Raw genomic sequence first — 57,671 nt, 5'->3', positions numbered from 1 at the left:
GTGTTTATTGTTTTTTGGTGTGGTATAATAAAGGTGGAAGGAGTTAAGCACTTATGCTTTTAAAGTTTGCCAACGAAGGAGAAGTAAAGAAATGAGTAGCAATTTACCACCGCAGGAACATGATTCAACCTTTAAGTTTTTGTTTGAACACCCAAAAGATATTCTCTTCCTCGTGAAAGATGTAATAGGCTACAGTTGGGCAAAAGAGATTCAAGAAGACTCGATAGAACTTGCCGATAAAGAGTTTGTAGATGAAACTTTTCACCAGAAAAGAGCCGATGTCATAGCAAAGGCAAGGCTAAAAGACAGGGAAGTATATTTCTACATTATCATTGAAAACCAATCAACAGTAGCTGAAGACATGCCAGAAAGACTACTGAGATACATGATATTGCTCTGGGCAAAGAAGATTAGAGAAGGTGTAAAGAAACTTCCAGCAATAATCCCGATAGTCACATACAACGGTCTTGAGAAGGACTGGGATGTTCCACAGGAGATAATCAGCGAATTTGATATTTTCAAGGATGATATTTTCAAGTATGCTCTTGTGAACATTTCAAAATTAGATGCCAAAACTTTACTTCAAGAGGAAGAGGATATCTTGAGTCCAGCAGTGTTTTACTTAGAACAGGTAAGGGATGACACAGAAGAGCTTGTAAAAAGACTGAAAGAGATTGAACCGAAGCTTGAGAAATTAAGCCAAAACAACGCAGAGAGATTCTTAATATGGGCAGGAAATGTAATTCGACCAAGGCTCGCAAAGGAAGACAAAGAAAAATACGACGAACTTGCACAAAGAGTTAAACAAGGGGGGAGTAGGCAAATGGGAGAGTTTGTATCTAATGTTGCAAAACTACTGGACGAAGTACAGATGAGAAAATTCAATGAGGGAAAAATTGAAGGAAAAATTGAAGGGAAAATTGAAGGGAAAATCGAGGTAGCAAAGAAGATGATAAGAAGAGGTTTTAGCGATGAAGACATTGCAGAGCTTACAGAATTAGACATAGAAAAGGTAAAAGAACTGAGAAAAGAGTTGATTAACTGAGGTTCTTTATTTAATACCTACAAATGTTCGCTATTTATAACAAACTCAAGGTAATTTAAACTTTTTCAAAACCATGGCAGGATGCAGAACAGCTCGAAAGCCCATAGCAGACTCCGGTATATAGTGCAGAGCAAGAATGAAGCTTGGTTTGCAGGAAGCAGGCAAGTCTGGGAAGTTGCACAAAAAGGCAGTCATCTCAAACTCAAAAAAAGAAAATCCAACAAGAATCGTAATTGTTCCAGTGCATTAAGAAGTCGCAAGAGGAACATTAAAAAATATCTTGGAACAAGCACGAATAAGTTTAGAAGAGGTTTTAGAACTCCTTTAAGCTTTTTGTCAATTTCCTGAAAAAGAGAAGATTCTTATTAGATACATTTAGATTGTCTTCTGCTGTAACTTTCCTTTAATCATCTCCGATATAGAACTGGAGGTTTGGTAAGTGCTAAAACAGATGATTGCAAAATTGGAGAAATTCCCACCTATAATAAGGGCATCGTTGATTTTTATTGGTTTTGGATTATTATCTCTTTTAGCCTTTAAAATTGGAGAATTTGTTGGCAGATTAATTTACGATATTTTACATTAAAATATTACCACAAGAAAAAACTTTATTTTACACCTTCGAAAGTACATTTTTGGATAACATCTTTACTCTGGCAAACACAAAAAAGTAGGCAAAAACAAAAACTATGGTTATATCGCCAATGAGTTGTTTCAATTTGTTTTTTATGACCACTTATTCACGCATACTTTTAATTAATTAACAAATGCCTATGTCTTACACTTTTGAGATTAAGAAAATTTAGTAAGATAGTATACTGCAATTTGGGTTCTATTTTTAAGATTTAACTTTTGAAGAATGGATGTTATGTAGTTTCTTACTGTACCTTCAGAGATGAATAGCATCCTTGCAATTTCCTTATTTGAGTATCCTTGTGATATGAGCTTTGCAATTTCAAGCTCTCTTTCAGTAAGGTTTTGTGTTTTTTCAAGCAGCTGCTTACTGGTCCTTTTCAATACATCTGAAATGTATAAAGCAATTTCTTTGTCCATAACAACCTTACCGTCAAGCACAGACAAAATAGAATTCACAATATGCTTTGCATCAGAGCTTTTAAGGATGTACCCATCTGCGCCAAAGCTCAGGCTCTTTTTTATGTAATCTTCTTCACAAAATGTTGTTAATATTATCACTTTGACATTTGGAAATTTGGTTTTTATATTAAAAGTTCCCTCAATACCATCCATAACAGGCATTCTAATATCCATAAGAACAACGTCAGCATGCTTCTTTTCGAGAAACTCTATTGCTTCTTTTGCATTGGTGCAAAGACTTACAACCTCAAAATTTTCAAGCTCAAGGATGATTTTAAGACCGTCCAAAACGGCAGGGTTATCATCCACAATTAAGACCTTAGGTTTTTTCAAAGTAATCTTCCCTCCTGCTTTTTAATGGGACAAATACCACTATTGAAAATCCAGCATGGTTGTCAATGTTGACTGTTGCGCCCATAGACTTTGCTCGAAGTTTTATGCTCATGAGCCCAACGCCCTCTTTTATTTCTCCTTTTTTCTTGCCATTGTCATGCACAGCAAGACGTACATATGCTGGTTTTGATTCCAAAGATACAGCTACTTGAGTAGCATTTGAGTGTTTTGCCACGTTTAAAAGAGCTTCTTTGAGGATTGCCATTAGATTTTCAAATACGTGTGATGGAATGTTTTCAATGTCTCCGCTGCGGTTTAATGTTATGTTGCAGAAGTTAAAATTTTCTATCAATTGAGATAAGTACTTTTCTTTGGTTTCAAAAGAGTTTTTCATTGAATAGACAAACTTTCTCAAACTTTCGTAAGATGTTTGAGTCTGCTGCAAGCATGAAGATATGATTTGGCTTATTTGAGCATCTTCAAGTACTCCTTTTTTCTCCAGCAAGCTCTTTATGGCATTGAGCTGGATATTCAGCGCTGCCAAGTTGTGCCCAACTGTGTCGTGCAAAGAAGTTGCTATTTCCATCTTTTGGTTTTGTGCCGCAAGACCTTCTATTGTCTGTTGGGACTCTAAAAGCTGTGTTTTTAGCTTGCTTAGTTGCAGGTTTAAAAGTCTTAAGTGGTCAATTTTTTCTAAGTATTTGTGTTTGCTATCCTTCAGCATCTGTGTGACTAATTTTAGAGAAAAAACAAAAACGCAGACAAAAGCATATTCCCTTACCATCTTTGAAGGGATAAGAAAAAGGCTAATAAAGAGTATAGAGGCAATTGAGTAAATTGATAACTTGTTTCTATGGTGCAAAAATGTACACACAGCAATTGAAATTAAAAAAGAGAATTCCCATCCGCAGAGAAAAATAGCAAGAAATATTATTATCAGCTCTGCAAAGGCTGCCACTGCTGTATGGTATATGGATTTTAGATATTCAGTTTTTAAGAATTCTAATGACAAAAAGAGAAGTAAAAACAAAATGGCTATTTTGGAAAGCTTGCCATCCTCATATAAACTCCAAAGAGCATAGGCGCTTACAATGAATGAAAGCATTTTCTTTTCCCGCAAAGTTGTTATTGCTAAAATTTATTTTATCATATTGTACAGTAAAGCCCAAAATTATTACTGAGATTGATTTGTCAACTTTTGTCTTTCCGGAAGAGTTTGAACTCAGGTGTGGGGAGTACATAATATTCAAAAAAAGTAAAAGCACCTGAAAAAGGTGCCTTTTTACAAATTCACAGCTTTGACATTACATTTTTAGAAAGCTGCTTTATGCCCACAAGTGTAAAAAACAGACAAAATGCTGCTACTTGCGCAATGTCAACCATCATACTTTCTATGGATTTGCCAGTTAGCACATTCTTTGTTAGATTTACTGCGTATGTTGTTGGGAAAAACAATGCAATCTTTTGAAGAAACTTTGGCATAATGCTGAGCGGCCAATAACAACCTCCAAGCATGCACATTATTGTTATTGTTACGACCATTGAATTCAAACTTGCAAGTTTTCTCATGTCATTAACTATGCTTATAAACATTACAGCAAAAGCAACAAACATAAAGCTACAAATGGAGAGAACTGAAATAACAATAAGTATGTTAGTTCCAAAAGTAAGTCTAAATGCATACGAACATAGCAGCACAAAAAAGATTAGCTGTAAAAATGTAATGGAAAATATGCTCAAGATAGATTGCAGAATATAGCTTTGCTTTGAAATTGGTGAGCATAAAATTCGCAGAATAACTCTTTCTTGATAATCTTTTAATATTATATTAGAAGCATTAAGTGCAAGCCAAAACAGAGACATTACAAAAAATCCTGAGGCAAAAGCAATTGAAAGAGATTTTGACTGCTGATGCAAAATTTTATTTAATACAATTGGAGAATGCTCAAAAATATACTTTGAAGGTTCTAAAAAATAAGAGTTGTGTATTCGCTTTTGAGAAATAAATATTTTGAGTACACTGTTTAGATATTCCTTTAAAATAACATGAGTTTCAGACTTTCCAAATGTATATATTTTTATATTTTTCTGTTTTTCATTAATAATATCATCAACTGACTTGTTCTTTAAAACAACAACACAGTCAATACCGCTTTGAACCATCTGGCTTACAATTGATTTGGTAGGGTCAAAGGTTTTAACATCAAAACATTTTTTGAGCTCTTTTTCAATTAGTTTTACAACCTTGCTTTTTTCTTTGTCTGTAATAATTCCAATTTTATAAGAAGATTCAACGCTTAATGTAAAAAAGGTTGAAAGAGCAACTGCAATTGAAGGAAGTATAATCATCAAAAATAGATTGAATTTGTCTTTCAAAAGGCGTTTTATATTTATCTTGAAAACTGCCATAGTTTCACCTTCCTCATTAAAAGTATGCTAGTAAGAACAATAATCAAACAAAGAAGAAAAAGATATACAAAAACATTTTTGACATGTGTTATTTCACTTGGATTGTAGATTATGGTAAAAAATGCAGACTGTACAGCACAGTTTGGTAGAATGTCTCTAAGGAAACTTAAAAATTTTGTGCTGATATCAATTCTTACATATCCTCCTGCCAAAAAGGTAGATATTACAGCAAATGAGCTAACTATAACATTTGAGAGTATATAGTTTTTAGAGATAAGAGCAATAAAAATTCCAAAAAGTATAGCAAAGATGCTGTAGATAAAAAGAAGTAAGAATATAATCCAAAGATTTTCACCCCAGTTTGCTTGGTATATGTATTTTGAAAAAAGCACTATTAAGCAAAGCTGAATATACAAAAATACCATCTGGGCAAAAGCTTTTGAAACAAATATAATTTGCGGATTTTTAGGTGATGCAAAAAGCCTTATGAGAGTATTTTGTTTTCTTTCTTCTTCAATTACTGCAATACCACCAAAACTGCCGTACAGTGCCATCATAACAACCATTGCAACAGCATAGTAATCAAGAGCTCTTGGGAAGCGACCCGAAAATGCAGATTCAAAATTTATTGATTTTGGTATGTCAGAAGGTGAATAAATACTTCTTGCAAATTTGTAGTAGTTTGCAAAAATATTAAAATACACTTTGACAAATCCAGCTTCTTGTGAACCTCCTTTTGAGGTAATTTCAATGTCAAAATTCCCAAAAGGACTATAATTTGAATGGTTATTCCTTTGATGCTCTTTGAATGTCACAACAGCAACGTATTTATTAGAGGATGAAAACTTTTTCAGTGCAGCCGACTTGGAAGCAAAAACTTCTGCATTGAATAACTTAGTAAAAGTTTTATCGTATTTTAAAATAGTATCATAAATGCTTGGCTTGAGATTTACTTCAACAATGATTATATTCATCTTCGGAATATCAACTTGTTTAAAATATCCAGACAGTGCAGTTCCAAGTATGAAAATCAAGATGATTGGGAAGATTAGCATTATAGAAAGCAGGGGAATGCTCATAGCATTTTCTTTTAAAGTATATAAAAAGGCTTTAACTGCTGCTCTCATGGACAATCTCTCCTTTTTCATCTATGGTATAGCCCATCACTGCAAAGTAGAGCTTTTCCATTGTGGGCTTTTCATAAGATATGGAAAGTATTTCACATCCATCCTGAGACAAAGTTTCGACAATCTCTTTTATAAGATTTTTTGACTTTTCAACAGAAACTGTAAGTTCATCTCCAGTAAAAGCTACACTTTCAACTCCGTCTAAGTTTTTGATTTTTGTCAGAACCTCATCTAAAATCTTGCTCAATTTTATCCTGATAATATTTGTATCTGACAGTTTTTTTAATAAAAATTCTTTTGAGCCATATTCGATGATTGTTCCTTTATTTATGAACGCAACAGATGTACAAATTCTATCAACCTCTTCGATGTAGTGAGTTGTATAGATTATTGTAATGCCGCTTTGCGCAAGTTTTTGGACAGATTCTAAAATTAGTTTTCTTGAGTATATGTCAATTCCAACAGTTGGCTCATCCATAATAAGAAGTTTGGGGCTGTTAAGAAGAGCTGCTGCAATGTTTATTCTTCTTTTCATCCCGCCAGATAGGTTTTTGACCTGTTTTTTGATGCTATCCTGCATCTGAACAAACTCTAAAGCAAACTCTATTCTCTCTTTCAAAAGCTTCCCTGAGAGGTTATAAAGCGAACCAAAAAAGCTTAAGTTTTCATACACAGTTAGGTTGCTGTAGAGCGAAATTTCCTGTGGTACAATTCCAATTTGTGATTTTAACTCTTTTAAAGCTTTGTTTAAAGGTTTTTCGAATATATAAATTTCGCCTCTGTCGATGTTAGTAAGTCCCAGTATGCAATTTATAAATGTAGTTTTGCCTGCACCATTTGGTCCCAAAAGTCCGAAAACTTCACCTTCTTTGATTGTCAGTGACAGGTTGTCAAGTGCTAAAACATTTCCATATCTTTTTACAAGGTTTTTGATTTCAAGCACAGTCATAATTTCCCATCACCTTCTTAAGTATTTAAATATATTTTCTTTCAATAATTAGAATATACTATTGAAGAAATTTTTGTAGTGACATATGTCATGTTTTTATTAAAAGATTGTTTACAAATTTTTAAACATTTCTTTATACTTTTTTAAAAAATTTTGGGTTAAATATTAAGTAGAAAGGCAAACGAGAAAAGAACAAAAGATGCAAACATGAGACTCCTCCTTTTTGAATAGATTTTGGAAGGGGCTGGATTGGTCAAAGGCTTTGTCCTTTACCTCAGCCCCTTTCTTTGTTGAGGAGTTTCTGTTTTAATGCTTTTTCAATCTCTAAAACATTTGGCTGAGTTTTCAAAAGCTTTTTCCCTTGTCTCAGTAGTGCCAATGCTTTTTTAGCTCTTTTTTCAATTTCTTTTATTTGAGAAGTATCGAGAAGTTTTAAAGGAATATTTTTAATGGTGAATTCACGAACTATGTATTCTTCAGTTACAGGAAACATATCTTGAATTAGAAGAGCTATTTCTCTTCCTGCAATCTCAATAATAAATACCTTTATACATTTGCGACCGTGAGATTCATAATGTTCAACAATCTTTTTGTATTTTTCTATTTTTGAACTGACTGGTATCATCCAATATATTTCATCATTTTCACTTTCAAAACAATAGTAATTTGGTCTATTTTCTTCTTTATTTTCTTTCAAATATGGGTCTGGAAAATCTTCGAAAAACTTATCGCTTATAATATAAAAAAAGTGGAGTTGAGGTTTCACGCATTATTTCCCCTTTTTTAGAATATATAGAATAAGAGCCCTCTACAATGAGGGCTCTTTTTTGAGAACTTACGAGCCGGCATTTTATTAGTCGGATGCCGGTTACCGACAAAACTTACGAGCCGGCATTTTATTAGTCGGATGCCGGTTACCGACAAAACTTACTTGAGAAAAAACACTTTTCTATTAACAATTATACCCCTTTTCTCGTTTTATATCAAGAATATGTTTTTTTAATTGGTCAAGATGATAACTTTTTTAATTTTCTAAGTAAATTCTTCAAGTTTAAAAATAAAGATTTAGTACTTATGAATCTTTCAATCTTACCAGCCTTATCTTAAAAATTTCTAAAAGAGTTTCTCTAAAGTCTTCAGCTTCCTGAGAAATTTCTAAAAAATAATCAGTAAAGACATGCCAGTTTCAAAAAGTTTAAAAAATTCAAATTAGCAAATTAACCACATACCAGACAGCAGGCACAAATATTGCAGGGAGAAGATTGCCTACTTTAATTTTAGATACTCCAAGCATATTAAGACCTATTGCAAATATCAAAACAGAGCCTACCATTGACATTTGAAGCACCACAGTGTCTGTCAAAAGAGGTTTCAAAAGCCCGGCAAGAAGTGTGATTGAACCCTGGTATAAAAGCACAACAACGCTTGAAAACATAACGCCTATTCCCAGTGTTGCAGAAAATATCACAGAGGTCACGCCATCTAATATTGACTTTGCAAAGAGAATGCTAAAATTGCGATTAAGCCCATCTTCCAAAGATCCTACAATTGCCATTGCACCAACACAGAACACAAGGCTTGCTGTGACAAACCCTTCTGTAAATGTAGAATTTTCTGATTTTATCACCTTCGATACAATCTTTTTTATTCTTTCGCCCAGCCTGTCCAAAAAATCTTCAATTTTCAATATCTCGCCCACAAGTCCGCCAATTACAAGCGAGAATATCATAAGCATTATGTACTGCCTGTCAATTCTGCCGCTATTTAAAACTTTGAATATGCCCTGAAGCACACCTGATGTCCCAATGAAGATGACAGATAGCGATATTGCCTGCATAATTGTAGATTTGAACCTTTCTGGGATTCCAAACTTTAACACAAGCCCCAAAATTGACCCTACAATCACGGCAGCAGCGTTTACAATAGTCCCAAGACCTATCATTGATGTTCTCTCCTTCTTGATAAAATTTATTGACTGGCAGATAGTTATGTTAGTATAATAATTATGAAAGTATAAATCATAGTTTCTTAAATTTCAATAAATCCCCCACTGCAAAAGACAAAAAATTATGTTTTCATAAGTTAATAAACTCTTTAGGAATTTGTTCAAACCTGCATTTTTGATTATTATATTACTTTCCAGAATTTTTTTCAAACAAAAGTTTAAGGAGTGATAACAAAGTGCAAATAACTCAAGAGTTAATTAACCAGATTGCAGATAATATGCTTTCCATATTTCCGATGCTCACAAAAAATGTGCTCAAAAAAGATGAATTTACCGAAAAATATGGACTTTCACCGCGCTTTATACACATCCTGCACATTTTAGACGATTTTGGACCAATGTCCATAAGCGAGATATCAAAAAGGCTTTCTATTCTTGCTCCGAACATGACGCCACTTATTGACAAGCTGATTTTGCAAGGGTATGTCAAAAGAAGCCAGGATGAGTCAGACAGAAGAGTATCTATTATTGAGATAACTCAAAAGGGAAAAGAGCTTACCTATCTTCACACCCAGTGGGTCAACCACAACTTGAAAAAGCATCTACAGAAGCTATCTGATGATGAGATTGAAGAGCTGTGGTATGTACTAAAGAGACTTAAAAAACTTGTCATGAAGATGATAGGCTCAAGCCCGCAAAAGGAGGAAGATGCAAAGGATGATAAAGCTTTTTAGGTATCTAAAACCGTATACATGGGCAGTGGTATTAGCTCCGCTTTTTATGCTTTTAGAGGTTGTGATGGACCTCATGCAGCCAAGGTTTTTGGAGAGAATAATAGATGTTGGACTTAAAAACGGGGATATGGCATACATTTTCAAAACCGGTCTTTTGATGATTTTGGCAGCGTTAATTGGGATGGTTGGTGGTGGCGGATGTGTTGTTTTTTCGAGCATTGCAAGCCAGAATTTTGCCTATGATTTGAGATGCGACCTTTTCAGAAAGGTGATGGCGTTTTCGTTTAAAAATGTCGACAGATTCAGACCTGAGACTCTCATCACAAGGCTTACGAACGATGTTATGCAGATACAGAATGTTGTCATGATGATGCTAAGGATTGTGGTGCGAGCACCTCTTCTTTTCATTGGCGGGCTTGTGATGGCTCTTACAATAAACGTTAAACTTTCCTTGGTATTGTTTACTGCAATACCATTTGTCATCTTGATTTTCTACTTTATGATAAAAAAGAGCTTTCCCATGTTTTCAGAGCTCCAGAAAAAGATTGACAGGGTAAACGCTGTTATGCGCGAAAACCTTTTAGGTAGCCGTGTTGTCAAGGCATTTGTAAGACATGAGCATGAAAAAAACAGATTTTTTGATGCAAACCAGCAACTTTTGCAAACGTCGCTCAAAGCATTTGGGTTTGTGGTGATCTCAATGCCTCTTTTTGGACTTGTGATGAACATGGCGATGGTAGGCGTTGTATGGCTTGGTGGATTTCAAGTAAAATATGGTTATATGGAAGTTGGTCAGCTGATGGCATTTATAAACTACACGATGCAGATTTTATTTTCCCTCATGATGATAGGAAATATATTCTTGTTCATCACAAGGGCAAGTGCATCTGCAGAAAGAATCAATGAAGTTTTGGAGTGTGAAATTGATATAAAGAGTAAAGGGAATGCAATCAAAAAGCCGGTAGAACTTGGCAAGGTAGAGTTTAGAAATGTCACGTTTTATTACAATGAAAATGAAGAAAGTCCTGCTCTTGAGAACATCTCATTTGTTGCAAACCCGGGCGAGGTCATTGGAATCATTGGCACAACGGGTGCTGGAAAGTCCACCTTGGTAAGTCTTATCCCGAGGCTTTACGATGCGACATATGGAGAGGTTTTAATAGACGATATAAATGTGAAAGACTACGACGTTGATGTTTTAAGAAAGAGCATCAGCATGGTTTTGCAGGAAACAATACTTTTCACAGGAAGCTTAAAAGAAAACATTGCATGGGGCAATGAAGAAGCCTCAATGGAGCAGATAATTGAAGCGGCAAAAGCTGCGCAGGCACACGATTTTATAATGAGCTTTGAAAAAGGGTATGACACAGACGTTTCTGAGCGGGGTGTGAACCTTTCTGGCGGACAGAAACAGAGAATATCAATTGCAAGAGCTATTTTGAAAAAGCCAAAGATTTTGATTTTGGACGACTGCACATCTGCTGTTGACATGGCAACAGAAAAGAAAATACAAGCAGCTTTGAAAGAGTATATTGATGGCACAACCACTTTCATAATCGCCCAGAGGATATCTTCTATAAAACATGCAGATAAGATTTTGGTCATGGACGCTGGAAAAGTTGTCGCAATGGGAACACATGAAGAGCTGTTGAAAACATGTCCTATTTACCAGGAAATCTATTATACTCAGATGGGAGAGGGGGATGAAAAAAGTGCCTGAAGAAAGAAAAGGATCTACATCTTCTTTTCAGCCACCTGCGTTTGGACCAGGACCTGCACCGGGAAGAGGGCCTGGTCATAGATTTTCTGCCAAAAGTGCCAAGCCAAAGGATTTGAAAAATACACTCAGAAGGCTTTGGAAGTACTTTGGAGAATTTAAACTTCTGCTTTTTGGAATATTTTTGGTGATACTGATTAGCTCTTTCATCCAAATAGTATCACCTCTTTTGATACAAAAAGCAATAGACCAGTACATCATCCCAAGAAAACTTGATGGGCTTTTTAAAATCGTTTTGGCAATGATTATTCTATATATCTTAAATTCAATCTTTGCTTATATCCAGGGCTATGGGATGATGATAGTCTCGCAAAGAGCAGTTTTCAAGATGCGAAACGACCTGTTCTCAAAGCTCCAACGAATTCCCATAAAGATTTTTGACACCAGGGCACATGGAGATTTAATGTCACGACTTACAAACGACATAGATGTTGTCAGCAACACTTTGAGTGCAAGCCTAACTTCAATATTTTCAAGCATTATCACCCTTGCAGGGTCTATAGCTGTTATGCTGAGTTTAAGTCCAGTTCTTACAATCCTTACCCTGCTTGTTGTTCCTTTGATGTTCGGTCTTACAAACCTGATTGCAAACACGACAAGAAAGCTTTTTTCACAAAACCAGAAACTTCTGGGAAGTTTGAACAGCGTGATTGAGGAAGACATTACAGGGCAGAAGGTCATCAAAGTGTTCACAAGAGAGAAAAATGAGATTGAAAAATTCGAAAGGGTAAACAGAGAGCTTACACAGGTTGGGATAAGAGCCCAGATCTTTTCAGGAATCATCCCACCACTTATGAACCTTTTGAACAACCTTGCGTTTATCATTGTTGCAGCATCGGGTGGTTTTTTGGCACTCAAAGGCTTTATCACGGTTGGTACAATTGCAAGTTTTATTCAGTATGCAAGGCAGTTCACAAGACCTTTAAACGAGCTTGCAAACCAATTCAATCAAATTCAGTCTGCTTTTGCTTCAGCAGAAAGAGTGTTTGAGATAATGGATGAGGAAGAAGAAAAGCATGCAGAGGATGAGATTGAGATAGATAGCTTAAAAGGTGAGGTGGAATTTAAAAACGTTTGGTTTTCATACAACAAAGGTCAGCCTGTTTTGAAAGATATTAGCTTTCATGTAAAGCCGGGGCAGATGGTAGCACTGGTAGGTCCCACAGGCAGTGGCAAGACAACAATTGTAAATTTGCTTAGCCGATTTTATGATATCGACAGTGGCCAGATACTGATTGATGGTATCGACATTCGAAAAATCAGTAGAGAATCTTTGAGGAAAAACCTTGGTATTGTGCTTCAGGACACATATCTTTTTTCTGAACCTGTAAAAGAGAATATCCGGTATGGAAGACTTTCTGCGACAGATGACGAGGTTGTAATGGCTGCCAAGACTGCCAATGCTCATGAGTTTATAAGACATCTTCCACACGGGTATGACACAGTACTCACAGATGGAGGAGCAGACCTTAGCCAAGGACAGAGACAGCTTTTGGCTTTAGCCCGGGCAATCTTATCTGACCCGGCAATACTCATCTTAGATGAGGCAACAAGCAATATCGATACGAGAACAGAAAAGCTTGTCCAAAGCGCAATGCTAAAGCTCATGCAGGGAAGAACAAGCTTTGTGATAGCCCACAGACTCTCTACTATCAGAAATGCTGATTTGATTTTGGTTATAAACAATGGTCAAGTTGTTGAACAGGGAACGCATGAAGAGCTTTTGCAAAAGAGAGGATTTTATTATAACCTTTATATGAGCCAGTTTGCAGTGGTGTAGAGTTTTTAGTTTGAAAATAAAGCTTGAAGCCAAAAACTTTTAAAGATTACTGAACAAGTTGACTTATGGCTTTTTCTTTCTAAACGCAGAAACCATATATTTTAACTGTTTGCAGTTTTGGCTTTTTAAACTCAAGAAAATTAGAGAAAGTTTAAGCTATTTAAAGAAAAATGTATCTTCAGCTCAAAATTTGGCTGAAAATAGACAAAAAAAAAAAAAACGGCATTGACAGAGTGAAAGTGCATAAGATAAAATTTGCATGGGAGTTCCAAGAAAAAGTTTACAGAAAAAATAGTTTGAGAATAAAATGCTCTAAATAAGAGAATAAAGAAACTGAGGTACTAAAATATCAAGTGGATGGAGAAATGAGGAGAAAATAATTAAGAAAAACGTACTCTTTTATTATAAACTTAAAAAAGTATTAAACGCTCCAAGTGGAGCGTTTAGCACAAAACTCTAAAAAATCAAAAAGAGGGGAGGTGAATAGAAAATGCTATATGTAGCTGCAACATTAGGAATTCCTGAAACTCTTGCTGTAACTATCGTAAATATTATACTTACCGGATCCACAATAGTTTCAATTATAATAGCTTTAACATCTATTCTTACAGCTGGGGTTAGTGCTATTATCTTGGAAGGTGGCTGGACAGCTTTTATTAACCTAGTTAAAAGTAAGGTCGCACAACTTGGGTTGAGGGGAACTATATTATGGTAAAGTTTTAGTGATTAATTTTTTCAAACTCTTTTGCAAGGGGTCAGCTTAAATCATAAAGACGATCCCTTGCATTAATAATTTTATCACAAAATTAAATTTTCTAATTAAAGATTTTTTAAAAGCTCGAAATTGATAAGAGGGGGTTAAAGTGGTAAGGTTTTTGAAAATATATTTTTTGCTTATCCAAGAAGAATTATCGAAAAAATATAAAAGAATTGCTAAAATTTTTAATTTAAAAAGGTGGGAGATTATTTATATTCTATTAAAAATATTAAGCCTTGTCTTTTTCTATTACGTAGTAAGTATGATGTTAAAGATTTCGAATAATTATAACAAAAATATGGAATGTTTAATCTTTTTATTAGTTTATTTATTGATAAACTTAAATTTGTTTTATAACGTTAGCATAAGTAGGTTACAACAGAAATCAGAATTTGAGTTATTATGCATATATTTACCAAACAAGGAAATAGCATTTAAGGTGTTTTTTCTGTATCCCTACTTTTCGAGACAAATTGAAATTATTTTAATGAAGTTTCTCATAATAATTTTAACATTATTACATAATATGACTTGGCTTTTAGTGTTTTATGTATTTGTTGAAGTACTTTTTTTGTTAATTTACTGTTTAAAATATATTTTAAACAGTAATACTACATATAGAATTTATTTTTCATTTCTTTTTTTAAGAAGTTACGCAACGTTAATTGTATTTTTTATGGCTAAATTTGGAATTCAATTTATCTATGGTTTACGTGCAGTTATAAATAAATATAAGGCTTTAAAAGTGCCTTTAGAAAAAATATTAATTAACCTCGATAATATTATGAATAATCATTTTAACAAAAAGTGTTATTACTATGTTCATAAAGTAGAAGATTTGTCTGATATAGTTAATAATATGTCAAAAAATTATAAGACATACATAGTAGCTGTAATAATAGAAATTATAATTTGCTTTACAATATTTTATATATTAAGAAAGAACCCTGGTAAATCTAAGAGGCTTTTCCATTATAAAAAAGGAAGAAGCATTAATAGTATAGTAAAAAGCATATTTTGTTACTTATTTTGTAGATATGCTAAACCAAAAATAAATAACAATTCATTAAAAGCTGGATTTTATAAGGATATGTGCTTGTTTATAAATTACCTCAAAAATTTAGAGCCAAATAAAATTATAGGATGTCTTTTCCCATATGAATTATTCTTTGCAACAGGTGTGAGTATAGCAGTAGCAGGAACAATACAGAGTTTTTATGTTTCTATAATTATTCATTTTATATGTATTTATCTTATTATGTATGGATATATTGGAACATGCAATTTCATGATTGAAGACTTATTTAAATTTAATTATGACAAAAAAGTAAGTTTAGCAATATACTGTAGCGAAGATTTTAGATTTTGGGATGGACTAATGATACCGAAGATTAAAGTTCTAATTGTTTTTTCTGCTTTACCGATACTGATTGGTTCGTTATTAATAACACTAATATTTTTGTATAGTTTGAAATTAAAGGCAGTTTTTCTTTTGTTCAATATTTTAATAATTTTGTTTGCAATGAAGCATGCGATAGTTCAATTAATAAAACCTTATTACTTATATTTCACAAAAAACATACAACATTTACTCATATATGGCGAAACAGAAAATAATGGGTTTATTATGGCTACGCTTAAAGCTCCAATTACAATTGTAAGATACTATTTATTATTTATACCAAATTGCTTATTGGTGGTTAACTCAATATTTTCTTTACTTAAAGGTATTGAATGGTTGTATTGTTATATAGCTGTTTGTTTTTGTTATGTTTCAAGTCTATGTATAGGGGTTGGGAAGGTTGATAATTATGCAAAAAAAAGAAAAATTAAGGGTAGTTATAATAAAGACTATTAAAGAGATTAAACCCTTATTTTTAATTGCACTTATGTTTTATGGACTTTCTTTAAGTGTAGGGATTCTTATAGGCTATAATAAAGATATTAAAATAAATTTAACTAAATTGACGTTTTTAGATATATTTAAAAATAATATATTAACTTGCTCAAAGGCTTTACTTTTTGGTATTATATCATTTGGGATAGGGACAACGTTTTACGTTATATATAATGGAATTACTTTGGGCTATATTCTTGCAAGTGTTTATAATAGTTATGGGTGGCTACCAATTATTAAATACATATTGCCACATGCTATATTTGAGATTACCGGGTTTTTACTTTTTTCGTCGTTAGGTTATTATCCTTTGAAAGTTGTTTATGTAATTTCAAAAAATTCAATGAATCAACAAAGACACTCATACATATATTTAAGAGGAGTTCTTTTTTTAATTTTTTTAGCAACTGTTCTTGTAGCTTTTGCCGCAATTATCGAATCTCTTGTATCTTATTACGCATGAAAAATTATTAACTTACACGTTCTTGAGGTGAAATAAAATGGCTTATCTACAAATAGAAAATCTCAGATACAGCTATGATGGAAAGAAGTATATATTAAGAGATTTAAATTTGTCTATTAATAAGAATGAGGTAATAAAAATTATAGGACCGAATGGAAGTGGGAAGACTACATTTCTTAAAATTTTAATGGGAATAATTGATGATGAAAATCTGGTTTACGCAGCCTATTTGAATGGTAAACAAGTAAAATTTTCTGATATAAAATTTAAATTTTCATATGTTCCTGACAGAATATATTTACTTGAAAATCTTTCTGGCTTTAAAAATATAAAGTTTTTTTCATATATTTTTAATGAAAACGAGTACACTAAAAAAGTGTATGAATTTTGCAATTTATTAAATATAGATATGTATCTAAAACAACCTATTTTAGAATATTCAGCAGGAATGAGACAAAAATTGTTTATAGCTATGATGCTGGCTAAAAATGCCGAGTTGTATCTTATGGATGAACCATTTAATAGTTTAGATAAAGAAAGTAAAGTAGCTTTGGCAAATATTATTTTTGAAATGAAAAAACAGGATAAATCATTTTTAATTGTTTCGCATTCAGATAATGATAAGTTAATGTGTGATAAAATTATTGACTTTGGTTTTTTACAAAAGGCTAATTAATTGTGTCAGGGAGGGTTTAAAATGAGTAACAAAAAAATATGGTTATATATTATTGGGGTTATCTTAATTATATTGAGTGCTGTTATTGCAAAGGTATTTTTTAATGTTAAGAGTATTAAAGCAGCAATAATAATTTTTATTTTATTATTTGTTTGGCATGGGTGGTTTCAAGCAGAATTATTAAAAATGGGGAGAAAAACAAAAAAATAATAGAAACAGCAATTTGTGTTCATAATATTTTTTGTAATAAATTTTGTTTTAGCTTTTTGTTCACATTAATGGTTATCAAAAGCAAAAAGAGTGAGTAAAATTGCAATTGTAATACCAATTATTTTTAGTATGTATAACATTGACCTCACTTTTTATGCAAAGTGTGGTATATATGGACTAAATGGATTGGTGATAATTATGGTGCTTTTGTTTAAAAGGTTTAGCATAATTTAACTTCCTAAGCGCAATTTTAATTAAATCCTTGTGATTTGTAGGACAAGAAATAAAATATTTTAACAAAATTAAAGGTTCATAAAATATTGTTGTTTTAAACTGGAAAATGAATTATAATATAAAAGGTGGTTGATATTTTAATAATCATAGTAAATAGAAGTAACTGTGCAAATTTTGATTAAATTAAAAAGGAGGAGTTTAAGGTATGGAATACTTGAAGCCATCAAATCTTCTGAATCTTGTTATTTCACCAACAAAAGTATTTCAGAAAGTCAAAGAAAAGCCAGACTTTGTGATTTTAATATTTTTTATACCGATAGTAGCAGCACTTACTACGTTTTTTTTGCCTAAAATCTCAGATGAAGCTATGTTAGAGTATGTAAAAAGATTCACTGAAGATCCGCAAGTACAAGAAGCTACTTTAAAAAACCTAAAATTTACAAAATCACCTATTTATTTAGCAGGAACAACATTTTTACATACCATTATTTCATTTTTTATTGCTTCCTTTGTCTTGCTCATAATTGTAAGGCTTGCAGGTGGTGAGATTGATTACAAAAGAGCACTTACAATTGTAGCAGTTGCAAATCTTGTGATGATTCCATATTACATCTTCTATGTGATATATGCCAGGGTCGTAAATTTGAACATTTTGGACATTCAAATGGATTTTAAGTATTTTATAAGAACATACCTGCATGTGTTTGCTATCTGGCGGTATGTATTGATTGGCGTTGGAGTGTTTGCTGCCTGTGAACTTAACAAAGCAAAAAGTATTATTGTAAGTATTGTCTATAGTGCAGTCACACTCATAATGCCCATTGTTTCAATGTTTACGCAAAACTTTATGAAGTTTGGTGGCAGATAAAAAAGGAGAGTATTCTCACATGCAAAACACTGCAAAAGGTCTAAAAAACTGGCAAAAAGCTGTAATTATTGTGTTACTTATATTAGTGGGATTTATTTTAACACTTGTTTTAACTATGCCATCTGGGAGCAAAAAGAATGCTTCATCTAAGCCAAGGACTGCAAAGGTACAAAAGATTTCTTTAAAGCAAACACTTTTGGTGTCTGGCATTGTGCAAAGCAGCAACACAAGAAATGTCATCTCGAAGGTAAATGGAGCTATAGAAAAAATTTTTGTCAAAAACGGGCAGTATGTCAAAAAAGGAGATTTAATCGCTAAGATAGATGACAGCCAGGCAGTTTTTAAGATAGAGGCTTTGAAAAGACAGCTTTTAGATCTTGAACTTCAAAGAGAAAATTTTCAAAGACAGCTTCAAAACTTTACTTTAAAATCTCCCCAGGACGGTTTTGTGCAAAATCTTACAACAAGTGAAGGTATGTTTGTCAGTCAAGAAATGCAGGTAATGACCATTGTTGATGACTCAAAGATGAAGCTGAGCGTGCAGCTTCCTGCCTGGTGTTATGGAAAGGTAAAAAGAGGACAGAAGGCAGAGGTTGTGGTATCTGATCTTATGGACAGGGTCGACGGTGTTGTTGAAGGCTTGGGAAGCAGGATATACAAAAATCAGGATGGTGTGATGGTGTTTGATGCAAAGGTGGTAGTTTCAAACAAAAACGGTAGCTTGACAGAGGGTATGAGGGCAAGTGTAAGTTTAAAGCTTTCAAACGGTGAAAAAGTGACATCTCTTAGCGAAGGTATTTTAGAGGTATTTTCAAAAAAGATCATTGTAAGCCCTGTTTCTGGCAGAGTAGAAAAGGTTTTTGTTGAAAATGGGCAGAAGGTAAAAACAGGTAGCTTGCTTTTGAAGTTTTCAACCGACGAGGTTGAGATGCAAATAAAGCAGCTTGATTTAAAGATAGAGGATATAAAATCCCAAATAAAAGCAGCCGAAGATGATTTGAAAAACTATGAGGTTTTAGCTCCAATTGACGGCAAAATAGCTGATTTGAATCTCCAGGATGGTGATGTGGTGACTGTTGGGCAGATGATATGTTCAGTGTATGACCCGAAACACCTTGTTATAAGTGCTCAGGTGGAAGAACTTGACATTTTGAAGATAAAGCCTGGGCAGAAGGTTAACATAAAGCTTGATGCGGTAGGAAGTACAAGAAATAGGCCTTTAGAAGGGTATGTTGCAGAGATTTCTGAAAAGGCACAATCGGATAGCAATGGTAGCGTCTCAAAGTTTGTTGTTAAGATAGAATTTGAAAATAACAGTAATATAAAGATTGGGATGCACGCAGAAGCAGAGATTATCTTAAAGTCCAAGGAAAATGCGCTGGTTGTACCAGTTGAAGCAGTTCACAAAGATGATGGAAAATATTATGTGTATGTTTACCCACAACAAAAGGCTAAAACTTCTGAGAAAAACAAAGAACAAAAAACCAGCCAGAAAACAGACGAATACGGACTTGACAGCTCTTACTATAAAGATGCAGAAAAAAGGGCAGTCAAACTTGGCATGACAACAGATAAATATGTTGAAATCTTGGAAGGGCTCATCGAGGGCGAAGAAGTGGTGCTTCCAAAGTTTGATACTGAAAAACAGGGTCAAAGTCTTTTCTACTAAAAGGGGAAGATGTTGTGCGATGGAGAAGTTTTTGCTTTCTTGCAAGATGGCAATCCAGAGTATTTTTCTCAACAGGCTAAGGTCATTTCTAACACTTCTTGGTGTTGTCATAGGTGTCGGAGCAGTGGTTGCAGCTGTGGGGCTTGCTGAGGGCACCACAGCTGGTATTACAAAAGAGATAGAAAAGCTTGGTACAAACCTTGTGTATGTTTTTATAAATCCAGTTTCAAAGAGCGAAGATATTTCGGTTGATCAATTTTTAGAGTTTGCAAGGAAAAATAACGATGTTATCCTGGGTGTGAGCCCATTTGTCCAATATCCTGCTCAGGCAATTTTCAGAGGTAAAAAAGAGGAGTGCCAGATTATTGGTGCAACAGCCGAGTACATGATGATACAAAACCTTGCACTTTCAAAAGGAAGGTTTATAAGTCCTGTAGACAGTGATTTTAGGCAAAAAGTGTCAGTGATAGGTTCGAGGATACAGAAAAAGCTATTTAATAGCCAAAATCCAGTGGGGCAAGAGATAAACGTAAATGGTCAGGTTTTCAAGGTGGTTGGAGTTTTGAAAGAAAAACAGGGCGGAAGGGACAACACGGTTGACGACAGTATCATAGTGCCCTTATTTGCCTTAGATAGCCTCTCGACAGACGACTATGCGCTTGTGAAAAATTTTTTGGTACGTACAGTTTCTGCTGATAAGAACAATGAGGTTAAAAAGAGAATAAAAGCATATTTGAGCAGTATCGTAAAAAAAGAAGAAAACTATACAGTTTATGATATGTCTGAACTTATGTCAACTCTAAATCAAATAACATATCTTCTGATGATAATACTTGGTGGCATTGCTACAATCTCTCTTGTAGTTGGTGGCATTGGAATTATGAATATTATGCTTGTGTCTGTCACAGAAAGAACAAGAGAGATTGGGATTCGAAAAGCAATTGGAGCAAAGAGAAAGGATATTAGAGTACAGTTTCTCATAGAGTCGATGGTTATAACAGGTGTTGGTGGTATAATTGGTATATTGCTTGGGTTTTTTGTAATTGCCGTGGGGATTTCGAGGATTCCTGGGGTTGAGCCTGTATATTCGCTAAAGTGGGCTTTTCTGGCTTTTGGAATTTCGGTTTTGGTAGGAGTTATTTTTGGAATGCTTCCGGCAGAGAAAGCAGCACGCTTAAATCCTATTGAGGCGCTAAGGTACGAATAAAAATATAAAATGGGCAAGGCAGCAAACTCTTAGGACTTTAGCTCAAAAGAAGCCTTAACTATCCAAATAAACGGATAGTAGTTCAGGCTTTGCCACCTTGCCTTATTTTTACATATTCTCCTCCTGGGTCTGCAAAATAAGCTCCTGTATATAATTTTCAAGATGTTTGGGAAGCCCAAGTATTTTTACATCCATAAACCCTTGGGTTATAAGAGATATTGCCTCATCTTTTGAAAGTCCTCTGCTCATCAGGTATTCTACTTCTTCTTCGGCAATGGGACCTATTGCTGCCTCATGTGAAAGGTGGCTCTGTGGCGCACCGTCTGATAATAGTTCTGGCACAGCATACATCATTCCGTTGCTTGATAAAAGTATTCCTCGGCAGTCAAGGTGCGCTTTTGAGTGGTTCTGCCGCGCCTCCAGAATTCCACGCGAGTATATCTTTGCCCTGTCTTTTACAATAGCCCTTGAAATTGCTTGGCCACTTGAATTTTCACCTTCCAGTATTATATGCGATCCCATGTCAATCTCAGAGTCTTTTAGCCCATACAAGAGCGAGTTAAAGGATGCAACCGAGTTTTTTCCTTTCAAGATTGCAATGGGAAACGACTGTATGGACTTCACAGGTTTTAAAAGCACGTAGTTTGAAACAAACACAGCATCATCTTCAACAATGGTCACTCCACGGGGTCTGACATAAAAATCTTCTGCCCAATTGTGAACCATTGTAAATGTGAGCCTGCTTCCCTTTTCAAGGTAAAACTCAGAAATTCCAATGTGCAGCCCTTCCTTTACCTTTGGTGCTGTTGCGCATCCGTTTATAATCTGGACCTCTGCACCTTCTTCTAAGATAACAATATTGTGCACGTTTTGTATCCTTGCATTTTCCTGCAAAAGCAGGCACGCCTGTATTGGCTTTTCAACCTTCTGCCCTTTGAACACTCTTATAAAATACCCGTGGGCAGGGTGTGTTGCCGAAAATGCAGTGTATTTATCCCTGTCAGGCTTTACCGCTTTCCAGAAATACTTTTCGCGAACCTCTGGATACTTTTCCAAAGCTTCATTTATGTCCAAAATCTCAAGCTGGCCATGGTACCTTTGCTGAAGCCGTCTGTATACAACAGAGTGGTCAAGCTGCAAAAAACTTCCCGACCGGCCTTCTTCAGATACCTCTATTCCTGCATTTAGTATTGTCTTTTGAATCTCTTCTGGAAGTTTAGAGAGCTCTGAAATCTGGTCTTTTTCCTCTGCTTCTTCAAACTGGGAAAGGTCAACATCTTGCCCATAAGCTGCCTTTTTATTTAAAGCTGACTTTGCAAGCTCCAAAATCTTTTGATCTATATAGTGTCTTGAAGACAATTTTCACACCTCCCAAACCCGTTTTGTCTTATCTCTTCAAAGAGGTCTTCTGCAGAACCTGAGCACACTATCTTTCCATCCATCAGAATGTGCCCTTTGTCTGCATTGACATACTCCAAAATATACCCTGTGTGTGTGACAATCAAGCCGGAGGTGTGACGTTTTTTTATCTTTTCACCTTTCAAAAGCTTTTTAATTACATTTCCCAAAAGGTTTATATTGTCAAGGTCAACACCTGACTCTGGCTCATCTAAGAGCACAAGGCTTGGTTTTTGACACAAAAGCTGCAGAAGTTCAGACCTTTTCATCTCACCACCAGAAAATCCATAGTTTACTTCCCTTGATAGGTGCTCCTCTAAATTTAAAATTCTTGCATACTCTTGAATGTCAGCATCGGTGTTTCTTATAGACTTTATTATCTCAGAAAGTTTTTGAAGCTCAACGCCTCTTATAGCTGGTGGTTTTTGGAACATCATTCCAATTCCAAGCTTTGCTCTTTCATGAGTTGGCATGTATGTGATGTCGATGCCATTGAAGATTATCTTCCCTGATGTGATTTTGTATTTGGGAAGACCCATTATGCTCATCATGAGTGTTGTCTTTCCACTTCCGTTCGGACCAAACAGAATGTGCGTCTCTCCGTCCGGGATTGTGAGAGAAACGCCTTTTAAAATCTCTTTTGAACCAACCTCAACGTGAAGGTCAAAGATTTCAAGCATTTTTGCGACATCTCCTTGTCAAAATGGATTTAAAATCTTCTAACTTATTTATTATACCACCAAAATTGCATTTGCTAACAACAAAACTTTTACATAAAATTTAAATCAACTTAAGAAAATTGTGGTAAAATAATATCATGATTGATTTTTAAAAAGGGTGAATGTAAAAATATGAAATTAGTTTTAGCCATTGTATCAGAAGTAGATAAAAATAAACTAAACCTTGCACTTATTGAAAATGGTGTTCCTGCAACAATTATCTATTCAACCGGCGGTTTTTTGAATAGGGGCACTGTTACATTCATGATAGGTGCAGAAGATGATAGGCTTGATGAGGTGATTGAGCTTATAAAAAAGAACGTGTCAGAAAGGAAAGAGGTTTCAAAATCTACTTTGCCACCTGCTTTGCAGAGCCTGTTTTTTGTAAGCAAGCAGAAGATTGAACAAGGCGGAGCGGTGATTTTTGTGTTAGACATTGAAAACTTCTTGAAAGTTTGAAATGATAGTTTTAAAATATACCCTGTATGGGTATAATAATATAGGGGTGAAGTTGAAGATGATTTATGATTGTGCGGTGATTGGAGCAGGACCAGCGGGCTTATCTGCTGCCATAAATCTTGCTCAGACAAACAGGAGTGTTGTTGTGTTTTCAACAAAAGAAGAAGACTCAAGTATCTACAGGGCACCTGAAGTGAACAACTATCTGGGGTTTCATGGTGTAACAGGAAAAGAGCTTTTGCAGGCGTTTTATGATCATGCCAAAAAGATGGGTGTTGAGGTTGTGCACAAGAAGGTTATAAACTTCTACAAATCAGGTGACATTTTCACGATAAATGCAAACAACGAGTTTTTTGAGGCGTACTCTGTCATTTTAGCAATTGGCACACCAAAGAAGACTTTGTTGGAAAATGAGGGCGAATTTGTAGGTCAGGGGATTTCCTATTGTGCTGTTTGCGATGGGATGCTCTACAGGGGAAGAACCATCGCAGTTATTGGAGAGGCTATTGAAGCTGAAGAAGAGGCTGAGTACTTGTCTGAGCTTGCAAAAAAACTGTACTATATTCCCCTTTATAAAAAGAATGAGTTTCATTTCAAAGACAATGTTGAGGTTATTTTGTCACGCCCAAAAGGCGTGTATGGGGAAGACTTTGTAAATGCATTAGAGCTTGAAAACAGAATATTGAATGTTGACGGAATATTTATAATAAGAAAAACTATGCCGGCTGACCAGCTAATTTATGGTCTTGAGTTTGCAGAAGATGGGCACATAAAAGTTGATAGCAAGATGCAAACATCAATTGAAGGGCTTTTTGCAGCAGGAGACTGTACAGGACGTCCTTATCAAGTTGCAAAGGCTGTCGGTGAGGGTCAGATTGCTGGGCTTTCAGCCTCAACATATGTGAAGATGGTAAAAGGAAAGCAAAAGTAAAAAGGACTGATTCGGCAAAAAGCCGATGAGGTCCTTTTTTTAAATTTAAAAAATGGGTACTTATTCCCAGTACATGAGGTTTAAAAACATATTTGCAAGCTTTGCCTGTTCTTCAAGTACATTTTGAGGGGTTTTACCGCAGTAAACTGGTTCAATTTGACGAGATTCTAAGGTCCATAAAAAAGCTTTGAATTTTGGGTATCTATGGATATTTTCTTTCATATAGTAAAGAAGGTCGCAAAGGTTTTGATAAGTTTCAGAGTTTTTGCTTTTTTCCTTATAAAATTTTTGAGGGTTTACAATTAATCCAAACACTTTTGCTATTTTATACCTATATTCATCCTTTGCGCTCTTGTTTTTAAAATTCTTGATATAATTATAGTAGTTTTCACAGAATATCCTATACATCATATATCACCCTAAATATTTCAAGTTTTTCTAAAAACCTTTTCTTTTTTGTTTCAAAAAAGTCTTTTCTATTTAATATTTCTTCAATTATTTTGTTTATTAATTCTTTATTACATGATAGTATTAATTTATTTATATCCTCAATATCTTTTTCATCAAGCCTAATAATTTTACTTACCACTATATCTTCTTTTGAAGGAATATAAACTCTTATATATTCAAAGCCGTCAAGCTTTTTTGCTCTTTCTTTAAACGATGGTGCTATTGGAGTGCTTTCATATTCAAGAAGGTCAAAATCTCCGAGAAACCTGAGGACTTTTCCAATTTCAGAAGGATAATTCAAATCTAAAATATCAAAATCGCGGGTGGCTCTGTCTAAATATTCACCCAAAATACATGCAGATCCGCCTAAAAGGTATAACGAAAATGGTCTAATTTGCAGGACTTTTGCAATCTTTTCGGCATCCTTTAAAAGATTAAAAAGAGCTTCTCTTTCATGCATTTTGAAAATTAAAGAAAGTTTAAAGTTTTTGATATTTTAAATTATACCACACAAAAATAAAAAAAACAAAAGGGCAACCTTGAAAAGTTTTTACTTCAAGATTACCCCTGTCTTAGAATCCACAGGAACCTCCACAACATCCACTTGTACAAGAATAGCCACTATCAGAAGACTTCGAGGATGAGATGATATTCACGCTTTTAAAAACTGCCTCAAGCTCATGACTGTGGCAGTTTGGACATTCAATCTCTTTGTTTTCCCTCTCTTTAATAGATGCTCTGATATTGAACTCCTCACCGCATTCTTTGCATCTCAAATCATAGAATGGCATACCCATCACTCCTTTATTTTGTTTGCTAAATATATTATAACTTCTGATACTGCAAAGGTCAATATACATATTAGGGGTATATGGTAATATTTTTTCACGATCAATCAAATTTACAAAAGTCCGCAAATAGATAAATTGGATAACAAATAATAACCAAGTATTTATATAGAAATACTTGACATTCTTATCACATTGCTTTATAATTGAAAATGAAAATCAATTTCAAAAACACAGAAAGGAGTTTTGGTATGGTTCAGGGATTTATAATTGCTTTTAGAGAGGTTTTTGAGATAATTCTTGTAGTTGCTGTGATGATTGGGGTTATTCAAAAGCTTAACCAAAAGGATTTACTAAAGAGTATGAATATTGGGCTGGTATTAGGGATTGTTTTAAGTGCATTGCTTGGTATTATTGTATTTGCCTTTTATGAGAGCTTGGAAGAGTCCTTTGAGGGAGTTGAGGTAGCATTAAAAGCTTTACTGGTGATTTTAATTACGTGGTTTTTAGTTTTAGCTATTAAATATCAAAAAAGGGATTTAAAACAGCAGACTTATGAAAAGGTTGTTAATTTCAAAAAATATTCATATGGAATTTTTCTCCTATCTCTTGTAAATGTTCTGCGAGAAGGAGCGGAACTGGTGATATTTTCATTGGCTTCATTTTCCAAGGATAAATCTTTAACTTTATTCTACGGGATTGGTTTGGGGATATTTGCAGCTGTGCTTTTGGGATACTTTGTATTTAAGCTTTCTAATAGAATAAATATAAGACTCTTTTTCATTGCTACAACATTAATTTTAGTGATTGTTTCGTCTGAAGTTTTAAAAGACTTGGTTGAAGAGATTCTTAAAGAAGGGTTAAAAACTCAAAATGAGGTTATTCCTACTGTTCTTAGCTTTGTATATATTTTGGTATTCTTAGTCCTGATGATAAGGTCAAATATCATTTCAAAGCAGAAAACAGAGTAAAGGTTAAATCTTGTAATATTTCCCCCTCAAAAAAAATATATTTTTACTGACAAGTCCATTTGAAATTGCATAGGGGGAAAGATGTTTTGATGGATGCTGATATCTACAGAGAAATAGCCAAAAGGACAAACGGTGACATTTACATTGGCGTGGTTGGACCTGTCAGAACAGGAAAGTCCACATTTATAAAAAAATTCATGGACCTTTTTGTAATTCCTAACATTGAAGATGAGTATAAAAAAGAGAGAACAAAGGATGAACTACCTCAAAGCGCACAGGGAAAAACCATAATGACAACAGAGCCCAAGTTTGTTCCCAATGAAGCTGTTGAAGTTTTGCTATCAAGCGGTGCAAGACTGAAGGTACGGCTTGTTGACTGCGTTGGGTACCTTGTTGAAGGTGCAATGGGACATTTGGAAGAAAACCACCCGCGCATGGTCACAACACCGTGGTTCGAAAAGCCAATCCCGTTTGAAGAGGCAGCAGAGATTGGCACTAAAAAGGTCATCCAGGACCACTCAACGATTGGGGTAGTCATTACAACAGATGGCACAATTACTGATATACCACGAGAAAACTACATAAAGGCAGAAGAGAGAGTGATTGAAGAATTAAAACAAATCAACAAACCATTTGTGATTGTTCTCAACACCGCAAAACCCTACTCACCCGACACACAAGAGCTCAAAAAAGATCTTGAAGAGAAGTACAAAATGCCAGTTTTGATTGTCAACTGTCTTCAGATGCAGATTGAGGATGTAAAGAGGATTTTAGAGACAGTACTGTTTGAGTTTCCTATTGTTGAAGTAAAGATTAACCTGCCCAGATGGTTTGACGAGATGGAAGATGAGTCGTGGCTCAAAAAAGAGATTTATGAAAAGATAAAAGAATATGCAGAAAAACTTAACAAAATCAGAGATATAACAGACCAGCTTGAAGTTTTAAAACAACTTCCCCAGATTGACAGGTGTGAGGTTGTAGGAATAAATTTGGGAGATGGGAAGAGCGAGCTTTCAATTTATTTCAAAGAAGGACTTTTGTTCAGGATTATTGAGGAGTTCACTGGATTTGAAATAAAAGGCGATCATCACTTATTAAAACTTCTTTCTGAACTTGCACAGGTGAAGAAAGACTATGATAAACTCAAAGATGCGCTTGAAGAAGCAGGTGAAAAAGGTTATGGTATTGTACCACCATCCTTAAACGAACTTAAGCTTGAAACTCCTGAGATAGTCAAAAGAGGAAATAGTTTTGGTGTAAGACTAAAGGCATCAGCTCCCTCTCTTCACATTATAAGAGTTGAGGTTGAAACAGAGGTATCACCAATTGTTGGAACAGAAAAACAAAGTGAAGAGCTTGTAAACTTTTTGATGAGAGAGTTTGAAGATGACCCAAAAAAGATTTGGGAGTCCAATATATTTGGAAAATCTCTGCACGAGCTTGTTAAGGAAGGCTTGCAAAACAAGCTATACAGAATGCCAGAAGATGCTCAAGCAAAGTTGAAAGAAACATTGCAAAAAATTATAAATGAGGGAAGTGGCGGGCTTATTTGTATTATACTTTAAACCAAAAAGGTCCAAACGCTAAGTCTTGGACCTTTTTGTGTTTTAATACCCTCTTGCAAGGTAAATATACCCTTTTTCAACATCACATGCAAGGTTTACACTTTTCGTACTTGATTTTGCTAAAAGATCGTTTGATAATGCATATCCGATGTAAAGAGTATCGTATCTTTCTACACGGGTATAATCACTTGTAGTGCAGATAATCATTGAGGGTGATTTTCTTGATTTTAAAAGTCTTATGAGTATATCTTTTTCATCTTGTCTGAGGCTTTCAAAGGGAATGTCCAAAACAACAATCATAGATTTTTTCTCAGTTGATAGATTTTTAATCCTCATCCATTGATAGAACGAAAAGTCCAAAATTGAACCGCTTTTGGTTCTTAAAAATACTATGTTGAACTTTTCATTCTTTTCGTATGGAGGATTGTACTTTTCAAGACTGTAGCATTTCAAATAGCTGCCAAGATTAGATTCTACTTTTTTCTTTGTGTCACTTGGCAGGTTTTCAAAACTCTTTGTCAGAAAGATAACAGATGATTTTGCAAGGTTACTATCGAACTTTGCAACATACTGGTTGATATTTTCAACAGGTGGTAAATTCACAACATTGCCTGTAAGATTGTCAATCCAGATATAACCTTGCGTCTTTTGAGGAATAAGAAAAATATAATCTAAGGTTTTGTAACTCTCTACATTCAAGGAATAGCTTTTAAAATTGTCGACTTTAAGCTGCGAAATCTCAACCTCTTTTTGCATGCCATTTAACATTTTAAAACCAAGATAGACTTTGACATTCTTTGCGCAAAGGTCAAATGAAATTTTACTTATATTTGTAAGGTCGACAGGAGTTTTAAAGTTGAGCTTAAAACTTTTGCCTTTTGTTGATGAGACGCTGAAGTATATCTTGTTTGAATATTTTCCCTGTGTTTTGTTCTTAGATGAAAGAAACATTGAAACACCTTTTGGCCAGCTCAAAGCAAGATAGTCAAACGACCGAAGAAGCTGTAAAGTCTCACCTATCCCAACTGGTATACTGCATTTTAAATCTTTGTAAGTAAATGTTACAAAGCCTCGGAAGTCAGATTTTGCTGTGAAACTTCCGTCTTTGAACTCAAAAGCTGGATTTTCTTCTACTTGAACTTTTCTTGGGTCTATCTCTTTAAAGTGACCAACCTTATCTTTAATAAAAAACCTCAGCGCTACAGACTCACCGGGCAAAAGATAAAGCTGCTTTTTGCTTGTGATCAAAATCTCTGGCTTGTAGACTGAAATCTTTTTTTGGGCAAAAGCTTTTTGGTACATATCTTCATAAACACAAGATATTGTAACAAGACCATCTTTGTAAGGTATAAATAAACCATCTTTTATGTCTATCTCATAGGCATCCTGGTATACCTTCAAATATACAGCATCGTATGTGATTGTGTTGTAGAACCTGTCCTTTGCAAAAACCTTTATGGGATACTCTTCGTCTGCAAAAACCTTATCAGGACAGTCTATATAAAATGTGGAAATTTTATCATCTCTGTATTTGTAAAAAGCTGCTATTGAATCAAAGACTTTTCTGGTCTCACCTGTGTTGTAAAAGGCTTTGAGGTTTCCATCATTGTCCTTGGCAATAAGCTGTGTGGAATACCCGCCATCAAGGTTTATGGCTGTCCACACGCCAATTGACTGCAAAAACCTTGCAAGTTCACCCTGTGAAAGGCCAATACTCTTTCCATTTCGGCCATCAACTGCAACAAGATAAAGATACCGACCAGTTTTATCAATGCCAATTGCAGAGCGCGGATGCCTACCTGCAATCTCATGTGTAAAAGATGGTATTTTGCCGTCTTTTAACAAAAAGGTATTGCCGGATGCTGCAGCTTTTAACTTCTCAATGGGAACAGAGAGGTCTATCTTGATTTCCACCTTGTCGCCAACTTTGAAGTTTGTTTTTAGGTTTTTTGCATAGTTTCCTGTTGCTGCCAAAAGATACTCATCTTTATCCAATGCAACAGCCTGATCTTCTTCTCTGATATCTTTGATGATTCCATCTTTTATAATAAGCTCCACAATTCCCTTGTATTTGTTACCAATGGTTTTTTGAACATAATCGCCCGTGAACAAAATAGGGTATGTCAAATCGCCTGTGAACTTGTTTATGTGTGCAATCTTGAATTCATAGCCAGAATCTAAGTTTACAAGTTTGTATGAAAGACCATTTATATAGTCAAAAAGAATTTCACTTGCATTTGTGTACATAAAGGCCGGGAAGGTATTTTGCTTGTTGTTTGGTGAAGAAAGAATTTTGCCATCTGACACTGAAATTCCAATCGGCCAGATTTTATTGTAATCTGTTTTGGTGTTTGTATAAAAGAAGTTTGCGTTTATTGCAGCAACAGGGTTTTTGTCAATTTGATTGTAAACCATGTTATAGACAAAATCACCAGTGTTTGCAACACTGGCTTTCAACACGTCAAAGTAAAACCCGCCATCTATAAGGTCAAGCTTTATGCAGTTTATATCTACAAACCCCTCATCTGTTAAAAGTTCGTACTTTTCATAGTACGTACGCGGAGCAATCTGCTGTATTGTTTTAAATCTCAAAATTTCTGTGTACGGTTTTGCAAATGCTGATAGAACAATCGACAAAATTGTTGCAAATGAGATAAAGCTTAAAAACCTTTTCATCTTCACGCTTGCCTCCAGTCTTTTGTCATGGAAAATTGCAAGAGTTTAGTCTTTCAACCCCCATATGTTTCTCTTTATAGCATTGAAGACCAAATCTTTGGTTGCAGGGTGAAATTGTTTTAAGTTTTTTACAAACTCTTTCATTCTTTGCCTGTTAGTTTTTCCATTTGCAGGGCATGGATTTGTGATTACAGGTAGTTCAAGCTTTTTTGCAGCAGACCTTAAGTCATGTTCTTTTAAGTAAATCATAGGTCTTATAGTTGTAATTTGAGTCCTGTCAAGGTATGTCTTTGGTGAAAAACAGTAGATTCTTCCTTCAAAAAATAGGCTCAGGAAGAATGTTTCAACCACATCATCCAAGTGATGCCCAAGCGCAACCTTGTTGCAGCCAAGACTTTTTGCAGTGGAATTGAGTATTCCACGGCGAAGATTTGCACAAAGCGAGCAAGGGTTTTCTTCTTTTCTAATGTCAAACACAATCTGTTTTATTTGCGATGGAACAAGATGAAATTCAACATCTATTTTATCACAAAATTCTTTGATTGGCAAAAAATCCATTCCTTCAAAACCCATATCGACTGTGATTGCTACAACCTCAAATTTTTTTGGATAAAACTTTCTCAAAAAACTTAAAGTATAAAGCATGGTAAGGCTGTCTTTTCCCGCAGAAACACCAACTGCAATTTTATCTCCTTCTTCTATCATGTTGAAATCTTCAACAGCTTTTCTCACCTTGCTGAATATATGCTGCATTTTTCATTCCTCCAAATGCTATTATTTTGATTTATATTGTAGACATTATTGAATTATACCATGTTTGCTATAATATAAGGAAGTTAAAAAATTCCTCATTACAACCTCTTGACGAAAACAAAAAATGATGTTATCATATAAATGCTGATGGCGGGGTGTAGCTCAGCTTGGTAGAGCACGTGGTTTGGGACCATGGGGCCGGAGGTTCAAGTCCTCTCACCCCGACCATGAGAAGAAAATAGGTATTGACAAAGAAGAGCAGTGTGTGCTAAAATACAGAAGCGTCGGATTTGAAGTTGTCTGGAAGTTAAACATGGAGGGGTACCCAAGTGGTCAAAGGGGGCAGACTGTAAATCTGTTGCCGCAGGCTTCGTTGGTTCGAATCCAACCCCCTCCACCACTAAGATTAAAAATGGTGCTGGCGTAGCTCAATCGGTAGAGCAGCCGACTTGTAATCGGCAGGTTGCGGGTTCGAGTCCCATCGCCAGCTCCATTTAATTTAATAAAAAAGTATAACAGGTGCGCCATTAGCTCAGTTGGTAGAGCAGCTGACTCTTAATCAGCGGGTCTGGGGTTCGAGTCCCTAATGGCGCACCATTTAAATGCGCCCATAGCTCAGCTGGATAGAGCAACGGACTTCTAATCCGTAGGTCGGGGGTTCGAATCCTCCTGGGCGCGCCATTTGTTTTTAAGGGGTTTGATGTGTGGAATAATATTACAAACTCATTTTCTACAGCTACCCTACAGCTACCCGAGAAACTGTAAAAAATTAGGGTAACTACTCCACTATCTTAGGAGTGGTTACCCTTTATGTTTGCTTGCTCTAACAGATGATTTAACTTTGTTCTGTATATCCTGCCTTTATTATTCCATTTCTTTTTGGTCTTTACTGGTATATTATAACACCTCTTTGATTTGAGCAAAGTCTATTATAAGGTCTTCAAAAATACCAACATTAACCTTGTCATTGAAGGTGTAAACTTCTGGTGGCAGGTAGTCTTCATTATCTTTAAGTCTATATACCAAAATTGTTTGGTTGTTCGGATTGACAATCCAATACTCTTTAACTTTATACTGATTATACAGGTTTAGCTTTCTTATATAGTCGTGAAATGGATTATATTCTGACACAACCTCAATTATCATCTCAGGAACTCCAACACAGCCTTTTTCGGTTAGCTTTTTCTTATCGCATATGATTGAGATATCAGGCTGAACAACGTTTGTTGCTTGCTTTTCATCCTGTCCTTCCTCTGTTAGGACTACATCAAATGGAGCTGTGTATATTTCACAAGGCTTTTTACTTACTTTAAGATAGTTATTTATTGCTGTTGTAAACTCCACCACTATTTTCTGATGTTTTCTTGAAAGTGCAGGGCTCATATCATAAATAACACCATCAATCAGCTCTACCCTTGTGTCTTGATGCAGCTGAAGATAGTCTACATAGGTGTATATTTTAGGTGTTCTGACTTCCATCAGAATCACCTTCCTTGTTGAGTTGTTTTAATTTAACAGTTCTAAAACAAATTTATTATAATCGCTATACTTTTAAAAAAATAATCGAACATAAAGAAATTACAAAATATATTATGAATTTTGTCATTTAATCCCAAGTTTTTCCCAATTTATTGCAAAATCTGCAGAAAATTAATATGTACTTCTTCAGCTGCCCTGCTTGACCATCTTGCCAGCGTCAATATTTAATTTACGCTTTTTTTAGCCATCATTTCCCTGACAGGTGGCATATATGCTATGATTAAAACTATAAAAGCACCTTTTGGGACATTCAATTTTTCTGGTGGTGTAGCTTCAGGGATTTTTTCACCATCTTCTTCTAAACCATAAATATGCAGCTCTAAAGCTTCTTTTGCCATGTATAAAGCTTCTTTAAGATTTTTGCCTTCTGTTATACAACTGGGTAAATCTGGAAATGTAACGACATAGCCTTCCTTTTCTGCAGATTCAAATATGGCTGGGAAAATATACTTATCTTTCATTGTTTTTCTCCCTTGTTTTACTTATTTTAATCCTGCTTGCTTGAGAATGCTATAGAATATTGTTGGTTTAAGGATTTATTATGAAATGGAATTGTAACTAATACACCTCACAAAATCATTTTAACACGTGTTGATGATATATGTCGATAGTATTTAATATTGCGTATCACCCACTTTAACGGGCTTTTCGCAAGAAGTCTCCAGCATCTATAAGATGGAGATGATTTGCGATTGATAAATATTCAGTCAATGTGAGAAAAGAAAATGCTAAAAGCATATGAGTATCGAATATATAATAAAGCGCAAGAAGAATTTTTTAAAAAGACTTTTGGCTGTTGTAGATTTGTATGGAACAAGATGTTAGAAGAAAAGTTAGAAGCACTGAGACAGGGTAAAAAAGTTCCCAGAATAACTCCAGCAAGGTATAAAAAAGAATATCCTTTCTTGAGAGAAGTGGATAGTATTGCACTTGCAAATGTTTAACTTCAGCAGGAAAAGGCATTCAAAGACTATTTCAAAAACCCGAAACATTTTAGGATGCCGAAGTTTAAGAGAAAGAAAGATAAGCAATCATACAAGACAAACAACCAGCAACCAAAATTTTTCTACAGCTACCGAAATAAAAAAAATGTATATTTTATTGAGCTGGAATAAATTATCAGAGTCTTGTAATTAAGATGTATCAAGATATTTGTATCTTGTTAATGTTTGTAAAATAATATCTCCTTAAACTATGGTTCTAAAGGTCAGGGTAAATCCTCCTGGGTGCGCCGTTTGTTTTCAAGGGAATAATAAGGTAAGAAGGGGATAGTGAAAAAACTATTATACCATTTTTGTTTTGATTTTGCTATAGATAGACATAGTTACACAAAATAAAGGCAGCATTTTAGAATTTAAAAGAAGATTTAGAAACAGGTTTTTGATTTTTTTTGAACTGTAAATTGTTAGTGTTTTGGGTACATTAATAATTGGTCTCGAGAATAGTTGATTATATTTTGTTTTTTACGATTAAATCACAAAAATCTTTGAAGAAAAAATAAAATTGCCAAGTATTAAAAGTATTGTATTTATCATTTCTTCTTTTAACTTTTTAGGGTAAGTGCAGATATTTTGTGATTCTTCATAAGGAAAAGAGGTAATTTCGTTTGCAAAAACTTTTTTCATACTCTTAAGATAGTCTTTTGGAATTCTAAACAAACCAACTGAAATATCTACAATCTTATCAGGGTTCAACTCTTCAAAAACCTGTCTTAAGAACTTTTCATAAATTGATTTCCAGTCGGGAATGTATAAAATTGGGTCAAAACAAAGCCTCACATTCCAGCCTTTTTCTGTAGCTTTTTTAATTGCAGAAATCCGTGAATATAAAGAAGGTGTGCCATTTTCAAACTTTTCTATAATTTCTTCAGGAGATAGTGTCCATGCCAAAATTACGTTATCTTTAGGTTTTAAGTTTTCTATAGTTTGGAAGTTGGTACTTTTTGTTCTAATTTCAATTGTCAAATTTTGCTTTGAAGTTGCGTATTCAATCCAAGCAGAAGAAAATGGGACAATATTTTCAAGTGCTAAAAGGTCTGTTTCGTATGATACAGAAAGATACAGCGGCTTATTTTTCAAAACAGCATCAATCTCTTTGAAGTAGTCTTCGATGTTCACAAATATTACTATATTTGCAGAGGAGTACATTCCTTTCAAAAAACAATATTCACAGCTGTAAATACAGTTCAAAATGTTGCTTGTATAAAAGAAGTTGTCGTATCCAAATTTATGGCAAATCTGGGGGCCAGGATAGAGGAACTCTCCTGATTTTTTTGCAAGAATTAATTTTTTGCTCTTTTCCTGAAGAAAATAATTTTGACCTGATCTGCAGAAAACCTCTTTATAATTATCTATTTTAACTATTTTAGACCTTTGCAGTTTCTCTAAAATTTTTATTGTAACAGGATGAGAAAGAACGGCTTTTTCAATATAAACATGAGAAAAATGCTTAGCTAAGAAGGATTTTTTTGAGCTTGTCAAAGTAATTTTTGCCCTCCTTTTTTGAGTTTATTTGAACTTCAAAAAATTCAAAAATAGAATTAGGTAGTTTTTTATGCCTTATTATATAATCTTTTAACAAACCTTCAAGCTCGTTGGTCATATAAGCTGTAAGATGTAAACTGTGTTTTAGTTTATTTACAATCAGAGGTATATTATTAATTTCAGGGGTATTGTTGCAAGATTCAAAATTTAATTTTAAGAGGGAATTTATCAAATTTTCTATATGAGGAATACTTTGCTTTATCAGATTTTCAATCTCAGAAGGATTTATCTTTTCAAAGTCCAAAAAGTCATAAACTATCTTGATGCAGTGTATATTATGAAGGGGCAAAAAGATAGAAGATGCCTCAAAAAATCCTGCACCCTCCATATCAACTATATCTCCCTCGATTTCAACTGGCAAGCTATCTTTTTTCACAGGGTGCATAAAGCTTTCGAGTGTTGCCTCTTTCATGCTATGCGAAATTAAAATATCCGGGTAGAATGCCTTTTTTGAGTGGTGATTTATTATTTTGTTGCAAAGAATAACATCGCCTTTTGAAAAGGTATTTTCCACAGCTCCGCAAATCCCAATGTTCAGAGCCATATCTTTGCTACCTGCTCCAAACTTTGTCAAGACAAATGTTGTTGCAATACTGCTCTTTATAATTCCTTCCTTGCTTTCTATAAGAAGAATATCATTGCCAGAAAAAATCTGAAATTTTGAAGGTACATATAATTTTTTCAGGTCAAAATATTCTATCAGAGCCTTTGCTTCTGCATGGAAAGCAGTGACGATATATATCATTAAATGCTCGCTCCTTCTGTTGCTATTTGTAGCTTTCAGATTCCAATTTTGATTATACCACATATCAAAATTCTCTGATATTGTTTGAAGAAAGCTTAGCACTATGTTTTGAAATTATTTTTCGTTAAATTATTGTGAGCATATAAATCTAAAATTAGTTTTGTTAAACAGATGATAAAAAATTTATAAAGTAGCATTTTAAAAAAATTTTTAAAAAAAACTTAAAGGCAGACCATTCTGAAGAAGTTGCCCGCCTCTGAGATTCTATTAAAGATATGATTTTAGTTTATTGCTTCGACAGAATTTTGCATATTCTTCCCACCACGCAAGAGTATCTTTTTCTCTGCTTGAGGGGTAAATATGCTTTGCGGCATCAAGCCTAAATCCATCTACTCCTTTTTCTAACCAGAACTTGGCAATTTTCTTCATCTCTTCTCTCACAGCTTTATTGTCGAAATTGAGGTCTGGCATCTCAGACCAAAATATAGCGTTGTAGTAACTATCACCCTTTTTATACCATTGTTTTGTGCCAAGGTCTGATGGTTCATTGAGGTTTGTGTTTGGTATTGCCCAGATATAATAGTTTCTGTACTTGCTATTTTTATTACTTGATGCTTCGATAAACCAAGGGTGTTTGCTGCTTGTGTGATTTATCATCATATCTATAATTACTTTGATACCCATCTTGTGAGCCTTTTTTATGAAGTTGACAAAATCCTCATTTGTACCATAGTCGGGATTGACTTTGTAATAGTTAGTCACATCATATCCGTGATAGCTTGGAGATTCAAATATTGGCATAAGCCAGATGGCATTTACACCCAAGGATTTGATATATGGAAGTTTTTCAGCCAAACCATTTATGTCCCCTATGCCATCACCATTACTATCATAAAATGACCTGACAAAAACTTCATAGAAAATCAAACCGTCTTTTTTAGTTTGAATTGGGCTTTGAGAATTAGAAAAACCTGCCAAAAATGGACTAAGTCCAATTACGAAAACGATAGCAAATATAAGTATGTATCTTAAGATTCTCTTCATTGAAATATTCACCTTTTTCAAATAATATCGTTTGCATTATTATATACCATATGAACTTTTTTGTCTATATTGTCCTATTTGATGCGATAAATCACAAAAAAAGGGATAAATCCCTCTACTTGTTCTCTTTACTTTTATGTTTATAAAGTGCAACTAATTCTTCACTGTGGTGATGGTGATGGAACTGATGATCTTTGAAGTCAGATGCTTTTTGGGTTTCATTGCTGTGGGGGTGGTCATGGCCGTGGCATCCGCTTCCCATCATTGCTTTGTGCGTGAAAAGATGTACCAATAAGCAGCCACTCATTGCAAGCAGTAACAATAAAGGATCTTTCATCTTCATCTCTCCTTTTAATTTTGATTTTTTATTTAGCAATTACTAAATTTCTACTCAGCAAGCTTATAAGCCCATATAAAAGAGCTCCTACAAGTATAGCAATAGTAAATCCAAATTCCATGGAAAGCATAATTGATAAAACTGAACCCACAACTGACATTGCACCGTTGAGTCCCCACATCACAGGAATTGTTTTGCTTTTCTTTTTATTTTCGCTTAATATCTTTATACCTCTTGGGAACGGCATTCCGCTGCCAATCAAAAGCCCAGCAAGTACATAATTAAAAGCAAGTACTGGATGACCCAGGTATAGAATAAATTTTTGAATAAGTGGAATATCAATTAGCATGTATCCTATTCCTAAGCTTGAAAAATACAAAGAAGGTTTGAACGCTTTTTCTTGAGAGAGAGGATGTAAGAGTAAGATGAAACTTTTTACTAAAATAGCTTTAAACTTTATAGGAATAATAGTTTTTTGGTTTTGAGTATATACATCTCAAATATGCTTTACCTTAAGTATTTTTTAGAGGATATAATTATTGATGATTTAAAAAAACTTTCCCAAGATGCGCTTGAAAACAAATTGGAATGCGATTTGTCAGCAATGAAAATACTAATTTTACAAGGAAATACCATTGTTTTTGAGGAAGGTGGATCAGATCTTCCCTATCACATGATTTTACCAGTATTTACCCCAAATGGAGTTTATTAATTTTCTCATCCACATCTTAAAGTTGAATATATTGCATACGTGTTGAAAAGAGTGGATTTTACTTCTATTGCAATAACTACAAAACCATATTATGGATATGCATTGAATATAATATCAAAAAATTTAATTAAAATTAGCATTATTTTTATTTTAATCGGACTTTTAGTATCGCTCTTGATCTCACGACATATTTCAAAGCGTATAATAAAAATTTCAGTTGCTACGCAAAAGATTGCTAAAGGCGAGGACTTTGAACTTAAAGACAACTCAACAGATGAAGTTGGAGACCTTGCAAGGTCCATCAATAGCCTTAAAAATTCATTGAGGTTTCTTGAGAGGGTAAGGCGAGAATTTGTTGCTAATTTTGTTCATGATTTAAAAACACCAATTGCTGTTATAAAAGGCTATTGTGAGAGCACAAAATATTTGGATAATAATGATAAAGAAAAAATTAAACAGAATATGGATGGAATTGAAAAACAGTGTAATTATATGCAAAACTTGATTTCCAATATGGTTGAGCTTTCAAAGATTTCAGCGGGAATAATTGAGAAAAAGATAGAAGAAGTTGATGTTAATTTAGTAATCAAGCAATCATGCGAGCAGCTCAAAAAGCTTGCTGAGATTGAAGATATTGAGATTATTATCAAAAGCTTAAATTCCCCAAAGATAAAGACTGACTTAAATTCATTTAGAAGAATAATAAACAACCTTCTGCAAAATGCAATTGAAAATACAAAGGATAAAAAAGTATATATCGAAGCTGAGAGGGAGTATGTGGATATCTACAACAAGACAGACCTCAAAGAAGAGGAACTCATTTTTCTATTTGAAAGATACAAATCAAGCAGGAAAGGTTTTGGGCTGGGGCTGTCTATCATGAAAGAACTCTGCAAGATTTTGGATATAAAACTTGAGACATTTATAGAGGATGGATATATTCATTTTAGAACGAAGTTAGAAAATACAAAATCATCTAGTTAGAAAACCCCTTTAAGCTGAAAAAAGCTATATTTTTATAGCTTAAAGGGGTAACATTTGTTTTTCACTCATACCGCAGAGCAACGATTGGATCGAGCTGTGCTGCTCTTTTTGCAGGGTAAATCCCAAAGAAGATTCCAACAGCCGACGAGAACGCAAAAGCTATTAAAATTGTCTTCAGCGACACAACAGGGGTAATTTGAATAAATGGGCCTACCAAATTTGCGAGAAGATAGCCCAAAAGTGTACCTATACTGCCGCCTATAAGAGATATCAAAAGTGCCTCAATTAAAAACTGTACCAGGATGTCTCTTTGTGTTGCACCGATTGCTTTTCTGATTCCTATCTCCCTCGTTCGTTCTGTCACAGCAACAAGCATTATGTTCATAACTCCAATTCCGCCAACCACCAGAGATATTGCTGCGATTGCACTCATTACAGTTGTAAAAATACCAAGTATTCTTTCAAATTGCTCCATGAAATTTACAAAGTTTTCTGTTTTATACTTGTCTTTGTTGTGATGTCTCAACTCTAAAAGTCTCACTACCTGAGATGTTGCCTCATCAAGCTGGTCTGAATTGTAAGTCATTACGTAAATCTGTGAGATGGTCACATCATCAAATATCTTTTGTGCGTAGGTTATTGGCATTGCAGCAATAACAGGAAACTGATCAGCTGCAGCTCCGCCCAAAACCCTGTAGCTGCCGCTGTCTATCACACCAATTATCTTTGCGGTATCAAAGGATGTGGAAGACCCCACCTTTATGGTCTGACCAACACAGTCTTCGTATCCAAATAGCTCTTTTGCCGACTCTCTATCAATCAAAACAACATTTCGACCAAGCAGGATATCTCTTTCGTTCAAAAATCTTCCGTATATAATTTTCAAGTTTGAGACATTACCGTAGTCAAAGTCTGTTGCGATAAAAATAGCTTTTTTGGTTCTTTTTCCAGACTTGACAAGTCCAAACTTTTGGGCAACTGGAGCAGCATACTTTACAGATGAAACTCTCTTTCGTATCATCTCAACATCTTTGACAGTGAGTCTGTCACTTTCGGTTATCTCCACATCTGTTCGTGGTCTGACAGAGAAAATATTCACGCCTATTTTTTCAAATTCGCCCAAAATGGCTGTCTTACCACCTTCACCCAGAGATACAATTGTTATCACAGAAGCGATACCGATTATAATTCCCAACATGGTCAAAAATGTCCTCAGCTTATTTGAAAAAATGCTCTTTATTGCTACTTTGATAAGCTCTCTCATATACATGCTCCCATCACCTTGATAATTCTTTTTAGTATGTTATCCTGTTTTTTACCGGGGCATCATCAATTATCATACCATCTCTGATTCTGATGATTCTCTTTGCATGGTTTGCAATGTCCTGTTCATGGGTTACCATTATTATGGTTGTACCGGCTTTGTTCAGTTCATGGAATATCTTCATTATTTCAATACTGGATGCAGTATCTAAGTTTCCAGTTGGCTCATCGGCAAGCAAGAAAGAAGGATTCATAACAATTGCACGTGCAATGGCAACTCTTTGCTGCTGACCACCTGAGAGCTCATTTGGTCTGTGATAAATTCTGTCTGAAAGACCAACACGCTCTAAAGCAGAAAGAGCCCTTTGTCTTCTTTCCTTGGGAGGAATTTTTGCGTATATCATTGGAAGTTCAACGTTTTCAAGGGCATTGAGTTTACTAAGCAGGTTGAATGATTGAAAAACAAAACCTATATTTTTGTTTCTAAGCGATGCAAGCTGCATGTCGTTCAATGTTGACACCTCAAGACCATCCAGAAGATAACTTCCTGAAGTGGGCTTGTCAAGAAGCCCGATGATGTTCATTAACGTTGATTTGCCAGAACCAGAAGGACCTACAATTGCAACATATTCTCCTTTTTCTACTTTAAGAGAAATTCCTTTGAGTACTTCAAGTTCCACCTTCCCAAGACTGTACACCTTTTTTATATCCTTTAATTCAATCATACTTAGCTTCCACCTTTTTCTTTAACTTTTGTACCGTTTTGGATTGAGCTGTTGGGATTTAAAATTACTTTTTCACCAACAGCAACACCGCTTTTAATTTCGGTTTCTAAATCAGAGGAAAGACCAACTTCTACCTTTCTTTGCTTTGCAACACCATTTTCCACAATGTAGACAAAGCTTTGCCCCTTTTTGTCTGTTAAAATGGCTTCTGAAGGGACTTTTAAAACATTTTTCTTTTCGCCAAGCTTTATATCCACATCAACGTTAAAACCTGGTTTTATCGTGCCATCATTGTTTAGAATATCCACATACACCTTTACAACGTTCTCAGCTCCTGTTTGAGTAATTACCTTTGTTGCAGCGGGACTGACCATCTTGACAGCTCCATCAAAAGTTTTTTCACCAAATCTTATTAAAGCCTTTTGCCCCTCAGAAATATTTATAGCATCATATTGATTGACATTAAGAACAATCTGCAGGTTTTCAGGGTCTTCAACTGTAACTGCAGGAAGCTGCACAGAGCTAAAAACGTTTCCTTCCCGTGCGTTTATAGCTGTCACAACTCCATTTATCTGTGCTTTGACATATCGCTGCTGTTTGTCCATGTTTTGTTTTATACTTTGAAGATTTAGCTGAGCAATTTCAACCTGTTTTTCCTGAAGTTTTATCTGATCATCAAGGCTATAACCAGGAGATGCCACTTGCATCTGCGATGATGTTAAAGTGTTCAGAGAATAACTCTGAATAGGTGCTGTGCTATTTTGCAAAGAGCTTTGGTTTTGACTTGACCATCTTTCTTTTAATTTTTTCAGAGATTCTAATTGAAGTTTTGCCATTTCAAGCTGTTTTTGCGCAATTTTGTATTGAATTGATAGATCCTGAGTCTCAAGCTCTAAAAGCTTGTCACCCTTTTTCACTTTATCTCCCACATCCACAAATACTTTTAGCACCTTTGTGGGGGTGAGGATGAAATAATCTTGTTTTGATTTTGATTCAACATCACCATTTGTTGAGAATAGCCATACAATATCTCCTTTTTCAACTTTTGCAGTTTTCACCTCAACCGCGTTTAGCATCTGCTGGTTCCTCTGAGATATACCATATACGCTCAGGGCAATCAGTGCAACCACTAAAATGGTGATTACAATACCTTTTGATGACCTTTTCATTGCTCCATTCACCAACCTTCTCAAGTTTTATGACTTTTCAATTATTTTTAGCTGTTCAAAAATTTTGGTGTAGAAATATTTATATACAAAATAATATTGTAGCAATGAAATTAATTTGTCAATAAACAAAAGCTAAATTGTTTAGATCAAAATATGCTATAATGAATTTTGCTTTAACTTTTAAAAACTGCAGGAGGCAAGAAAAATGGAAAAAGTAAAAGTTGCAGTGCTTGGCTGTGGTAACATTGCGCCAGTTTACCTTAAAAATCTCAAAAGGTTTGGGATATTTGACGTTGTTGCGTGCGCAGATGTAGACTTGGATAAAGCAAGGAGCATAGCCTCAGAGTTTTCTGTGCTGCAGGTGGTAGAACCTGACAAAGTGTATGATCTTGATGTGGATATAATTGTTAACCTCACCCCGCCTCAGCACCACTATGAAATCAACAAAAGGGTTTTGGAAAGTGGAAAGCACCTTTACAGCGAAAAGCCTCTTTGCTCAACGCTTAAGGAAGCAAAGGAAATTCTGGAGCTTGCAGAAAAGAAAAACCTTAAAGTTGGATGTGCACCTGATACATTTCTTGGTGCGAACATTCAGACAGCAAAAAAGCTCATTGAAGATGGATGGATAGGAAGACCCTTTGCTGCAAACTGTTTTATTCTCTACGGTGGACCTGAAAAGTGGCATCCAAACCCACATTTTATTTTCAAAAAATACTTAGGACCGCTTTTTGACGTCGGGCCTTATTGTTTAACAGCTCTTGCGTTTTTACTTGGATCTGTCAAAAAAGTATCTGGTATGGGCATGGTAACATACAAAGAAAGGCTTATAACTTCTGAGCCTCACAGAGGAGAAAAGATTGAGGTTGAAATGCCAACATATGTGACTGCAAACCTTCTTTTTGACACAGGTGTTATAGGAAATGTTACTGTGTCGTATGATGTGCCGGATACAAACCTGCGCGGGATAGAGATTTATGGGACAGAAGGTACGTTAATTGTTCCAGATCCAAACTTTTTTGACCATGGTAGAGTATATTTAAAAAGACACGATGATAAGGAATTTACAAAGATGCCGACCATCAATCCGTTCAATTACGACAACCTGCGCGGGCTTGGGATACTTGACATGGCACTTTCAATAAAGCTCTCAACACCTCTTAGGGCATCGGGCAGGCTTTCTTATCATGTGCTGGAAACTCTGTGGGCAATCTATCTTTCTGCCCAAGAGGGAAGGTTTGTTGATGTTGAGAGCACAGCGCCTCGAACACCTCTTCTTGATATGGAGCTATTAAGGGAGGTTTTGTGTTTGTAAATTGTAAATTTTAATGAGGATTTGCTTTTTAAAAGTTTGCACTCTGCTAAAAGTGCTTTTTGTATTCTTTGGCAGAGTGCTTTTTTGTTATATTCTCAAGCAAGCTTAAGTATAAATTATATAGTGACAAAAACTCTAAAGAGGCTCAAAAAATGAACGCATTCTGGCTTGGTGCAATTGTATCTTCTATTTTGTACCAGCTTCTTTTTGGGAATGTAGAAAAAATTACAGAAATTCTGTTTTCGGCACCTCAAAAAGCAGCTGATATTTTCTTGACCATTTTGCTTTCAATAATGCTCTGGTCAGGATTTTTGAGAGTTGTGCAGGATAGCAACCTTGTTGAGATTTTAAAAAAGCTCTTAAAACCCATTTTTGAAGCTTTATTTAAAACAAAAAACGAAAGAGCGCTGAATTTTATGCTTTTAAATGTTGTTGCTAACATGCTCGGGCTTGGTAATGCTGCAACACCGGCAGGTATACTTGCCATGCAAGAGCTTTCAAAAGAAGCCAAAAATTCTACAGCCTCTGACGACATGATTTTGTTTGTGCTGATAAACACCTGTTCAATTCAGCTAATTCCAACAACTGTGATAATTTTACGAACCAAGTTTTCATCATCAGCTCCAGCAGTAGTCAGCTTTCCCACACTTTTTGTTTCAATGGCAAGTCTTTTTGTGGGAATTATAATGTGTAAGGTCTTATCGAAGGTGTGGAAGCAATGAAAAATATCTCAGATTTTCTGATAGTCTCTTTTTTACTTGTAATAATCCTGTTTGCAGCCGCAAAAAAGATAGATGTCTTCAAAAGCTTTGTAGAAGGTGTGAAAGATGGACTTAGAATTTCAATAAAGATATTCCCAAACGTTTTTGCACTGATTGTGGCTGTTGAGCTTTTCACAAAGACAGGGGTTCTGGATATCCTGCAAAAGCTCTTGTCTCCCGTATTGAGCTTTTTTGGAATATACAAAGAAGCGCTTGGTCTTATTATCATAAAACCGTTTTCTGGCAGTAGCAGTTTTGTTGTGCTAAAAGACATCTTCGAAAAGTACGGTGTTGACTCTAAGGTAGGCATATATTCTTCTATAATATGCGCATCGACAGAGACTCTCTTTTACGTCATCACCACATACCTTGCAGCAACCAATGTAAAAAAGACAAGGTATCTGATACCGGTGGCAATAGCTGTAGATTTTCTGATTTTATTCATCGCAGCCATGATTGTGAGAATAAGCATATAAAAAATGAAAAGCCACAGGCAAGACTGCCTGTGGTTATTTTGATTAATATTTTAAATTTTCATGCAGCACCCTTGACAAACTTTTTTGCAAGCTCTGCAGCAGATGCCGCATCAGGTGCATACCCATCAGCTCCGATGCTCTTTGCAAAGCTCTCTGTCACAGGTGCACCACCAACTATTACCTTTACCTTATCGCGCAAACCTTGCTCTTGTAGCTTTTCAATTGTTGTTTTCATGTTTGGCATGGTTGTTGTAAGCAGTGCTGACATTGCAACAATCTGTGGGTTGTGGTTTTTTACAGCTTCACAGAACTTCTCGGGCGCAACATCCACTCCAAGGTCGATTACCTCAAGCCCTGCACCTGTCATCATCATAGCAACTAAGTTTTTGCCAATATCGTGCAAATCGCCTTTTACAGTGCCAATCACAACCTTACCGATTGGCTTTACACCTGTCTCTGTCAGGATTGGTTTTAGTACTTCCAGCGCAGCTTTCATTGCACGTGCTGCAATCAACACCTCTGGCACGTAAATCTCATTGTTTTTGAACTTCTCACCCACAACCGACATTGCCTGGATAAGTGCATCATTCAAGATTGTCTCAGCAGAGATTCCAGAAGATAAAGCTTCTTTTACCTTTTCAGGTACAAGTTTTGCGTTTCCTTTTTGAATGAGCTGTGATATCTCGTTTAAGATCTCCATTTTTAAGTCGGCCCCCTTTTTAAACATTGGATGTTAATATACTATAACTTCCAAGGCCAAATGGCAAGATCATATATCGTGATGTGAAATTTTCAAAGTCAATAAAGCTCTGGGGACGTCTGTACAGCTCATCAAACACGTCTGCTTTGTGGTTTGCTTCTATGAGGTTAAAAAGTGTGTTTGTTAAAACTATCTCAAGCTCATTTTTACCGTCATTTACATACTCTGTTATGTCAGCCAAAAACGGCTGGGAAAAAAGGGTGCATGTTTTCTTGCCGTTTACAAAAACTTTGGCAACTGCTGCGCTGACGCTATTGAGCTTTATATAAACTCTTTTTGAACTTTCTTTTGTAATCTCAAAAGAGCTTTTTAAGCTTACCGACCCGACATAAAAAGGATACCCGTCTTTTGTTATATCAAAATGACATGGTTTTTTAGGCTCGGTTAAAATAAACCTTGTCTCATCAACGCAAATAAGAGAAAAGCTTCCTACAAGATAAATGGCTTCTACCTCAGTTGGTCTGTGGTTTTTTGGGTCTTTTACCCTCTCATGGCAGCCAGGTGCTGTGATGTTGTTTGACTTTCTGCCACTGAGTACTATTTCATTTTTGCCTTCTTTGACAAAAGATGTAATATCAATCTTGCCAATGTTCACATCCAAAAAGTTTTGGTCGGGCGAAAAACTTTCGCTTTTTCTTTCAAATTTGACAGGCTGATTATTTACAAGAATCATGTCAAGATTCTCTGCACACTCTATTGCCACAAAAAGCTTTGACGGCACTTTTTCAAGCTCAAAATGGTACGTGGCTTTGAAAGGTGTTCCTTCCGGGAGATTATAAAAATGCTTGTGCCAAACCTGGGCACAATAACAATCTTCAAAAATTACCTTGCCATCAACCTCATATTTTATTCTATCAAGTATCAATGTATTGTAGTTTTTAAGCGCTATGTCAAACTCACAACTGCCTGTTTTGTATTCAAAACTATTGTCAAATACAACGCCCGAAATGACATTTTTTGTGTTTTGCGAAAGCTCTTTGCTAGATACCAAAAGACACAAACTTGATGCAGGATACATTGTTGCATCAATCACAGCACAACCATTTTCCCTTCTTAATGTTGGAATCTTGAACACACCAAAATCTACAAGGTCTGCGACAAAAACATTTTTGTCAGTAAGAATTTTTATTGTGATTTCTGCTTCTCTTTGAAGGCCTGTGTTTGCCAAAAATATTATTCTGTTTCCATCATTTAGCTTTCTGTTCTGAAATATGATTTTTTTAGCGTTTTGACCTGTCTTTTTGTCAATCACTTCAATATAGTTTGAAACCTCTTCTTTTAAGATGTTCACAAGTTCGTTTAAATCTGAAGCATTTTTGAATTTTTCTTTTAAAGGAATGTCACACTTGCTGCCGTCTATCATGCAAAGTTCAAATCTTGAAAACATGAAATCTTTAAGTGCAACTATCTTGCCACCGGTATTTACAAAGTTTTGCAAAAGCTTAAGTGTTGTCTTTCTCAAGTTTGTAAGAGGCGGCAGGACAACTACTTTGTAGCTATAACTGCCAACTTTAATTTTGCAATTTTCAACTTGTGCATACTTTGATAGGATTATCTCATCGCCAAAGTGAAAGTCAATCTTGTTTGCTATAAGCTCTTTTACCGTTTTGTCAAGCAGAATATCCAGCTTGTCCACGCTGTCATCAAACTTAGAATACTCTGCCCAGGCAGATGATATGGGGTGGAGAACAAGCACATCAACATCTCTTTTGCCGAGCCCTGCTATGTACGAAATTCTTGCAAGATAGTCTGCAAAGAACTTTTCATCTTCCCACCATGGCTGCTGGTAAAAAAGGTTTGGTGGATAGTCTCTTTTTCTCTCACCTCTCATGGAATACAGGCTAAGATGTGGGTTTATGTATGTTATACCAAGCACTGCCTGCCAGTCTGATATCCATTTTCTGTGAAGAAAACTTACATGCTGACCTGTTGTTCCAAAGGTTTCGCACAGTACCCCTTTTTTGCCAAGCTGCTCTGCAACCGATGACACCTGTTTCATTGTAACTACCTGCTCTAAATGTCTTGCAAGCTTGTCAACTCCAGGAAGCTGCATGTACTCATAGTGGGGCATTGCAGCGCCTATCCATTCAATCTGGCCGCGCATTGTATCTTCTGCCATGTAGTGTCCTGTCATCATAATACCATTTTCTTCGCACCACTTTGCATAAGGAATGGTAAAGTTTTCTATGAACATTTCAAGGGCAATATCAAAAAAGTCAAACCTGACCTTGTGGTAATTACCCACATTGAAGAAGAGCTCTTCAAAGTGCTCTTTTATGTCATATCCTTTTTTCTGCAAAAACCTTTCTGGAAGCTTTTCTGTCCATGGCAATGTAGCAATATCTTTGTAGTGTACCCTTAAATATGTTGGCTCATCGGTGAATATTCCCGGCATTGCATCACCAAAATAGTCTTGGCAATAGCTTTTGTATCTCTCATGTGTGAGGTTTATAAACTCCAAAGTTGCCTCTTTTGAAAGAAGGTCGACATAGCAGCTTCCATTGAACCACTTGTCGCCAAGCTTCATTGTGCGCTTTGCAACAATGTACTTTGTGTTTCTGTGGACAAAGCTTGAGAGCAGCTCATCGTCGTGTTCAACCTGGTCCTCTTTCAAAAGTACTAAAAACTTGTGCCTATATGAAGGATTTTTAAAAGCCACAGCACCCCCAGCAAAACCAGACGGCCACTTGTCCTCATCATAAAGCCATGCAAGCATGTTTAGCTTTTTTGCATGCTCTATACATTTTTTGACAAGATTTAGCCACTCTTCAGACAGATACTCTGTCACAAGCCCAACCCTTGAGTGCATGAAAAAACCGCCATAACCTTTTTGGTGCATTTCAGTTATCTGGCGCAAAAGCTCTTCCTCTTTTAAATTGTCATTCCAACTCCAGAAAGGTGCGCACCTGTAAAAATTATCTGGGTTTTTGAGTTTTTCTAAATCAAGCATTTTTGGTCTCCTTTCTCAAATCCAAAACCTTTTGAATTTCCTCAGCGCTCAGAACCTGCGGTGTGCCTATCTGACTTGATAGAAATAAAATCTTTGCCCAGAACTCAACAATCTCAAGCTTGTAAAATGCCATCTCAAAGTCCTTGTCGTATGTCAAAACGCCATGGTTTGAAAGAAGCACAGCATCGTAGTTTTTTATAAAAGGTGCTATTGACTCTGGTACCTCAACTGTTGAAGGTGTTGCAAACGGCGCAACAGGAATATACCCGCCAAAGATGAAGACTGACTCTGCTAAAATTGGTTTGTCAAGAGGCTTTCTTAAGACTGCAAATGTGGTTGCATAAGGTGAGTGTGCATGAACACATGCATTAACATCTTCTCTTTCTTGATAGACTTTAAGGTGCATCTTTATCTCAGATGATGGCTTGTAATTTGTCTTTTCAAGAATTTTGCCTTCCATATCAATTAGAACAAGCATATCTTCACTCAAAAAACCTTTCGACACACCCGACGGTGTTGTGATGATCTTATCCCGGTCCACCCTTACAGAGATGTTTCCATCAGGTCCGCTAATATATCCTCTTTCGTACATGATTCTTCCAATTCTGCATATCTGTGATTTGATACTTCTTATATCCTGCATTTTTTCCACCTTTCTTTTAAAGTGTATTGTCGTAATATTGTATTGTTTTGATTTTTTGTTCTATTTTATTTTACAATTATTTGGTTGATTTGAAAATACCCAAATTTGACATTTTGAAAACTTTATAAGTGCCTACAAAACAAATTTATGCAAACATTTGCATTATAGATAGAAAAGTGATAAAATAAATTTCAATGTTGTATTTCAAAAAATATTTCCGAAGGAGAGTGCAAAATTTGCAGGTTATCCACAATCAAGTTCATGACATTTTTGCTATGAGCAAAGATAGGTTTTATGTAAAACTTTGGGTGCAAAAAGGATTTGCAAGAAGTGTCAGTTTGATATTCTCAGACAGGTATGATTTGGATGTTCAGAAAGTGAAGATGGATTTTTACATGAACGTTGGAAGTTTTGAAGTGTATACAGCGCATGTGCAAAACAAAACGCCAAGATTTGCGTACAAGTTTTTGATTGAGCTTTTGGATGGAAGTTTTAAAATATTTAACCAGTTTGGACTTGTAGATACTGAAGAAAACCTGTATTTTGATTCTTTCCAGTTTCCTTATGCGAATGAGGCAGATATTTTTGAAAAGCCGTCTTTTGCAGAAGGTTTGGTTGTCTACGAGATTTTCCCAGACAGGTTCAAAAGAGGCAAAAAAGAAGTGCACAGCAAAAAATTATTTGATTGGGATTACTGCAGCTGGGATGTACCAGGCTCTGAAGTTTTTCTTGGTGGTGATTTTGCAGGCATAAAAGAAAAAATAGAGTATTTTAAAACTCTTGGAATAAATGCCATTTATCTTACACCAATTTTTAAATCAACCTCTAGCCACCGCTACAATGTAGATGACTACTTTGACGTTGACCCGATTTTAGGTACAAAAGAGGAGTTCAAAGAACTTGTTGACAGTCTTCACGAAAATGGCATCAGGATAATACTTGACATGGTTTTTAACCACACAGGCGTTGGATTTTTTGCTTTTCAGGATGTTATAAAAAATGGAGAAAATTCAAAGTATTATAGCTGGTATAATATAAGGTCTTTACCTGTGGATATCCAAAAAGGAAACTATGAGACCTTTGCAACAAATGTGAGGAGCATGCCAAGAATAAATACTTCAAACAAAGATGTCCAGGACTTCTTTTTAGAAGTTTTAAAGTATTGGCTTTTGGAGTTTGACGTTGACGGCTTTAGGTTTGATGTTGCAAACGAGCTTGACAAAAACTTTATAAGAAGGATAAGAAATGAGCTAAAAGCCATAAAAAAAGACATTCTTTTAATTGGTGAGGTAATGCACAGGAGCGAAAATTTCCTTATGGGAGACATGTTTGATGGGGTGATGAACTACTTTTCGTGGGAGGTTTTTGCAAGGTATTTGATGGGTAAATATAATGCAGAGGATGCATCAAGGATTTTGGCAGATTACAGGCTAAAATTTAATCCTATACTTTTTTCGTGCCAGCTGAACCTCATTGGCAGCCACGACACAGAAAGGGTTTTAACAAGACATGGAAACAAAAAACTTGCAATGCTTGCTGCAGTGTACAACCTTACCTATCAGGGAATTCCTATGATTTACTATGGTGATGAGATTGGAATGGAAGGCGGACATGACCCCGACTGCAGAAGGGGGATGATATGGGAAGAAGAAAAGCAGGACAAGGAGATTTTTAAGCTTTACAGAAGATTGATAGATCTCAAAAAAACATCTTCGGCTTTAAACAGTGACTATGTTAAAGAGTTTTCGATTGGTGATGTGCTTTGCTTTGAAAGAAAAAGTGAAAGTGAAGCTGTGTACATTCTTTTTAATCCACGCAAAGCTTTGCAAAAAGTAAAGCTGTGGTCAGAGTTTATTGTTGACAGAGAAATTGAATTTTTCAGCACGCAGCAGAAAATTAAAAACCATTCATGCTATATTGAACTTGAACTAAATCCCGAGAGCTTTGAAATTGTAATTGTTAAATAAACTCTTATAGAAAAGACTAAAAAATGTTGACACGCAAGAAAGAGGATTGTATAATATTCTCAAGAGCAAACGATTGCACATTCTATTTCAAAGGAGGAAAAAAATTATGAAAAAGCGCGAGCCAATAGGTTATGTATATCTTGCGCCAGCTTTGATATCCATGGCAGTGCTATCTTTCTTCCCTATTGCTATGACAGTTTATTATGCATTTACAAATTTTAATCTCAACCACATGGAAGACTACAAATTTGTAGGATTTAAGAACTTTGTTGATATCATAACAGGACCTTTCAAAGAGGTATTTGCGCCAACATTTGCATGGACATTTACATTTGCACTTGTTACAGTTCTTATCAATTTTGCAGTGGGGCTTTTGCTTGCTGTGCTTCTTAACAACAAATTTATGAAAGAGACAAATATTTACAGGTCAATATTAATAATCCCATGGGCCATCCCAGGAACAATTGCTTCTTTGGCATGGCAGGGACTATTGAATGAAGAGTACGGAGCTATAAACATGCTTTTAAAAACAATTCACCTTAATCCATTGCCTTGGATGACAGACCCGTTTTGGGCAAAGATAAGTATATTTATTGTTAATCTGTGGCTTTCATACCCGTTTATGATGAATGCGTCACTTGGTGCTCTTCAGTCAATTCCACCAGAGCTTTACGAGGTTGCTGAGATAGACGGAGCTGGCTGGTTTACAAAGCTATTTAAAATTACAATACCTATGATTGTACCAACAGCGCTTCCAATTTTGATTTCATCGTTTGCATATGCTTTCAACAACTTCAACGTTGTATACCTTGTGACAGGCGGCGGACCTGCAAGGCTTGACACTCAGTTTGCAGGGCACACAGACCTTCTTGTCTCAACAACATACAAGCTTACAATGCAGTTTTACAGGTACGACCTTGCCTCTGCGATGTCAATCATAATCTTCTTCATTGTGGGAACAATTTCGCTTATCAACATGAAACTGACAAGAGCATTTGAGGGTGGTGAAAGATAATGGTTGGAAGAGAGTATATGACAAAGCAGGATGCTATTGTTCTGTGGATATCAAGAGTGATTATTTGGGTTGCGATAATACTGTCGCTACTTCCTACATGGTTTATCATAGTTGCGTCGCTATCAAAAGGTGGGGCGTTCTTCCAGTCGTCGTTTTTCCCAAAAGAGATTACGTTTGAGAACTATATAGAGCTTTTTAGGAAAAAGAGCAGTCCTTCTCAGACACTGCCTGACTTTGTGATGTGGGTCAAAAATAGCTTGATTGTGTGTTTTGGAGTTGCATTCTTGCAGATTTTCATGACAGCTCCCGCAGCATATGCATTTTCAAGGATAAACTTTGTTGGAAGGAAAAACGGACTCAAAACACTTTTAATTCTGCAGATGTTTCCAACATTTATGGCAATGCCTGCGATATATGGGCTTTTAGCAAAGTTCAATCTTCTTGACAATCTTTTCGCACTCATTCTGGTACTGGCAGGTGGTTCTGCGTTTAACATCTGGCTTTTGAAAGGAAACATGGACCAGATACCATACGAGATTGATGAGGCGGCAATAATTGACGGTGCAGGACATTTTCTGATTTTCAGAAAGATTATTCTACCACTTACTGCACCAATGCTTGCTGTGATGTTTATCTGGAGTTTTAACGGTGTGTTCAACGAGTTTTTGCTTTCAAGCTTAGTTTTACAGTCACCTGAAAATGCAACAGTCCCAATTGGACTTAGAAACTTTATAAACAACCAGTTTTCAGCTAACTGGCCTATGTTTTCAGCAGCATCAATACTAGCATCACTGCCAATTGTGATTATATACATGGCACTACAAAAACAGATTCAAAGCGGTCTTGCAGCAGGTGCTATCAAGGGTTAATTTGAGGTTTAAATTGACCATAAAAATTATAAAAATTCTTTTTTAGAAGGAGGATTAGATAGAATGAAAAAACTTCCTACAGTCGCGTATTTTAGCATGGAGTTTGGTCTTGATTCTAACTTCAAAATCTACGCAGGTGGGCTTGGAATACTTGCAGGTGACTATTTAAAAGCTGCAAAGGATTTAGGATACCCTGTTGTAGGTGTTGGAATTCTGTGGAAGCAAGGGTATAACAAGCAGATTGTGACAGAAGAATATGGTGTGATTGATGCTTTTCCAATCTATAGGTACAACTTTTTAAAAGACACAGGTGTTAAGGTTAAGGTAAGAATTAGAAACAGAGATGTGTACTGCAAGGTGTGGAAAGTTGACAATTTTGGAAATAGTGACCTTTACCTTCTTGACACTGACCTTCCTGAAAATAGTGACAGGTGGATTACAGGACAGCTTTATGGCTGGTTCGGTGAAGAAAGAGTTGCTCAAGAGATGGTTTTGGGTATTGGCGGTGTGAGGGCTTTAAAAGAGCTTGGTATCAAGGTTGATGTGTATCATTTCAATGAAGGACATGCTGTGTTTGCTGGACTTGAGCTTGTAAGGTATTACATGGAAGAAAAAGGTCTTTCATTTGAACAGGCACTATCTAAAGCAAGAGAAAAGATTGTGTTTACAACACATACACCTGTTGAAGCAGGAAATGAAACACATCCTTTAAAACTTCTTATGTATATGGGTGCAAACTTGAATCTTACAGAAGAGCAGCTTGTTTATATTGGCGGTGCGCCTTTTAACATGACAGTTGCAGCGCTAAGACTTGCTCGCATTTCAAATGCTGTGTCTGACCTGCACAGAGTAACTGCGAATGCTATGTGGGCTCAGGTTGATAGAAGAAGCAAAATAATTGGTATTACAAACGGTGTTCATGTTGGAACATGGGCAGACAGAAGAATATTAGAATCAAGACACAATCCTGAAAAGCTTTGGCAGACACATACTCAAATAAAACGTGAGCTTTTGGATTTTGTTGAAAAAAGAACGGGCGTTAAATTAAGAGAAGATGTTTTGACAATTGGATTTGCAAGAAGGGCAGCTCCATATAAGCGAAGCGACCTCATTTTTAGGGACAAAGAAGCGGCTGACAAGATGTTCAAAAACGATCTTCAAATAATCTTTGCAGGCAAAAGCCATCCGCTGGATGACACCGGCAAAGAGATTGTCAACAACATCATTGCAATGTCCAAAAAGTATCCCGGCAAGGTCGTGTTTTTGGAAGACTATGACATGGAAATTGGTAAGATGCTAACCCGCGGATGCGATATCTGGCTCAACAACCCGCGAAGACCTTTAGAAGCGTGCGGAACCTCAGGGATGAAAGCTGCAATGAACGGTGTTTTGAACGTTTCCACCTTGGATGGATGGTGGCCTGAGGCGTGCCAACATGGAATCAATGGTTGGCAAATTGGCGATGGGTTTGAGTCAAAAGACGAAAAAGAACAAGATAGCCACGACCTTAAGAGTTTAGTTAATGTCATGCAAAACGAGGTAATACCAACATACTATAAAAACAAAGACAAATGGGTAAAGATGATGCAAAATAGCATTGAATCTACACTTGAAAAGTTTTCTGCAGAGAGGATGGTAAAGGAGTACTACGAGAAGATGTACATTCAAAAATCCCACGAGGATTGATAGGTGATGGCAACAATAAAAGAAATAGCTAAAGAAGCCAATGTTTCACCATCAACTGTTTCGCGGGTTCTTGCTGGCAGTAGCAAAATCAGTCCTGAGACAACCAAGCGGGTTCTTGAGGCTATAAAAAAACTTGGCTATGTTCCTAATGCAAATGCAAAGGGGCTGGTTGTAAAAAAATCTTTCACGGTTGGTGTATTTGTGCCGCGAGAGCCCGAGAACGCTTTTTTAAATTCTTTTTTCGACCAGGTGATAACGAGCATATGTAATTTAGTAAATAGTTTTGAGTATGATATCCTGCTTGCAATCTCAAATCCTGAAAAGGAAAAAGAGCTTTTGAAAAGACTTGTTGAGAGCAAAAAGGTTGATGGGTTTGTGCTCCTTTCATCAAGGGAAAAGGACCCAGCAATTGAGTATCTAAAGAGCATTGACTTTAAGTTTGTTGTGATTGGAAGACCAATTGGCTATGAAAACAGTGTAAACTGGGTGGATAACGACAATATCAAAGCAGGATTTGAAGCCACCGAGTACCTCATAAGGCTGGGGCATAGGAAAATTGCCTTCATGGGCGGACCCAGTGATTTGGTAGTAACAAGCGACAGGTTTTCAGGCTACAAAAAAGCTCTTGAGAAATACGGTATACAACCAAAAAATACCTATATAAAATTTGCAAGCAATTACAAAAAAAGTTACAGAGAAAATGCATATGAGATTTTAAGTCAAGAGGATAAGCCAACTGCCATAGTGTGTATGGACGATCTGATTGCGATTGAGATTTTCAAAGTTGCTGAAAGTTTAAATCTTAATGTGGGGAAAGAACTTTCAGTGATTTCTTTCAATAACTCCATTGTTAGTGAGATATGCCAACCACCTCTAACAACAGTTGATATTAATATTTTTCACCTTGGCAGGCTTGCTGCCGAAGTGTTGATGATGGACTTAAGTGAGTCAGCAAAGACTTACAGAAGAATAATTGTTCCACATCAGATTGTTGAAAGAGACTCGTGCGGAAAAGCTCAAACGTTATAATGATTGCATTAAAAAGAAACTAAATTTATTGATGGAGTCAAAAATTTTTTCTCTCTCTTGACTTTTTTTAGAGAGAAATATATAATGTTATTATCAAACGTTTGCATATTAAATAAACTTAAGGGAGGTTGTTTTGATTATGAAAAATCTAAAAAGAATCTTGACAGTAGCGCTAATAATTACTTTTGCGGTTGTGGCGCTGATACCACTGAGCGGAGTATTTGCGACATCCAAAAAACAGCTTGTTGTCTGGTCACATCTTACTCAGGATGAAGTAAAAGCTTTGCAACCAATTGCAGATAAGTGGGGAAAAGAAAATGGATACACTGTAAAAGTCATCACAGACCAAGGTTCGTTCCAGAGCTTCCAGACAGCTGCAATGAGCGGAAAAGGTCCAGATATCATGTTTGGTATTCCACATGATAACCTTGGTGCTTTCTGGAAAGCAAAGCTTTTAGAAGCAGTTCCAGCAAATCTCATTGACAAGAAAAACTTTGTATCAACTGCGCTTGATGCATGTTCATTTGAAGGGAAGCTCTATGCTCTTCCAATTGCTATGGAGACATATGCGCTTTTCTATAATACATCAAAAGTAAAAGAGGCTCCAAAGACAATGAGCCAGCTCATCACATTGGCTAAGAAATACGGGTTTATGTACGATGTTAACAACTTCTATTTCAGCTTTGCGTTCATTGCTCAAAATGGTGGATATGTGTTCAAGAACAAGGGTGGTTCGCTTGATCCAAACGATATCGGACTTGCAACAAATGGTGCGATAAAAGGACTTTCATTGATAAGAGATTTTGTTCAGACATATAAATTCATGCCAAAGGACATCAAGGGTGATATTGCAAAGGGTAACTTCCAGAACCAGAAGATTGCATTTTACATCAGCGGTCCATGGGATGTTCAGGACTTTATAAAGGCAAAAGTACCATTTGCAGTAGCACCATTGCCAAAGACAGATGATGGAAAACCAACACCATCGTTTGTTGGTGTTCAGGCAGCATTCGTTTCAGCAAAGTCCAAAAACAAAGATGCAGCTTTCAAACTTATGAAGTATCTTGTTGAAAACTCTGCTCTGACACTGTTCAAAGTTGGTCACAGAATACCTGTTTTGAACAAGGTGCTAACAAGTAGCGAGGTCAAGGCAGACAAAATCATGAGCGCATTTGCTGAACAGGCAAAGGTTGGAATACCTATGCCAAACATCCCAGAGATGTCTGCTGTTTGGCCAGTAGCTAACAATGCGCTTTC

The 57,671-nt window shown here is 35.7% G+C and carries 54 protein-coding genes, 5 tRNA genes and 2 pseudogenes (1 of these 61 cut by a window edge); 34 read left to right on the top strand and 27 right to left on the bottom strand.

Features of this window, described 5'->3' with window-relative positions:
- The first annotated feature begins 91 nt into the window (after window positions 1–91).
- Together ATHE_RS13275 and ATHE_RS14845 are read left to right on the top strand one after the other, a co-directional pair.
- Complete coding sequence (locus ATHE_RS13275) at window positions 92–1,045, top strand: Rpn family recombination-promoting nuclease/putative transposase (RefSeq protein ID WP_015908941.1); 954 nt, start codon at window positions 92–94, stop codon at window positions 1,043–1,045.
- 439 nt (window positions 1,046–1,484) lie between these two features.
- Complete coding sequence (locus tag ATHE_RS14845; RefSeq protein WP_015908939.1) at window positions 1,485–1,631, top strand: hypothetical protein; 147 nt, start codon at window positions 1,485–1,487, stop codon at window positions 1,629–1,631.
- A 206-nt stretch (window positions 1,632–1,837) separates the two neighbouring features.
- Here the strand turns inward: ATHE_RS14845 and ATHE_RS13270 are convergent, their stop codons facing one another.
- From ATHE_RS13270 to ATHE_RS13240, 7 genes are all read right to left on the bottom strand, one after another.
- Window positions 1,838–2,473, bottom strand: coding sequence for a response regulator transcription factor (locus ATHE_RS13270; RefSeq protein WP_015908938.1), 636 nt, complete (start codon window positions 2,471–2,473; stop codon window positions 1,838–1,840).
- Window positions 2,460–3,578, bottom strand: a complete 1,119-nt coding sequence (locus ATHE_RS13265) for a sensor histidine kinase (protein WP_015908937.1) — start codon at window positions 3,576–3,578, stop codon at window positions 2,460–2,462. The genes ATHE_RS13270 and ATHE_RS13265 overlap by 14 nt, the downstream gene beginning before the upstream one ends.
- Window positions 3,579–3,763: 185 nt before the next feature.
- On the bottom strand, window positions 3,764–4,882 hold the full coding sequence (locus ATHE_RS13260) for an ABC transporter permease (RefSeq protein WP_015908936.1): 1,119 nt from the start codon (window positions 4,880–4,882) through the stop codon (window positions 3,764–3,766).
- Window positions 4,864–6,009 (bottom strand): ABC transporter permease, encoded by a 1,146-nt coding sequence (locus ATHE_RS13255; RefSeq protein WP_015908935.1) that lies wholly within the window; start codon window positions 6,007–6,009, stop codon window positions 4,864–4,866. The genes ATHE_RS13260 and ATHE_RS13255 overlap by 19 nt, the downstream gene beginning before the upstream one ends.
- Window positions 5,993–6,958 (bottom strand): ABC transporter ATP-binding protein, encoded by a 966-nt coding sequence (locus ATHE_RS13250; protein ID WP_011916100.1) that lies wholly within the window; start codon window positions 6,956–6,958, stop codon window positions 5,993–5,995. The genes ATHE_RS13255 and ATHE_RS13250 overlap by 17 nt, the downstream gene beginning before the upstream one ends.
- A 274-nt stretch (window positions 6,959–7,232) precedes the next feature.
- Window positions 7,233–7,724 (bottom strand): type III toxin-antitoxin system CptIN family toxin, encoded by a 492-nt coding sequence (cptIN, locus tag ATHE_RS13245; RefSeq protein ID WP_015908934.1) that lies wholly within the window; start codon window positions 7,722–7,724, stop codon window positions 7,233–7,235.
- A 438-nt stretch (window positions 7,725–8,162) separates the two neighbouring features.
- Window positions 8,163–8,900 (bottom strand): DUF554 domain-containing protein, encoded by a 738-nt coding sequence (locus ATHE_RS13240; protein WP_015908933.1) that lies wholly within the window; start codon window positions 8,898–8,900, stop codon window positions 8,163–8,165.
- A 239-nt stretch (window positions 8,901–9,139) separates the two neighbouring features.
- Here ATHE_RS13240 and ATHE_RS13235 point away from each other — a divergent pair, with 239 nt between their 5' ends.
- From ATHE_RS13235 to ATHE_RS13185, 11 genes are all read left to right on the top strand, one after another.
- Complete coding sequence (locus ATHE_RS13235; RefSeq protein WP_015908932.1) at window positions 9,140–9,637, top strand: MarR family winged helix-turn-helix transcriptional regulator; 498 nt, start codon at window positions 9,140–9,142, stop codon at window positions 9,635–9,637.
- A complete protein-coding gene (locus ATHE_RS13230) occupies window positions 9,621–11,357 on the top strand; it encodes an ABC transporter ATP-binding protein (protein ID WP_015908931.1) in 1,737 nt (578 codons plus the stop codon). The genes ATHE_RS13235 and ATHE_RS13230 overlap by 17 nt, the downstream gene beginning before the upstream one ends.
- Window positions 11,341–13,194 carry an ABC transporter ATP-binding protein gene (locus ATHE_RS13225; protein WP_015908930.1) on the top strand — a complete coding sequence of 618 codons (1,854 nt, stop codon included), beginning with the start codon at window positions 11,341–11,343 and terminating at the stop codon, window positions 13,192–13,194. Before ATHE_RS13230 ends, ATHE_RS13225 begins: the two co-directional genes overlap by 17 nt.
- Window positions 13,195–13,684: 490 nt before the next feature.
- Window positions 13,685–13,909, top strand: coding sequence for an uberolysin/carnocyclin family circular bacteriocin (locus ATHE_RS13220; protein WP_015908929.1), 225 nt, complete (start codon window positions 13,685–13,687; stop codon window positions 13,907–13,909).
- Window positions 13,910–14,057: 148 nt separating this feature from the next.
- Complete coding sequence (locus ATHE_RS13215) at window positions 14,058–15,809, top strand: hypothetical protein (protein ID WP_015908928.1); 1,752 nt, start codon at window positions 14,058–14,060, stop codon at window positions 15,807–15,809.
- Window positions 15,763–16,311 (top strand): stage II sporulation protein M, encoded by a 549-nt coding sequence (locus tag ATHE_RS13210; RefSeq protein ID WP_015908927.1) that lies wholly within the window; start codon window positions 15,763–15,765, stop codon window positions 16,309–16,311. The genes ATHE_RS13215 and ATHE_RS13210 overlap by 47 nt, the downstream gene beginning before the upstream one ends.
- A 37-nt stretch (window positions 16,312–16,348) precedes the next feature.
- Window positions 16,349–16,987, top strand: a complete 639-nt coding sequence (locus ATHE_RS13205) for an ATP-binding cassette domain-containing protein (RefSeq protein ID WP_015908926.1) — start codon at window positions 16,349–16,351, stop codon at window positions 16,985–16,987.
- 21 nt (window positions 16,988–17,008) lie between these two features.
- Window positions 17,009–17,197: a hypothetical protein gene (locus ATHE_RS13200; RefSeq protein WP_015908925.1), complete on the top strand. Its 189-nt coding sequence runs from the start codon at window positions 17,009–17,011 to the stop codon at window positions 17,195–17,197.
- A 439-nt stretch (window positions 17,198–17,636) separates the two neighbouring features.
- Window positions 17,637–18,299: a Yip1 family protein gene (locus ATHE_RS13195; RefSeq protein ID WP_015908924.1), complete on the top strand. Its 663-nt coding sequence runs from the start codon at window positions 17,637–17,639 to the stop codon at window positions 18,297–18,299.
- A 19-nt stretch (window positions 18,300–18,318) separates the two neighbouring features.
- Window positions 18,319–19,968, top strand: coding sequence for an HlyD family efflux transporter periplasmic adaptor subunit (locus ATHE_RS13190; protein WP_015908923.1), 1,650 nt, complete (start codon window positions 18,319–18,321; stop codon window positions 19,966–19,968).
- A gap of 19 nt (window positions 19,969–19,987) precedes the next feature.
- Window positions 19,988–21,175 (top strand): ABC transporter permease, encoded by a 1,188-nt coding sequence (locus ATHE_RS13185; RefSeq protein ID WP_015908922.1) that lies wholly within the window; start codon window positions 19,988–19,990, stop codon window positions 21,173–21,175.
- Between the two features lie 108 nt (window positions 21,176–21,283).
- Here the strand turns inward: ATHE_RS13185 and ATHE_RS13180 are convergent, their stop codons facing one another.
- Window positions 21,284–22,534, bottom strand: a complete 1,251-nt coding sequence (locus ATHE_RS13180) for a SufB/SufD family protein (protein ID WP_015908921.1) — start codon at window positions 22,532–22,534, stop codon at window positions 21,284–21,286.
- Window positions 22,513–23,253 (bottom strand): ABC transporter ATP-binding protein, encoded by a 741-nt coding sequence (locus tag ATHE_RS13175; protein ID WP_015908920.1) that lies wholly within the window; start codon window positions 23,251–23,253, stop codon window positions 22,513–22,515. The genes ATHE_RS13180 and ATHE_RS13175 overlap by 22 nt, the downstream gene beginning before the upstream one ends.
- A 171-nt stretch (window positions 23,254–23,424) precedes the next feature.
- On the opposite strand from ATHE_RS13175, the gene ATHE_RS13170 reads away from it, so the two are divergent.
- A complete protein-coding gene (locus ATHE_RS13170) occupies window positions 23,425–23,751 on the top strand; it encodes a cyclic-di-AMP receptor (protein WP_015908919.1) in 327 nt (108 codons plus the stop codon).
- 1 nt (window position 23,752) lies between these two features.
- Window positions 23,753–24,682, top strand: a complete 930-nt coding sequence (locus tag ATHE_RS13165) for an NAD(P)/FAD-dependent oxidoreductase (protein ID WP_015908918.1) — start codon at window positions 23,753–23,755, stop codon at window positions 24,680–24,682.
- A 60-nt stretch (window positions 24,683–24,742) separates the two neighbouring features.
- Here ATHE_RS13165 and ATHE_RS13160 read toward each other — a convergent pair whose 3' ends face one another.
- From ATHE_RS13160 to ATHE_RS13150, 3 genes are all read right to left on the bottom strand, one after another.
- A complete protein-coding gene (locus tag ATHE_RS13160; RefSeq protein WP_015908917.1) occupies window positions 24,743–25,090 on the bottom strand; it encodes a hypothetical protein in 348 nt (115 codons plus the stop codon).
- Window positions 25,083–25,592 (bottom strand): DUF6036 family nucleotidyltransferase, encoded by a 510-nt coding sequence (locus ATHE_RS13155; protein ID WP_015908916.1) that lies wholly within the window; start codon window positions 25,590–25,592, stop codon window positions 25,083–25,085. The genes ATHE_RS13160 and ATHE_RS13155 overlap by 8 nt, the downstream gene beginning before the upstream one ends.
- A 112-nt stretch (window positions 25,593–25,704) precedes the next feature.
- On the bottom strand, window positions 25,705–25,923 hold the full coding sequence (locus tag ATHE_RS13150) for an FmdB family zinc ribbon protein (protein WP_015908915.1): 219 nt from the start codon (window positions 25,921–25,923) through the stop codon (window positions 25,705–25,707).
- Between the two features lie 248 nt (window positions 25,924–26,171).
- On the opposite strand from ATHE_RS13150, the gene ATHE_RS13145 reads away from it, so the two are divergent.
- Both ATHE_RS13145 and spoIVA read left to right on the top strand, forming a co-directional pair.
- A complete protein-coding gene (locus ATHE_RS13145; RefSeq protein WP_015908914.1) occupies window positions 26,172–26,891 on the top strand; it encodes an FTR1 family protein in 720 nt (239 codons plus the stop codon).
- An 89-nt stretch (window positions 26,892–26,980) separates the two neighbouring features.
- A complete protein-coding gene (gene spoIVA / locus ATHE_RS13140; protein ID WP_015908913.1) occupies window positions 26,981–28,456 on the top strand; it encodes a stage IV sporulation protein A in 1,476 nt (491 codons plus the stop codon).
- 42 nt (window positions 28,457–28,498) lie between these two features.
- Here spoIVA and ATHE_RS13135 read toward each other — a convergent pair whose 3' ends face one another.
- Together ATHE_RS13135 and ATHE_RS13130 are read right to left on the bottom strand one after the other, a co-directional pair.
- Window positions 28,499–31,132 (bottom strand): phosphodiester glycosidase family protein, encoded by a 2,634-nt coding sequence (locus tag ATHE_RS13135; RefSeq protein WP_015908912.1) that lies wholly within the window; start codon window positions 31,130–31,132, stop codon window positions 28,499–28,501.
- Window positions 31,133–31,177: 45 nt separating this feature from the next.
- Window positions 31,178–31,885: a tRNA 2-thiocytidine biosynthesis TtcA family protein gene (locus tag ATHE_RS13130; RefSeq protein ID WP_015908911.1), complete on the bottom strand. Its 708-nt coding sequence runs from the start codon at window positions 31,883–31,885 to the stop codon at window positions 31,178–31,180.
- 151 nt (window positions 31,886–32,036) lie between these two features.
- On the opposite strand from ATHE_RS13130, the gene ATHE_RS13125 reads away from it, so the two are divergent.
- The 5 genes from ATHE_RS13125 to ATHE_RS13105 all read left to right on the top strand — a co-directional run bounded on the left by ATHE_RS13125 (window position 32,037) and on the right by ATHE_RS13105 (window position 32,566).
- Window positions 32,037–32,113, top strand: a tRNA-Pro gene (locus tag ATHE_RS13125).
- An 87-nt stretch (window positions 32,114–32,200) separates the two neighbouring features.
- Window positions 32,201–32,285: transfer RNA gene (locus tag ATHE_RS13120), tRNA-Tyr, on the top strand.
- 17 nt (window positions 32,286–32,302) lie between these two features.
- Window positions 32,303–32,378: transfer RNA gene (locus ATHE_RS13115), tRNA-Thr, on the top strand.
- 28 nt (window positions 32,379–32,406) lie between these two features.
- Window positions 32,407–32,482: transfer RNA gene (locus ATHE_RS13110), tRNA-Lys, on the top strand.
- Between the two features lie 7 nt (window positions 32,483–32,489).
- A tRNA-Arg gene (locus ATHE_RS13105) sits at window positions 32,490–32,566 on the top strand.
- 216 nt (window positions 32,567–32,782) lie between these two features.
- Here the strand turns inward: ATHE_RS13105 and ATHE_RS13100 are convergent.
- Together ATHE_RS13100 and ATHE_RS13095 are read right to left on the bottom strand one after the other, a co-directional pair.
- Complete coding sequence (locus tag ATHE_RS13100; protein ID WP_015908910.1) at window positions 32,783–33,364, bottom strand: Uma2 family endonuclease; 582 nt, start codon at window positions 33,362–33,364, stop codon at window positions 32,783–32,785.
- 149 nt (window positions 33,365–33,513) lie between these two features.
- Window positions 33,514–33,885 (bottom strand): annotated as a pseudogene (locus tag ATHE_RS13095) (type II toxin-antitoxin system HicB family antitoxin).
- Window positions 33,886–34,149: 264 nt separating this feature from the next.
- Between ATHE_RS13095 and ATHE_RS13090 the strand changes: the two are divergent.
- A pseudogene (locus ATHE_RS13090) lies at window positions 34,150–34,485 on the top strand (helix-turn-helix domain-containing protein); the annotation flags it as partial.
- A 408-nt stretch (window positions 34,486–34,893) separates the two neighbouring features.
- Here the strand turns inward: ATHE_RS13090 and ATHE_RS13085 are convergent.
- From ATHE_RS13085 to ATHE_RS14400, 5 genes are all read right to left on the bottom strand, one after another.
- Window positions 34,894–35,904, bottom strand: coding sequence for an SPL family radical SAM protein (locus tag ATHE_RS13085; protein ID WP_015908907.1), 1,011 nt, complete (start codon window positions 35,902–35,904; stop codon window positions 34,894–34,896).
- Window positions 35,873–36,712 (bottom strand): 5'-methylthioadenosine/S-adenosylhomocysteine nucleosidase family protein, encoded by an 840-nt coding sequence (locus ATHE_RS13080; RefSeq protein ID WP_015908906.1) that lies wholly within the window; start codon window positions 36,710–36,712, stop codon window positions 35,873–35,875. The genes ATHE_RS13085 and ATHE_RS13080 overlap by 32 nt, the downstream gene beginning before the upstream one ends.
- Window positions 36,713–36,979: 267 nt before the next feature.
- Window positions 36,980–37,756: an alpha-amylase family glycosyl hydrolase gene (locus ATHE_RS13075; RefSeq protein WP_015908905.1), complete on the bottom strand. Its 777-nt coding sequence runs from the start codon at window positions 37,754–37,756 to the stop codon at window positions 36,980–36,982.
- A 115-nt stretch (window positions 37,757–37,871) separates the two neighbouring features.
- Complete coding sequence (locus ATHE_RS13070) at window positions 37,872–38,093, bottom strand: hypothetical protein (protein ID WP_015908904.1); 222 nt, start codon at window positions 38,091–38,093, stop codon at window positions 37,872–37,874.
- 28 nt (window positions 38,094–38,121) lie between these two features.
- A complete protein-coding gene (locus ATHE_RS14400) occupies window positions 38,122–38,442 on the bottom strand; it encodes a hypothetical protein (RefSeq protein ID WP_015908903.1) in 321 nt (106 codons plus the stop codon).
- Between the two features lie 126 nt (window positions 38,443–38,568).
- On the opposite strand from ATHE_RS14400, the gene ATHE_RS15080 reads away from it, so the two are divergent.
- Both ATHE_RS15080 and ATHE_RS13065 read left to right on the top strand, forming a co-directional pair.
- Window positions 38,569–38,805 (top strand): hypothetical protein, encoded by a 237-nt coding sequence (locus ATHE_RS15080; RefSeq protein ID WP_015908902.1) that lies wholly within the window; start codon window positions 38,569–38,571, stop codon window positions 38,803–38,805.
- Window positions 38,806–38,844: 39 nt separating this feature from the next.
- Window positions 38,845–39,789: a sensor histidine kinase gene (locus ATHE_RS13065; RefSeq protein ID WP_015908901.1), complete on the top strand. Its 945-nt coding sequence runs from the start codon at window positions 38,845–38,847 to the stop codon at window positions 39,787–39,789.
- Window positions 39,790–39,850: 61 nt separating this feature from the next.
- On the opposite strand, the gene ATHE_RS13060 is transcribed toward ATHE_RS13065, so the two are convergent.
- Genes ATHE_RS13060 through ATHE_RS13050 form a run of 3 tightly spaced genes read right to left on the bottom strand, consistent with a single transcriptional unit; the run spans window position 39,851 to window position 42,946 of the window.
- The gene (locus ATHE_RS13060) at window positions 39,851–41,059 is read right to left on the bottom strand and encodes an ABC transporter permease (RefSeq protein WP_041727242.1); all 1,209 of its coding nucleotides are present in this window, start codon (window positions 41,057–41,059) and stop codon (window positions 39,851–39,853) included.
- Window positions 41,060–41,084: 25 nt separating this feature from the next.
- Window positions 41,085–41,777 carry an ABC transporter ATP-binding protein gene (locus ATHE_RS13055; protein WP_013429342.1) on the bottom strand — a complete coding sequence of 231 codons (693 nt, stop codon included), beginning with the start codon at window positions 41,775–41,777 and terminating at the stop codon, window positions 41,085–41,087.
- Window positions 41,778–41,779: 2 nt separating this feature from the next.
- Window positions 41,780–42,946, bottom strand: coding sequence for an efflux RND transporter periplasmic adaptor subunit (locus tag ATHE_RS13050; RefSeq protein ID WP_015908899.1), 1,167 nt, complete (start codon window positions 42,944–42,946; stop codon window positions 41,780–41,782).
- A gap of 205 nt (window positions 42,947–43,151) precedes the next feature.
- Between ATHE_RS13050 and ATHE_RS13045 the strand changes: the two genes are divergently transcribed.
- The 3 genes from ATHE_RS13045 (at window position 43,152) to ATHE_RS13035 (ending at window position 45,495) form a co-directional block, all read left to right on the top strand.
- Window positions 43,152–44,258, top strand: coding sequence for a Gfo/Idh/MocA family protein (locus ATHE_RS13045; protein WP_015908898.1), 1,107 nt, complete (start codon window positions 43,152–43,154; stop codon window positions 44,256–44,258).
- Between the two features lie 152 nt (window positions 44,259–44,410).
- On the top strand, window positions 44,411–44,980 hold the full coding sequence (locus tag ATHE_RS13040) for a nucleoside recognition domain-containing protein (RefSeq protein ID WP_015908897.1): 570 nt from the start codon (window positions 44,411–44,413) through the stop codon (window positions 44,978–44,980).
- On the top strand, window positions 44,977–45,495 hold the full coding sequence (locus ATHE_RS13035; protein WP_015908896.1) for a nucleoside recognition domain-containing protein: 519 nt from the start codon (window positions 44,977–44,979) through the stop codon (window positions 45,493–45,495). Before ATHE_RS13040 ends, ATHE_RS13035 begins: the two co-directional genes overlap by 4 nt.
- 58 nt (window positions 45,496–45,553) lie before the next feature.
- On the opposite strand, the gene ATHE_RS13030 is transcribed toward ATHE_RS13035, so the two are convergent.
- From ATHE_RS13030 to ATHE_RS13020, 3 genes are read right to left on the bottom strand one after another with little or no spacing between them, the layout of a single operon-like run.
- Window positions 45,554–46,195: a cobalamin B12-binding domain-containing protein gene (locus ATHE_RS13030; protein ID WP_015908895.1), complete on the bottom strand. Its 642-nt coding sequence runs from the start codon at window positions 46,193–46,195 to the stop codon at window positions 45,554–45,556.
- A gap of 19 nt (window positions 46,196–46,214) precedes the next feature.
- Window positions 46,215–49,205: an alpha-L-rhamnosidase gene (locus ATHE_RS13025; RefSeq protein WP_015908894.1), complete on the bottom strand. Its 2,991-nt coding sequence runs from the start codon at window positions 49,203–49,205 to the stop codon at window positions 46,215–46,217.
- The gene (locus ATHE_RS13020) at window positions 49,198–49,848 is read right to left on the bottom strand and encodes a class II aldolase/adducin family protein (RefSeq protein WP_015908893.1); all 651 of its coding nucleotides are present in this window, start codon (window positions 49,846–49,848) and stop codon (window positions 49,198–49,200) included. The genes ATHE_RS13025 and ATHE_RS13020 overlap by 8 nt, the downstream gene beginning before the upstream one ends.
- Window positions 49,849–50,084: 236 nt before the next feature.
- Here ATHE_RS13020 and ATHE_RS13015 point away from each other — a divergent pair, with 236 nt between their 5' ends.
- From ATHE_RS13015 to ATHE_RS12990, 6 genes are all read left to right on the top strand, one after another.
- On the top strand, window positions 50,085–51,815 hold the full coding sequence (locus ATHE_RS13015; protein WP_015908892.1) for a glycoside hydrolase family 13 protein: 1,731 nt from the start codon (window positions 50,085–50,087) through the stop codon (window positions 51,813–51,815).
- A 106-nt stretch (window positions 51,816–51,921) separates the two neighbouring features.
- Window positions 51,922–52,830 carry a carbohydrate ABC transporter permease gene (locus tag ATHE_RS13010; protein ID WP_015908891.1) on the top strand — a complete coding sequence of 303 codons (909 nt, stop codon included), beginning with the start codon at window positions 51,922–51,924 and terminating at the stop codon, window positions 52,828–52,830.
- Complete coding sequence (locus ATHE_RS13005) at window positions 52,830–53,699, top strand: sugar ABC transporter permease (protein WP_015908890.1); 870 nt, start codon at window positions 52,830–52,832, stop codon at window positions 53,697–53,699. The genes ATHE_RS13010 and ATHE_RS13005 overlap by 1 nt, the downstream gene beginning before the upstream one ends.
- Window positions 53,700–53,762: 63 nt before the next feature.
- A complete protein-coding gene (glgP, locus tag ATHE_RS13000; protein ID WP_015908889.1) occupies window positions 53,763–55,385 on the top strand; it encodes an alpha-glucan family phosphorylase in 1,623 nt (540 codons plus the stop codon).
- A gap of 6 nt (window positions 55,386–55,391) precedes the next feature.
- On the top strand, window positions 55,392–56,414 hold the full coding sequence (locus tag ATHE_RS12995) for a LacI family DNA-binding transcriptional regulator (RefSeq protein ID WP_015908888.1): 1,023 nt from the start codon (window positions 55,392–55,394) through the stop codon (window positions 56,412–56,414).
- Window positions 56,415–56,553: 139 nt separating this feature from the next.
- A protein-coding gene (locus tag ATHE_RS12990; protein ID WP_015908887.1) for a sugar ABC transporter substrate-binding protein crosses the window boundary here: on the top strand, window positions 56,554–57,671 show its 5' portion. The gene runs 88 nt beyond the window's last position; only the first 1,118 of its 1,206 coding nucleotides appear in the window; it begins with the start codon at window positions 56,554–56,556; its stop codon lies beyond the right edge, outside the window.

This window comes from Caldicellulosiruptor bescii DSM 6725 (assembly GCF_000022325.1).
In the GTDB taxonomy this organism is placed as follows: domain Bacteria; phylum Bacillota; class Thermoanaerobacteria; order Caldicellulosiruptorales; family Caldicellulosiruptoraceae; genus Caldicellulosiruptor; species Caldicellulosiruptor bescii.
Note: the sequence above shows the minus strand (reverse complement) of the source record. Positions and strands in the feature narration are given on the sequence as shown.

Bases quoted from the DNA above. Each gene is read 5' to 3' on its own strand.
- ATHE_RS13275 (WP_015908941.1), top strand. From the start codon at position 92: ATGAGTAGCAATTTACCACCGCAGGAACATGATTCAACCTTTAAGTTT.
- ATHE_RS13040 (WP_015908897.1), top strand. From the start codon at position 44,411: ATGAACGCATTCTGGCTTGGTGCAATTGTATCTTCTATTTTGTACCAG.
- ATHE_RS13250 (WP_011916100.1), bottom strand. From the start codon at position 6,958: ATGACTGTGCTTGAAATCAAAAACCTTGTAAAAAGATATGGAAATGTT.
- ATHE_RS13160 (WP_015908917.1), bottom strand. From the start codon at position 25,090: ATGTATAGGATATTCTGTGAAAACTACTATAATTATATCAAGAATTTT.
- ATHE_RS13190 (WP_015908923.1), top strand. From the start codon at position 18,319: ATGCAAAACACTGCAAAAGGTCTAAAAAACTGGCAAAAAGCTGTAATT.
- ATHE_RS13155 (WP_015908916.1), bottom strand. From the start codon at position 25,592: ATGCATGAAAGAGAAGCTCTTTTTAATCTTTTAAAGGATGCCGAAAAG.
- ATHE_RS13145 (WP_015908914.1), top strand. From the start codon at position 26,172: ATGGTTCAGGGATTTATAATTGCTTTTAGAGAGGTTTTTGAGATAATT.
- ATHE_RS12995 (WP_015908888.1), top strand. From the start codon at position 55,392: ATGGCAACAATAAAAGAAATAGCTAAAGAAGCCAATGTTTCACCATCA.
- ATHE_RS13075 (WP_015908905.1), bottom strand. From the start codon at position 37,756: ATGAAGAGAATCTTAAGATACATACTTATATTTGCTATCGTTTTCGTA.
- ATHE_RS13185 (WP_015908922.1), top strand. From the start codon at position 19,988: ATGGAGAAGTTTTTGCTTTCTTGCAAGATGGCAATCCAGAGTATTTTT.
- ATHE_RS13020 (WP_015908893.1), bottom strand. From the start codon at position 49,848: ATGCAGGATATAAGAAGTATCAAATCACAGATATGCAGAATTGGAAGA.
- ATHE_RS13135 (WP_015908912.1), bottom strand. From the start codon at position 31,132: ATGAAAAGGTTTTTAAGCTTTATCTCATTTGCAACAATTTTGTCGATT.
- ATHE_RS13200 (WP_015908925.1), top strand. From the start codon at position 17,009: ATGAGTAACAAAAAAATATGGTTATATATTATTGGGGTTATCTTAATT.
- ATHE_RS13220 (WP_015908929.1), top strand. From the start codon at position 13,685: ATGCTATATGTAGCTGCAACATTAGGAATTCCTGAAACTCTTGCTGTA.
- ATHE_RS13255 (WP_015908935.1), bottom strand. From the start codon at position 6,009: ATGAGAGCAGCAGTTAAAGCCTTTTTATATACTTTAAAAGAAAATGCT.
- ATHE_RS13210 (WP_015908927.1), top strand. From the start codon at position 15,763: ATGCAAAAAAAAGAAAAATTAAGGGTAGTTATAATAAAGACTATTAAA.
- ATHE_RS13225 (WP_015908930.1), top strand. From the start codon at position 11,341: ATGAAAAAAGTGCCTGAAGAAAGAAAAGGATCTACATCTTCTTTTCAG.
- ATHE_RS13175 (WP_015908920.1), bottom strand. From the start codon at position 23,253: ATGCTTGAAATCTTTGACCTTCACGTTGAGGTTGGTTCAAAAGAGATT.
- ATHE_RS13055 (WP_013429342.1), bottom strand. From the start codon at position 41,777: ATGATTGAATTAAAGGATATAAAAAAGGTGTACAGTCTTGGGAAGGTG.
- ATHE_RS13025 (WP_015908894.1), bottom strand. From the start codon at position 49,205: ATGCTTGATTTAGAAAAACTCAAAAACCCAGATAATTTTTACAGGTGC.
- ATHE_RS13170 (WP_015908919.1), top strand. From the start codon at position 23,425: ATGAAATTAGTTTTAGCCATTGTATCAGAAGTAGATAAAAATAAACTA.
- ATHE_RS13150 (WP_015908915.1), bottom strand. From the start codon at position 25,923: ATGCCATTCTATGATTTGAGATGCAAAGAATGCGGTGAGGAGTTCAAT.
- ATHE_RS13060 (WP_041727242.1), bottom strand. From the start codon at position 41,059: ATGTATATGAGAGAGCTTATCAAAGTAGCAATAAAGAGCATTTTTTCA.
- ATHE_RS13265 (WP_015908937.1), bottom strand. From the start codon at position 3,578: ATGCTTTCATTCATTGTAAGCGCCTATGCTCTTTGGAGTTTATATGAG.
- ATHE_RS13005 (WP_015908890.1), top strand. From the start codon at position 52,830: ATGGTTGGAAGAGAGTATATGACAAAGCAGGATGCTATTGTTCTGTGG.
- ATHE_RS13030 (WP_015908895.1), bottom strand. From the start codon at position 46,195: ATGGAGATCTTAAACGAGATATCACAGCTCATTCAAAAAGGAAACGCA.
- ATHE_RS13010 (WP_015908891.1), top strand. From the start codon at position 51,922: ATGAAAAAGCGCGAGCCAATAGGTTATGTATATCTTGCGCCAGCTTTG.
- ATHE_RS13205 (WP_015908926.1), top strand. From the start codon at position 16,349: ATGGCTTATCTACAAATAGAAAATCTCAGATACAGCTATGATGGAAAG.
- ATHE_RS13195 (WP_015908924.1), top strand. From the start codon at position 17,637: ATGGAATACTTGAAGCCATCAAATCTTCTGAATCTTGTTATTTCACCA.
- ATHE_RS13230 (WP_015908931.1), top strand. From the start codon at position 9,621: ATGATAAAGCTTTTTAGGTATCTAAAACCGTATACATGGGCAGTGGTA.
- ATHE_RS13045 (WP_015908898.1), top strand. From the start codon at position 43,152: ATGGAAAAAGTAAAAGTTGCAGTGCTTGGCTGTGGTAACATTGCGCCA.
- spoIVA (WP_015908913.1), top strand. From the start codon at position 26,981: ATGGATGCTGATATCTACAGAGAAATAGCCAAAAGGACAAACGGTGAC.
- ATHE_RS13100 (WP_015908910.1), bottom strand. From the start codon at position 33,364: ATGGAAGTCAGAACACCTAAAATATACACCTATGTAGACTATCTTCAG.
- ATHE_RS13070 (WP_015908904.1), bottom strand. From the start codon at position 38,093: ATGAAAGATCCTTTATTGTTACTGCTTGCAATGAGTGGCTGCTTATTG.
- glgP (WP_015908889.1), top strand. From the start codon at position 53,763: ATGAAAAAACTTCCTACAGTCGCGTATTTTAGCATGGAGTTTGGTCTT.
- ATHE_RS13165 (WP_015908918.1), top strand. From the start codon at position 23,753: ATGATAGTTTTAAAATATACCCTGTATGGGTATAATAATATAGGGGTG.
- ATHE_RS13240 (WP_015908933.1), bottom strand. From the start codon at position 8,900: ATGATAGGTCTTGGGACTATTGTAAACGCTGCTGCCGTGATTGTAGGG.
- ATHE_RS13130 (WP_015908911.1), bottom strand. From the start codon at position 31,885: ATGCAGCATATATTCAGCAAGGTGAGAAAAGCTGTTGAAGATTTCAAC.
- ATHE_RS13080 (WP_015908906.1), bottom strand. From the start codon at position 36,712: ATGATATATATCGTCACTGCTTTCCATGCAGAAGCAAAGGCTCTGATA.
- ATHE_RS14400 (WP_015908903.1), bottom strand. From the start codon at position 38,442: ATGCTAATTGATATTCCACTTATTCAAAAATTTATTCTATACCTGGGT.
- ATHE_RS13050 (WP_015908899.1), bottom strand. From the start codon at position 42,946: ATGAAAAGGTCATCAAAAGGTATTGTAATCACCATTTTAGTGGTTGCA.
- ATHE_RS13260 (WP_015908936.1), bottom strand. From the start codon at position 4,882: ATGGCAGTTTTCAAGATAAATATAAAACGCCTTTTGAAAGACAAATTC.
- ATHE_RS13035 (WP_015908896.1), top strand. From the start codon at position 44,977: ATGAAAAATATCTCAGATTTTCTGATAGTCTCTTTTTTACTTGTAATA.